Annotated in this window: 57 protein-coding genes and 1 pseudogene (1 of these 58 only partly in view); 27 read left to right on the forward strand and 31 right to left on the reverse strand. The window is 43.1% G+C overall.

Translation table 11 applies throughout. The features are described from left to right. The first annotated feature begins 159 nt into the window (after positions 1–159). On the forward strand, positions 160–438 hold the full coding sequence (gene rplY, locus AACW75_RS01335) for a 50S ribosomal protein L25 (protein WP_145568195.1): 279 nt from the start codon (positions 160–162) through the stop codon (positions 436–438). A 254-nt stretch (positions 439–692) separates the two neighbouring features. On the opposite strand, the gene AACW75_RS01340 is transcribed toward rplY, so the two are convergent. Then, complete coding sequence (locus tag AACW75_RS01340; RefSeq protein ID WP_318276420.1) at positions 693–1,043, reverse strand: hypothetical protein; 351 nt, start codon at positions 1,041–1,043, stop codon at positions 693–695. Between the two features lie 368 nt (positions 1,044–1,411). On the opposite strand from AACW75_RS01340, the gene AACW75_RS01345 reads away from it, so the two are divergent. Together AACW75_RS01345 and AACW75_RS01350 are read left to right on the forward strand one after the other, a co-directional pair. After that, complete coding sequence (locus AACW75_RS01345; protein WP_145568194.1) at positions 1,412–2,323, forward strand: MBL fold metallo-hydrolase; 912 nt, start codon at positions 1,412–1,414, stop codon at positions 2,321–2,323. Positions 2,324–2,357: 34 nt separating this feature from the next. Next, entirely contained in the window at positions 2,358–3,518 is a 1,161-nt protein-coding gene (locus AACW75_RS01350) for an Lcl C-terminal domain-containing protein (RefSeq protein WP_145568193.1), read from the forward strand. Between the two features lie 191 nt (positions 3,519–3,709). Here AACW75_RS01350 and AACW75_RS01355 read toward each other — a convergent pair whose 3' ends face one another. From AACW75_RS01355 to AACW75_RS01365, 3 genes are all read right to left on the reverse strand, one after another. Next, positions 3,710–3,961 (reverse strand): TIGR03643 family protein, encoded by a 252-nt coding sequence (locus AACW75_RS01355; protein WP_017073411.1) that lies wholly within the window; start codon positions 3,959–3,961, stop codon positions 3,710–3,712. A 75-nt stretch (positions 3,962–4,036) separates the two neighbouring features. Next, entirely contained in the window at positions 4,037–4,570 is a 534-nt protein-coding gene (locus AACW75_RS01360) for a GNAT family N-acetyltransferase (protein WP_145568192.1), read from the reverse strand. Positions 4,571–4,874: 304 nt separating this feature from the next. Further along, positions 4,875–5,300 (reverse strand): hypothetical protein, encoded by a 426-nt coding sequence (locus AACW75_RS01365; RefSeq protein ID WP_145568191.1) that lies wholly within the window; start codon positions 5,298–5,300, stop codon positions 4,875–4,877. Positions 5,301–5,784: 484 nt separating this feature from the next. Here AACW75_RS01365 and AACW75_RS01370 point away from each other — a divergent pair, with 484 nt between their 5' ends. The 3 genes from AACW75_RS01370 (at position 5,785) to AACW75_RS01380 (ending at position 7,636) form a co-directional block, all read left to right on the forward strand. Continuing rightward, the gene (locus AACW75_RS01370) at positions 5,785–5,976 is read left to right on the forward strand and encodes a hypothetical protein (protein WP_017073407.1); all 192 of its coding nucleotides are present in this window, start codon (positions 5,785–5,787) and stop codon (positions 5,974–5,976) included. 268 nt (positions 5,977–6,244) lie between these two features. Beyond that, positions 6,245–6,985: a lipoprotein gene (locus AACW75_RS01375; protein WP_017073406.1), complete on the forward strand. Its 741-nt coding sequence runs from the start codon at positions 6,245–6,247 to the stop codon at positions 6,983–6,985. 231 nt (positions 6,986–7,216) lie between these two features. Continuing rightward, positions 7,217–7,636 carry a BLUF domain-containing protein gene (locus AACW75_RS01380; protein ID WP_145568190.1) on the forward strand — a complete coding sequence of 140 codons (420 nt, stop codon included), beginning with the start codon at positions 7,217–7,219 and terminating at the stop codon, positions 7,634–7,636. Between the two features lie 121 nt (positions 7,637–7,757). Here AACW75_RS01380 and AACW75_RS01385 read toward each other — a convergent pair whose 3' ends face one another. The 4 genes from AACW75_RS01385 to AACW75_RS01400 form a co-directional block, all read right to left on the reverse strand. After that, positions 7,758–8,261, reverse strand: coding sequence for a PqiC family protein (locus tag AACW75_RS01385; RefSeq protein ID WP_017073400.1), 504 nt, complete (start codon positions 8,259–8,261; stop codon positions 7,758–7,760). After that, a complete protein-coding gene (pqiB, locus tag AACW75_RS01390; protein WP_145568189.1) occupies positions 8,261–9,886 on the reverse strand; it encodes an intermembrane transport protein PqiB in 1,626 nt (541 codons plus the stop codon). The genes AACW75_RS01385 and pqiB overlap by 1 nt, the downstream gene beginning before the upstream one ends. A gap of 24 nt (positions 9,887–9,910) precedes the next feature. Then, on the reverse strand, positions 9,911–11,158 hold the full coding sequence (locus tag AACW75_RS01395; RefSeq protein ID WP_145568188.1) for a paraquat-inducible protein A: 1,248 nt from the start codon (positions 11,156–11,158) through the stop codon (positions 9,911–9,913). Positions 11,159–11,374: 216 nt separating this feature from the next. After that, positions 11,375–12,241, reverse strand: coding sequence for a LysR family transcriptional regulator (locus AACW75_RS01400; protein ID WP_145568187.1), 867 nt, complete (start codon positions 12,239–12,241; stop codon positions 11,375–11,377). A 142-nt stretch (positions 12,242–12,383) separates the two neighbouring features. On the opposite strand from AACW75_RS01400, the gene AACW75_RS01405 reads away from it, so the two are divergent. Next, the gene (locus AACW75_RS01405; protein WP_145568186.1) at positions 12,384–12,758 is read left to right on the forward strand and encodes a YybH family protein; all 375 of its coding nucleotides are present in this window, start codon (positions 12,384–12,386) and stop codon (positions 12,756–12,758) included. A 315-nt stretch (positions 12,759–13,073) separates the two neighbouring features. Here AACW75_RS01405 and proX read toward each other — a convergent pair whose 3' ends face one another. From proX to proV, 3 genes are read right to left on the reverse strand one after another with little or no spacing between them, the layout of a single operon-like run. Then, positions 13,074–14,081 (reverse strand): glycine betaine/L-proline ABC transporter substrate-binding protein ProX, encoded by a 1,008-nt coding sequence (gene proX / locus AACW75_RS01410; protein ID WP_017073395.1) that lies wholly within the window; start codon positions 14,079–14,081, stop codon positions 13,074–13,076. Then, positions 14,074–15,177 (reverse strand): glycine betaine/L-proline ABC transporter permease ProW, encoded by a 1,104-nt coding sequence (gene proW, locus AACW75_RS01415; RefSeq protein WP_102552798.1) that lies wholly within the window; start codon positions 15,175–15,177, stop codon positions 14,074–14,076. The genes proX and proW overlap by 8 nt, the downstream gene beginning before the upstream one ends. 3 nt (positions 15,178–15,180) lie before the next feature. Further along, the gene (gene proV, locus AACW75_RS01420) at positions 15,181–16,368 is read right to left on the reverse strand and encodes a glycine betaine/L-proline ABC transporter ATP-binding protein ProV (RefSeq protein ID WP_145568185.1); all 1,188 of its coding nucleotides are present in this window, start codon (positions 16,366–16,368) and stop codon (positions 15,181–15,183) included. Positions 16,369–17,043: 675 nt separating this feature from the next. Between proV and AACW75_RS01425 the strand changes: the two genes are divergently transcribed. Then, a complete protein-coding gene (locus tag AACW75_RS01425) occupies positions 17,044–17,787 on the forward strand; it encodes an HAD-IIB family hydrolase (protein ID WP_145568184.1) in 744 nt (247 codons plus the stop codon). 65 nt (positions 17,788–17,852) lie between these two features. Here AACW75_RS01425 and AACW75_RS01430 read toward each other — a convergent pair whose 3' ends face one another. The 3 genes from AACW75_RS01430 to AACW75_RS01440 form a co-directional block, all read right to left on the reverse strand. After that, positions 17,853–18,065: a TIGR02450 family Trp-rich protein gene (locus AACW75_RS01430; RefSeq protein WP_017073392.1), complete on the reverse strand. Its 213-nt coding sequence runs from the start codon at positions 18,063–18,065 to the stop codon at positions 17,853–17,855. A gap of 152 nt (positions 18,066–18,217) precedes the next feature. Continuing rightward, positions 18,218–20,665: a molybdopterin guanine dinucleotide-containing S/N-oxide reductase gene (locus tag AACW75_RS01435; protein ID WP_145568183.1), complete on the reverse strand. Its 2,448-nt coding sequence runs from the start codon at positions 20,663–20,665 to the stop codon at positions 18,218–18,220. A gap of 19 nt (positions 20,666–20,684) precedes the next feature. Then, positions 20,685–21,779, reverse strand: a complete 1,095-nt coding sequence (locus tag AACW75_RS01440) for a NapC/NirT family cytochrome c (RefSeq protein ID WP_145568182.1) — start codon at positions 21,777–21,779, stop codon at positions 20,685–20,687. A gap of 317 nt (positions 21,780–22,096) precedes the next feature. Here AACW75_RS01440 and AACW75_RS01445 point away from each other — a divergent pair, with 317 nt between their 5' ends. Beyond that, positions 22,097–22,372: a nitrogenase-stabilizing/protective protein NifW gene (locus tag AACW75_RS01445; protein WP_017073389.1), complete on the forward strand. Its 276-nt coding sequence runs from the start codon at positions 22,097–22,099 to the stop codon at positions 22,370–22,372. A 214-nt stretch (positions 22,373–22,586) separates the two neighbouring features. Next, positions 22,587–23,711, forward strand: coding sequence for a M14 family metallopeptidase (locus tag AACW75_RS01450; RefSeq protein WP_145568181.1), 1,125 nt, complete (start codon positions 22,587–22,589; stop codon positions 23,709–23,711). A 255-nt stretch (positions 23,712–23,966) separates the two neighbouring features. Here the strand turns inward: AACW75_RS01450 and AACW75_RS01455 are convergent, their stop codons facing one another. Both AACW75_RS01455 and AACW75_RS01460 read right to left on the reverse strand, forming a co-directional pair. Further along, positions 23,967–24,323, reverse strand: coding sequence for a PilZ domain-containing protein (locus tag AACW75_RS01455; RefSeq protein WP_145568180.1), 357 nt, complete (start codon positions 24,321–24,323; stop codon positions 23,967–23,969). A gap of 147 nt (positions 24,324–24,470) precedes the next feature. Next, positions 24,471–24,794: pseudogene (locus AACW75_RS01460) on the reverse strand (LysE family translocator); the annotation flags it as partial. A 70-nt stretch (positions 24,795–24,864) separates the two neighbouring features. Between AACW75_RS01460 and AACW75_RS01465 the strand changes: the two are divergent. The 3 genes from AACW75_RS01465 to AACW75_RS01475 all read left to right on the forward strand — a co-directional run bounded on the left by AACW75_RS01465 (position 24,865) and on the right by AACW75_RS01475 (position 27,152). Beyond that, a complete protein-coding gene (locus AACW75_RS01465; RefSeq protein WP_145568179.1) occupies positions 24,865–26,103 on the forward strand; it encodes a DEAD/DEAH box helicase in 1,239 nt (412 codons plus the stop codon). A 285-nt stretch (positions 26,104–26,388) separates the two neighbouring features. Further along, on the forward strand, positions 26,389–26,610 hold the full coding sequence (locus AACW75_RS01470; RefSeq protein ID WP_029224827.1) for a hypothetical protein: 222 nt from the start codon (positions 26,389–26,391) through the stop codon (positions 26,608–26,610). A 239-nt stretch (positions 26,611–26,849) separates the two neighbouring features. Then, positions 26,850–27,152 carry a thiamine-binding protein gene (locus AACW75_RS01475; protein WP_029224826.1) on the forward strand — a complete coding sequence of 101 codons (303 nt, stop codon included), beginning with the start codon at positions 26,850–26,852 and terminating at the stop codon, positions 27,150–27,152. 52 nt (positions 27,153–27,204) lie between these two features. Here the strand turns inward: AACW75_RS01475 and AACW75_RS01480 are convergent, their stop codons facing one another. Further along, positions 27,205–27,372: a hypothetical protein gene (locus AACW75_RS01480; protein WP_010440154.1), complete on the reverse strand. Its 168-nt coding sequence runs from the start codon at positions 27,370–27,372 to the stop codon at positions 27,205–27,207. Positions 27,373–27,481: 109 nt separating this feature from the next. Then, positions 27,482–27,766 carry a DUF1289 domain-containing protein gene (locus tag AACW75_RS01485; protein ID WP_017073382.1) on the reverse strand — a complete coding sequence of 95 codons (285 nt, stop codon included), beginning with the start codon at positions 27,764–27,766 and terminating at the stop codon, positions 27,482–27,484. 194 nt (positions 27,767–27,960) lie between these two features. Between AACW75_RS01485 and AACW75_RS01490 the strand changes: the two genes are divergently transcribed. The 5 genes from AACW75_RS01490 (at position 27,961) to AACW75_RS01510 (ending at position 32,909) form a co-directional block, all read left to right on the forward strand. Then, positions 27,961–28,407, forward strand: a complete 447-nt coding sequence (locus tag AACW75_RS01490; protein ID WP_029224825.1) for an META domain-containing protein — start codon at positions 27,961–27,963, stop codon at positions 28,405–28,407. A 406-nt stretch (positions 28,408–28,813) separates the two neighbouring features. After that, the gene (locus AACW75_RS01495) at positions 28,814–29,980 is read left to right on the forward strand and encodes an ABC transporter substrate-binding protein (RefSeq protein ID WP_145568178.1); all 1,167 of its coding nucleotides are present in this window, start codon (positions 28,814–28,816) and stop codon (positions 29,978–29,980) included. A 5-nt stretch (positions 29,981–29,985) separates the two neighbouring features. Continuing rightward, positions 29,986–31,686 carry an ABC transporter permease gene (locus AACW75_RS01500; protein ID WP_145568177.1) on the forward strand — a complete coding sequence of 567 codons (1,701 nt, stop codon included), beginning with the start codon at positions 29,986–29,988 and terminating at the stop codon, positions 31,684–31,686. Continuing rightward, the gene (locus AACW75_RS01505) at positions 31,652–32,302 is read left to right on the forward strand and encodes an ATP-binding cassette domain-containing protein (RefSeq protein WP_017073379.1); all 651 of its coding nucleotides are present in this window, start codon (positions 31,652–31,654) and stop codon (positions 32,300–32,302) included. Before AACW75_RS01500 ends, AACW75_RS01505 begins: the two co-directional genes overlap by 35 nt. Beyond that, positions 32,292–32,909 carry a CDP-alcohol phosphatidyltransferase family protein gene (locus AACW75_RS01510; RefSeq protein ID WP_135456549.1) on the forward strand — a complete coding sequence of 206 codons (618 nt, stop codon included), beginning with the start codon at positions 32,292–32,294 and terminating at the stop codon, positions 32,907–32,909. Before AACW75_RS01505 ends, AACW75_RS01510 begins: the two co-directional genes overlap by 11 nt. 94 nt (positions 32,910–33,003) lie before the next feature. Here the strand turns inward: AACW75_RS01510 and AACW75_RS01515 are convergent, their stop codons facing one another. From AACW75_RS01515 to AACW75_RS01530, 4 genes are all read right to left on the reverse strand, one after another. Beyond that, positions 33,004–33,957, reverse strand: coding sequence for a class I SAM-dependent methyltransferase (locus tag AACW75_RS01515; protein WP_145568176.1), 954 nt, complete (start codon positions 33,955–33,957; stop codon positions 33,004–33,006). An 8-nt stretch (positions 33,958–33,965) separates the two neighbouring features. Next, a complete protein-coding gene (locus AACW75_RS01520; protein WP_135456553.1) occupies positions 33,966–34,664 on the reverse strand; it encodes a TIGR01621 family pseudouridine synthase in 699 nt (232 codons plus the stop codon). Between the two features lie 166 nt (positions 34,665–34,830). Further along, positions 34,831–36,447, reverse strand: coding sequence for a methyl-accepting chemotaxis protein (locus tag AACW75_RS01525; RefSeq protein ID WP_237297370.1), 1,617 nt, complete (start codon positions 36,445–36,447; stop codon positions 34,831–34,833). Between the two features lie 162 nt (positions 36,448–36,609). Further along, a complete protein-coding gene (locus AACW75_RS01530) occupies positions 36,610–38,043 on the reverse strand; it encodes a sodium-dependent transporter (RefSeq protein WP_017073374.1) in 1,434 nt (477 codons plus the stop codon). 367 nt (positions 38,044–38,410) lie between these two features. Here AACW75_RS01530 and cls point away from each other — a divergent pair, with 367 nt between their 5' ends. Together cls and AACW75_RS01540 are read left to right on the forward strand one after the other, a co-directional pair. Then, positions 38,411–39,865 (forward strand): cardiolipin synthase, encoded by a 1,455-nt coding sequence (cls, locus tag AACW75_RS01535; protein ID WP_135456557.1) that lies wholly within the window; start codon positions 38,411–38,413, stop codon positions 39,863–39,865. Positions 39,866–40,053: 188 nt separating this feature from the next. Beyond that, positions 40,054–41,238, forward strand: coding sequence for a cystathionine beta-lyase (locus tag AACW75_RS01540; protein WP_135456559.1), 1,185 nt, complete (start codon positions 40,054–40,056; stop codon positions 41,236–41,238). A 91-nt stretch (positions 41,239–41,329) separates the two neighbouring features. On the opposite strand, the gene AACW75_RS01545 is transcribed toward AACW75_RS01540, so the two are convergent. The 9 genes from AACW75_RS01545 to pspA all read right to left on the reverse strand — a co-directional run bounded on the left by AACW75_RS01545 (position 41,330) and on the right by pspA (position 50,266). After that, positions 41,330–41,803 (reverse strand): hypothetical protein, encoded by a 474-nt coding sequence (locus tag AACW75_RS01545; protein WP_135456561.1) that lies wholly within the window; start codon positions 41,801–41,803, stop codon positions 41,330–41,332. Further along, the gene (locus AACW75_RS01550; protein WP_145568174.1) at positions 41,794–42,789 is read right to left on the reverse strand and encodes a winged helix-turn-helix domain-containing protein; all 996 of its coding nucleotides are present in this window, start codon (positions 42,787–42,789) and stop codon (positions 41,794–41,796) included. The genes AACW75_RS01545 and AACW75_RS01550 overlap by 10 nt, the downstream gene beginning before the upstream one ends. Positions 42,790–42,898: 109 nt before the next feature. Beyond that, positions 42,899–43,465 carry a DNA-3-methyladenine glycosylase I gene (locus tag AACW75_RS01555; protein ID WP_145568173.1) on the reverse strand — a complete coding sequence of 189 codons (567 nt, stop codon included), beginning with the start codon at positions 43,463–43,465 and terminating at the stop codon, positions 42,899–42,901. Positions 43,466–43,586: 121 nt separating this feature from the next. Further along, positions 43,587–46,697 carry an efflux RND transporter permease subunit gene (locus AACW75_RS01560; RefSeq protein ID WP_017073368.1) on the reverse strand — a complete coding sequence of 1,037 codons (3,111 nt, stop codon included), beginning with the start codon at positions 46,695–46,697 and terminating at the stop codon, positions 43,587–43,589. Continuing rightward, positions 46,690–47,775 carry an efflux RND transporter periplasmic adaptor subunit gene (locus tag AACW75_RS01565; RefSeq protein ID WP_029224820.1) on the reverse strand — a complete coding sequence of 362 codons (1,086 nt, stop codon included), beginning with the start codon at positions 47,773–47,775 and terminating at the stop codon, positions 46,690–46,692. Before AACW75_RS01565 ends, AACW75_RS01560 begins: the two co-directional genes overlap by 8 nt. Position 47,776: 1 nt before the next feature. Continuing rightward, a complete protein-coding gene (locus AACW75_RS01570) occupies positions 47,777–48,811 on the reverse strand; it encodes an efflux RND transporter periplasmic adaptor subunit (RefSeq protein ID WP_017073366.1) in 1,035 nt (344 codons plus the stop codon). Positions 48,812–48,967: 156 nt separating this feature from the next. Next, a complete protein-coding gene (gene pspC, locus AACW75_RS01575) occupies positions 48,968–49,354 on the reverse strand; it encodes an envelope stress response membrane protein PspC (RefSeq protein WP_029224819.1) in 387 nt (128 codons plus the stop codon). After that, a complete protein-coding gene (gene pspB, locus AACW75_RS01580; RefSeq protein WP_009848775.1) occupies positions 49,347–49,580 on the reverse strand; it encodes an envelope stress response membrane protein PspB in 234 nt (77 codons plus the stop codon). Before pspB ends, pspC begins: the two co-directional genes overlap by 8 nt. A 14-nt stretch (positions 49,581–49,594) precedes the next feature. Next, positions 49,595–50,266: a phage shock protein PspA gene (gene pspA, locus AACW75_RS01585; protein WP_017073364.1), complete on the reverse strand. Its 672-nt coding sequence runs from the start codon at positions 50,264–50,266 to the stop codon at positions 49,595–49,597. 298 nt (positions 50,267–50,564) lie between these two features. Here pspA and pspF point away from each other — a divergent pair, with 298 nt between their 5' ends. From pspF to AACW75_RS01620, 7 genes are all read left to right on the forward strand, one after another. Next, entirely contained in the window at positions 50,565–51,587 is a 1,023-nt protein-coding gene (pspF, locus tag AACW75_RS01590) for a phage shock protein operon transcriptional activator (RefSeq protein ID WP_102551058.1), read from the forward strand. A gap of 102 nt (positions 51,588–51,689) precedes the next feature. Then, positions 51,690–53,312: an ABC transporter substrate-binding protein SapA gene (gene sapA / locus AACW75_RS01595; protein ID WP_017073362.1), complete on the forward strand. Its 1,623-nt coding sequence runs from the start codon at positions 51,690–51,692 to the stop codon at positions 53,310–53,312. Then, positions 53,312–54,274, forward strand: coding sequence for an ABC transporter permease (locus AACW75_RS01600; RefSeq protein ID WP_017073361.1), 963 nt, complete (start codon positions 53,312–53,314; stop codon positions 54,272–54,274). The genes sapA and AACW75_RS01600 overlap by 1 nt, the downstream gene beginning before the upstream one ends. Next, positions 54,261–55,148, forward strand: coding sequence for a putrescine export ABC transporter permease SapC (gene sapC, locus AACW75_RS01605; RefSeq protein WP_017073360.1), 888 nt, complete (start codon positions 54,261–54,263; stop codon positions 55,146–55,148). Before AACW75_RS01600 ends, sapC begins: the two co-directional genes overlap by 14 nt. Next, positions 55,148–56,149 (forward strand): peptide ABC transporter ATP-binding protein, encoded by a 1,002-nt coding sequence (locus tag AACW75_RS01610; RefSeq protein ID WP_017073359.1) that lies wholly within the window; start codon positions 55,148–55,150, stop codon positions 56,147–56,149. The genes sapC and AACW75_RS01610 overlap by 1 nt, the downstream gene beginning before the upstream one ends. Next, positions 56,146–56,928, forward strand: a complete 783-nt coding sequence (locus AACW75_RS01615) for a peptide ABC transporter ATP-binding protein (protein WP_017073358.1) — start codon at positions 56,146–56,148, stop codon at positions 56,926–56,928. Before AACW75_RS01610 ends, AACW75_RS01615 begins: the two co-directional genes overlap by 4 nt. 72 nt (positions 56,929–57,000) lie before the next feature. Next, positions 57,001–57,671, forward strand: partial view of a DUF2927 domain-containing protein gene (locus AACW75_RS01620; protein WP_145568172.1) — the 5' portion only. 109 nt of this gene lie beyond the right edge of the window; the window shows 671 of its 780 coding nt (coding positions 1–671); it begins with the start codon at positions 57,001–57,003; its stop codon lies beyond the right edge, outside the window.

Genomic DNA, 57,671 nt, shown 5'->3' on the forward strand with positions numbered 1-57,671 from the left:
AAATTCCCTTTGTGGTAGGCTTCTGACTTGCTCAGATTTGAATGTGATGTTAGTATCCGCGCTCGCTTAAGCATGAACTCGTTTATGCATAAGCTTTACCACATACTCAAGGTCGCATTGAGGTGTGAAGTTAATTTTTACTAATTTGAGAGTAAAACTATGAAATTTGAAGCAGTCGTACGTACTGAACTAGGTAAAGGTGCGAGCCGCCGCCTACGTCACACTGGTAAATTCCCAGCAGTAATCTACGGTGGCGAAGCAGCAGCTGTAGCTATCGAACTTGTTCACACTGAAGTGATCAACCAAATGGATAAGCCTGAATTCTACGAAGCAATCACTCTACTGATTGACGGCGCAGAAGTTAAGGTTAAGCCGCAAGACGTTCAACGTCACGCGTTCAAGCCTAAAGTTGAGCACATGGACTTCATCCGTATCTAATTCCCTACCAAGGAATAAGATTGGATAATTCCAAGCCTTCTGCATAGAAAAGATAATCGATCTTACCAGTCGAAAAATCTAGAAATTCGAAACCCCGATGCTACCAACATCGGGGTTTCACCGTTTTTGAGCCCTCAAAAACGTCGTAAATCTCGCGCAATACACTGAAACAATCACTGCCTATTTGTACCTACCTTTCTAACGAGATATTTATAGTAAGAAGGATTGAAGACTTACGTGTTTTGTTATGCCCCCTATTCCAAGCTCTCCAACCCTGATGTATCGATACCTTTCAATGCTTCTTTTGCTGCATCATCAGAGCTTGTCGATTTAGTCTTTTGTGGATAACTACCTGCTAAACCTGTCCCAATCGAAGTTGCTTCATCTTGCAGTTTTTTCCCCTCAGACTCACCCGCAAGCCAACCTTGTTTGTAGTCGGTATCTGAATTGAAACGCTTTTCATCTTTTATATAGTCTTCGAAGTCATTACCGGTTTCTTGCATTCCGCTGTGTCTACCCTCATGGAAACCTTGTATGTAAGATTCGTTATGGCCACTCTTCATCAAAGCACTGTCACTGGTTCCGCAACCAGTAGAAATAAGCACAAACAATATTACCAATACAAACCTTGTCATTTCCTAACCCTCGACTGAATATCGCTTTAATTTAACAATAGTCTAATATTTCAAAGGTATGAATATTGCTTCATTGGGTTACTAACGACCGTTCAACATAAGTTCAATGTATTGGGGTAACCAACCTATTAATGTCACTTTAAACGCTCTTCCCTTTCCCAAGATTCGTCCATCATTTAAATTAAAGCCGAACAAATATACTCATCATTGTTTATTAAAAAATAATGGCTTCTGTAAAGGCGAGTAAGTGATACGTAATGTTCAGTAAAGAGTGTGTTATTTCCTTATAGCAAACCCTAAAGTGTAATGAGTTTACTAACCCAAAATTAGAGGCTCTCATGGATGAACTGAAGCGAAATATAATTCTCGTTGCCGCATGTGGCTTAGCCAATATAGCGTATGCGCAATCTCCCCAAATGAATACCACAATTATAGGTTCAGGCTCTCCGGATTATAATCCGAAACGAGTTAGTGCTGGTGTGTTGATCACTCAAGGGGATACTCAAATCTTGATTGATATGGGGGACGGCGTTAAACGTAATTTAGAAAAACAGGGTACCGACGGACGTAAGATGGACGCTATTCTTTTCACTCACCATCATTTGGATCACAACGCCGACTTTTCTTCTGTATTCACGACTGCATTACTTGGTCGTGGTGACTTTCTTGTTGCCGGCCCTAAACAAACAAAAGAATTTGTTAGCAATAACATTAGCTTATATGATCAAGATTTAGATTACCGCCTTGGTAAGACTCAACGTTCCCTAGACGAAAGGATGAATCACCTCACTGTCCGTGAGCTAAAAAGCGGTGACAGTTTTAATATTGATGAGATAAAAGTATCGACCCTTTCCGTGCCACATACCATCGAATCAATCGCATATCGATTTGATTATCGCGATCAATCGGTTGTCGTAACGGGAGACTTGAGTTCTGGTCCTGGCGTGGCAGATTTTGCCAAAGGAGCCAACTGTTTGATCATCGATTCAGGTGGCATGGTCATGAATAACAGTGGAAAAAAACAACGTGATAAAACAGGCAAGAAAAAACATGCTCATTTAAATATAAAAGAATCCAGTCAAATAGCAGCAGATGCCCATATTAACAAACTTGTTTATACCCATTTTGTACGTGGTGAAATTGATAAACCTGCGAGCATGGGAATTATCGAGAAGCAATATAAGGGCGAAGTGATCTTCGGATCTGACCTTATGTCGTTAGATTGCGGAAACACAAAGGCTAAACAATAAACGCCATCACAATTCCCCACTTATAAGGATATTTATGTTTACTTTAATCCGAAAATTTCTTATCACGGCAGCTTGCTGTACAGTGACTGCTCCTTTTGCCCAAACAACGCCAACAACAACAACGTCAAATGATCGAGTAAGTTACCCTGTCGTTTCGATAGACAGCGCTCAATATAAGAATAACAACGACAACACTGTCACCGATAAGATTACAGGCTTAATGTGGCAGAAAGACTATAAAGTGTTGAGCTTTAAAGAAGCCATTGAATATGCAGAATCGGCGAATGTTGGTGGTTATAACGATTGGCGAGTCCCCAATATTAAGGAATTGTATTCACTAATATTGTTTACAGGCATCGATGCAAGTAATCGAGATATGTATAAGGTTCCTGATGGCGCAAAGCCTTTCATTGATATCGATTCCTTTGATTTTGCTTACGGTACGAATGGAAAGCGAGTAATTGATTCACAGTACCTAACCACATCTGTTTATACCGGTAAAGTTATGGGCAAAGACAAAGCGGTCTTTGGCGTTAACTTTGCAGATGGACGAATCAAAGGGTATCCACTTGTTCACCCGCGCACCAAGCAAGATAACAAGTTTACGGTGCGTTTAGTTCGTGGAAATACCGATTACGGCAAAAACAACTTTCAAGAGAACAACGACCAAACAGTCACTGATTTTGCAACACAACTCATGTGGGCAAAGCAAGACAGCAAAAAAGCTATGGATTGGTCAGAGGCTAAAGAGTGGATAGGCCAACTCAACACTGAGGAATACTTGGGTCATAGCGATTGGCGTTTACCTAATATTAAGGAACTTCAAACGATTGTCGATTATACCCGCTCGCCTCAAGCAACAGATTCTGCCGCAATTAGCCCTGTATTTTCTGTATCCTCAATCAAAGATGAGCAGGGAGACCTGAACTATCCTGCATTTTGGAGTAACACCACTCATCTCCGTGTTGGACCGAAGTCTCAATCACAAGCGGCCTACTTCTGTTTCGGCGAATGCTTAGGATATATGAAGAGACCAAACTCAAAGGCTCGCACCCTACTTGATGTACATGGCGCAGGCGCTCAACGAGCCGAGCCTAAAACAGGCAATGCGAAAGATTATCCGAATGGGCACGGGCCCCAAGGTGATGTCATTCGTATTGAAAACTACGTTCGTGCTGTTCGTGATTTATCTTAGTTAGTGCTAAGGAAATACAACTCGAGAGAAGTGACTTGTTCAATTTTCTTTGAAAAATCTTAAACAAAGATGGTGACGTGCACAGCAAGCCGGACCTATACCAAAGTTCGGTCACTTAATGGGTGGTGATATCATCACCTATTAAGTGGATCAGGACACAGTGAAAGCAATCCCAAGATCTGCCCACGCAATTAACGCTGCTTATACTGAGTCGGGCAATAGCCTCTCGAAACATCCGAGCTACGAAGCTTTAAATGCTTTGTTGATCGCCCAGAAACACGTGAACGCCATAACTTGAAACTTCCCAGCTTTAATCTGCCACGCATAAAGCGAATCACCTCAGATTCATTCAAACCAAATTGCAGTTCTATGGCTTCAAATGGCGTTCTGTCTTCCCACGCCATTTCAATAATTCTTGATTCACTCTCTTTCGATAACTTCATTGCACACTCATCCTAGATAAACTGGATAGAAATACGCGCGTTCTCAATTTTTAGATCAAAGAGTTATCGGTTATCTCAAATAATAAGTGAATTGCTTTCCAACCACTCACAACGCAACAGGCCATACTTAACGGAATCATAATACTCGTCTTGGTAAAATCGTACTTTTCTCAGTCTCGCTTCTTGTTGAAAACCCAACTTCAACGCCAGTGACATCATCCGCGGATTACCCGACCAAGTGGTCAATCCTACACGCTCTATTTGCTTGTTTTCGAATAGGTGAGAAACCCAAAGCGGAAGAGCCAGCGCAGCAATACCTTTACCCCAATATTTAGAATCATAAATAACAACACCGGCTTCTAGCCAACGAGTTTCCTCACATTCCCAGTAACTACTCACACTTCCAACAGGCACACCGTCTACAACCACTAACTGTAAGTCGGATCCATTGAGTAACCGTTGAAACGAACAACTTCCAAACTCTTCTAGTGATGGAGGTGAGTATGGAAAATAAGGGCCGTTAAACTTCGTCCACTCATCGTTTGAGACAACCAAAGCATAAATAATTGCCAATTCGTTTGGCATGGCAGGCCTAATCGTGACTTTCATATACTCTCCAAACCTGATTAAAAGGGTTATCAATCTCAACGATAACTATCATTAGGAGCCAATGTAAACCGTGCAGTTCAAATCCCAGCCTAGAAATTGAATATAATTCCTTTGACGTTTTAATAATTACTACATCTAAGAACAAAAACCACATCATAAATGCCACAACTCAAGAATCATGTGATTAACAATCGTTGTTACATAATGGAATGCTTTATTCATGCTATTCAGAAAATAAAAAGCTCGCCAACGAGTGACGAGCCTTGTTTATTATTGAACCTAACTTATTACGACACCCCGCTTACTAAGAAACTTGGTCTCGTAACGTCAATTCGACGTTTTTCATGGTTTTGAACTCATCTAAAGTACAGCCACGAGCTACAGACACCCAATGATCACCCGTTTCGTCTACCCCTTTAAATTCTGCACGCAACTCGTATTTTCGCCATGATACAAAAGCCAAAATGAAAGTCAGCGCAAGCATAGGCAGGCCAAACTGAGGAACAAACGCCCAAGTCGCAGCGGAGAGTACCAAAGCCAATGAAACGATATTGATAGCGTTTTCTTTGAAGCCCAATTGACGAATTTCTAACTGTTTAATTTTACGCAAGCTATAAACATCTTTCTTAACTCGTAGTTCATTAGAACTGACAAGGAAGTCCGTTGCCTTATATGGTTTACGAAATCGCATTAAATTCGCTAACCTGTTGCGTGTTTGGTTCTTATTCATCGCCTTTTCTCCATATTATTTCAAGGTTAGTAAAAACTAATATAATCATGAAGTTATTAATGAATGGTGAACTTATAAATCAAGCCTATGTTAAAATCAAGTTTCTAGGGTTAATAACATTTATCATTATTAGGGAGAGCCTCCAGTATTAATGCCTCTCACTTCAATACTTACCCGAGTCTCCGATAGCAACCAGTCCAATAAACAACCAAAGTTAGCCTACAAAACCTGCGACTTTGTAAGTATGTGTTTCGCGAAGAAGTGCATTGATTATTCAAGTTCACAAATCCCCTTGAAGCCACATCACAAAATGTTTGAGGTTTGATAAACAAACTCGAGAGCAACATGCCTTTCTATCACCATTATGTATCCATAAATAATGACCGAGGAACACATTAGCCATGACTATCGATTAAGCAATTGATCTCATAAACTGGAGTCTGTATCTTTAAGGTATGCACACGGTCACTTATGGGAAATAACAATGGACAAGCTACTAACAAACGCAATGGAACAAAAACAACGCACAATTGTGACGAGTTTATTCGCAAGAAACGGATTCAAAATAGCGACAACTGATTTTGATGATGTGACTTTTAAACGTGAAGATGTACTCGTTAATGTTCACTTCGACTTATCTTCAAATGTTGAGTCAATCTCGGTAGTAAAAAACTAGATATTAGATTCAGTTACTTAAATGGTGAGCTATAACAATATGACTCACCGTTTACTTATTAAATCGAGCAGTAAATACTCCGCGATTGACCTCCTCCTCTAATGATAAGCAATACTTATTATTGATATTCGAACCACTAGTTAGTCAGTTACCCACATCACAAATACTATGCCTCTATCAACGGAAAGTTATCGATAAGCCATCATTGAAAAATAAAGCTTGTCACATAGTTAGGATACTTTTTTCTAAAGTAGAGAGTAAATTCAGAATGAAAAAATCAGCCTTATTTGTCGCCTTAATCGCAGTATTGCTTACCGGATGCAACAGTTCAGATAGTTCAGATTCGACCGGTGGGACAGCGCCTCATAATCCGGGCACCCCAATATTGCCACCTGGGGATGGTGATGGTTCAACAGGTGATCAAACAGACCCTGATGAGGATACTGACTTCAATCCTTCAAAAGATCCTTTAATCATTGAAGCAGCCCAACGTTGGGGCACAACTTATGACGAAATGTATAATGCATGTCAACTTTGGACCTGCAACCTTGCAGAAATACAGGAAAGAATCACATTTACTATAGAGCGTGAAACGCAATTATTAGAAGGCTCAGCTAAAGTAACCTTCACACTTTCTCATAACAACGCTGATTTGTGGCCTACTTACGTATTTTACAGTGATTTAATTGGAAGTACCGATATCGAAGTTGAGCACACCTCATCAACTTTTAGTTATGTAAGCGACGATAAAATAGTAAGTGAAGGCTCTACATTACTAGGTTGGAAAACTGGGTTCGGTAGCTGGGCTACTCAAAATCCACGAGATTGTGTAGACGCATACTGTGCCCAACTCAAGACATCTTGGTTAGAAACAGGCACCTACTCTAATGCCATGGCTGTATACCGAAAAAATGGAGAAGTTATCAATACTCAACGAGGCTACCTTAGCCAAGATGAGTTACGAGCACTCTATCCTGTATTTAGCCCAACATTTCCTGACCAATATTAATGTACGTATTCCTATTGCAATAAAAGCAGAGTAAACGTCATTATAAGTGAACAAGTAGCATTGCTAAGAGGCATCTTGTTCACTAAATACCGCAATAACGTATCAAACAAATTCGAATATCGTCTGACTAATCGATCATCAGAACGCTCAATGTTTTGGGCTAGATTAGCAATTCCATCAACTTGGCTTATATTTGTAAGTAACCTTTAAACAAAAAGTGAAGTGGTGTTTATGTTCCTAACTCGGTTGATTTATGTCAGCACACTTTGTGAAAGTTGCGATTCTAAAGCTTTGGACGATATTTTGGATATTTCCCGTGACCACAATAAGCAAAGCCATCTAACGGGGCTCCTGAGCCATAATCAAAAGCACTTTCTTCAGTGTATTGAAGGTTCAAGAGATGCGGTCAATAATACCTATAATCACATTCTCAATGACCCACGCCACAGCAACGTGACGATTCTTTATTACAAAGAAATTGATAGCCGACAGTTTGGTGATTGGTCAATGGGTGACATTCCACAATCTAGTTTGACCGCATTATTGAATTTACAGTTTTCAACCTCTGATCAATTTAATCCATATGAAATGTCTGGGGAAAGTGCGTATCAAATGTTGTTAGAACTGAAACAGAATCTGCCTTCTGCGTAATCCCACTTAATATGGGCTTATTGATAATCAAGCCCATATTTTACGGGTCCCGCTATAAATCAATGCGAGGGAATCAGTAAGGTTCATGTTTTTCCTACGCACCTTAAGCAAGCATGGTTCATTAAGGCAGCTGTGACTGAATATCAGACAAAACCTCATCAAGCCCCTCGCCTAAGGCCTCAACAAGCGCTTCATAACCTGCTTGTTTCAAAGGTATCTTTGATTCGAATTCGGCACGCGCTAGCTCTGAGCCTTGATCGCTCAATATCCAAGTTCCTTTCACTTCTGCGTTTCCGGTATAAGAGCCATTGAACTGCTCAAAGATGATCGTCAACTCTCTTTCGGGCTCTCCTAATGTATCAGAAGTATTGACCCGCTCTTCAAGTAATCCCTCAAGATTCTCGGCCCAGACGTGTTTACGTGCAGACACCAATTCATTTTCAGACTTTCGATACGCGATGCCTATCGTGTCGAGGTAATCAGGCAGTTCTACCCTCGTTTTTACCTTAAAGACGGGCTTATCCAGTGTGCTTTCAGGCAAGAGATACGCATTAGTACCATCAGTGGGAGTTGCGCACCCTAAAAGCCCGACCGACATAACCAGTGATATCAATAGCTTTCTCATTATTCCACTCCCTTAACTGGAATCGGATCTTCTTCCACATCGCTGCCAAACACCAACGCATTCGGTTTGTCATTCAATACTTTGATCAACGGGCGAAGCTCTTTAAGCACATGTTCTAACTCTTCAGATGCACTGATCAATTGCTTGTAGGCGTCGGAATCATCGTCGTAGCTTTCTAAGGTCGCTTCAAGTTGCTTCATGGTTTCGCTCAGATCTTGAGGCAACGCTTTTGCGCCTTCGCTGTCCAGTAATTCATCCATACTCTTTAAGGTAGTGTCTAAAGAGGCAAGTGAGCCATTTAAGTTAGTAACAGTCGCATCCAACGGAAGCTCATTAATCTTGGTTAGGAAATCAGTGATCTGCTTCTGAGTCTCGGTGAAGCCACCTGGCACGACGGGGAATACAGGATAACCATCAAACTCTCTCGGCTCGTAAGGGTCTTCGTCTTCATAGAAGTTAATATCGACAAACAATGCGCCCGTGAGCAAGTTACCCGTCTTCAAAGTCGCTCTGAGCCCCTCTCCCATTTGAAGATCGACTCGTTTGGCAAAGCTATCCTCGTTCAATCCTTTAAACACTTCGGAAACACGCTCTATTTCTAGTTTAATTAGGATTGGAATACGATTCGATACTTTGCCATCTTTATCCATACGAATCTTAAGCGGCACCGTATCCACCGTACCTATCCGGACACCACGATATTCGACAGGTGCACCTTTCTTTAAACCTCGAACCGATTCTTCGAACAGCAACACGTAGTCAATTGAAGTGGTGTATTTGCCTTGTACTACCGCATCGTAGTTGTCGTAAAGCGTGTACTCGTGCAAGTTTTCTTTGATCTGTAGCCCCGGTTTAATGCTCTCCGCGACATCAAAACTCACACCGCCAGTCAATATGCTCTCTATCGATGCGAAGTTAACGTCTAAGCCATTCGCACCAAACCTCACATCAATTCCAGAAGATAACCAGAACTGAGTCTTTTCGAAAATCAGCCCATCGTAAGGCGCAAATATAAACAGTTGGTATTTGCCCTCTTTCTTTTGATAATCGAAACTCGTTTTTTCAACACGACCTACAACAAAACCATGGTGCAACACAGGCTCGCCAACATTGAGTTGATTCGCCTTGTTGTGTGAAACAACCACCCGTATTCCTTTGGTGTCTGGCCCTGCAACCGGAGGCGTTTCTAGCACATCGAACTTCAATTTAGACTCACTCGATTTACCCGGCTTTAATTCGATATACGAACCCGACAAAATGGTTTCTAACCCGCTAATACCATCGGTACCAATATGGGGCTCAACCACCCAGAATTGAGTTTCCGTATTGATCATGCGAGAGGCTTTTTTATCTATCTGAGCTTTCGCTATGATGTATTGATAGTTTTCACTTAGCGCCACATCGGTGATGGTTCCGACATGGACATTTTTAGACTTAATCGCTGTTTTTCCCGCTTCAATGCCCGAGGCATCAGGTAAGATCAAGGTTATCTCCGGGCCACGATTATTGAAGTACTGAAACAACATCCAACACCCAACCAATACTGCGATAATCGGCACTATCCAAACAGGTGAAATCTCACTCTTTATCGATACTTCCGCATCTGAAACGTTTTGTTTATCCATATGTCCCACACCTCTTAGGGGAGATTACTTCCATATAATTCGAGAATCGAAAATCATCGCTGACAACATAGTGAAGATGACGACCGACGCGAAAGACAACGCAGCTGGGCCAGGGTAAATGGCCATGATCCCGTCGAGTTGAACCAACGCAACCAAAATAGCGACAACGAAAATATCTATCATCGACCAACGGCCAATGAACTCAGTGATACGATATATTTTGAGGAAACGATTTGCCTCATGCGGTGGAAGCCCTTCAACCCTTTTAGCGTTCCAATACAAATAAGCCAGGGCGACCATTTTGGCCATTGGGATACACACACTTGCAAGAAGAATAACCATAGCTACAGGGTATGAGCCCATATCCCACAATATGATCACCCCCTCTATGATGGTTGAGCCTTCACTCGTCCCGAACGCAGACGTATACATCATTGGGTATAGGTTTGCCGGGATATAGAAAATGATGGATGTGAATAATAGAGCCCACACTATCTGAAGGTTTTTGGTTGGATTAAATCGATGCAGATGAACATGACAACGAGAACATTGAGTCAGATTGTCATCATAGAGATGGACTTGCCCACAGACATGGCAGACCAAATGATCATGTTTTTGAAAAAGGCTACCAGTGACGGTTCCATTAAACGGTTTTAGTGGTATTAACTGATCCCAAATCCAATCAAAATCGACTAATGACATCGTCTTAACCACTAACATGGCGTAGATGCCAAATGCCCAAAAAGAGATGCCCATCGAGACATCGGCAAGAGCAGAAATTTTAATCAAACTAACAAGTACACCAATCAAAAATACATCGACCATCAACCATGGTTTAACCCAGCTCAATGTTTTTAATACAAAGATAGCTAAACGGCTTGGCGCGTTTGAGTGCTTTGATTTCCTTTCTGTTAATGCATAAAACCAGAACACACTTATAAGAAAATAAGCAGGTAGGAAAATAACAGCGAGAAACAATAGCGCGGCAATCGAAGTGTTATCGAGTCGATTCATCATTTCGACAGCTTGATACAGGGTTATTTGTTGACTGATACCTTGCACGCTAAAAGACATATAGGGGAAGATCAAGCTCATCACCAGCGTTATCAAACTGGCCGATGCGTAAGCCATCACACCCTGCCCTTTGCTCGCTCCAATACTGCATAAAGTATGTTTACAGCGAGGGCACGATGCCTCACTTCCCGGAGCTAATTCACGGAACTGGCTGACTAACCCACACTCGATGCATGATTTGGTACAAAGATCAGACAATAACTAAACCTCTTAGCGTTTGATAAGCAACTAGACACTAAGACTAACTATAAGTAAGGGTTTGATTTTTCGCCAATATCCACACAATTAAACGAACACAACAAGGTAGAAATGAGAGGTGGGGAGATAGAAGATGTAATTGCCGATTGACCATCTCACCTTAGTTGCCTTAATTGCCTTAGTTGACGGGTTCTTTTGTTAAAAGCCTCACATCAACTAAATGAAGCTCTGTTTCAGCTTATCTTCCAACGCTTGAACACAAAGTTTGATGGCGATGGGTGTATTTGAAGCGAATGGGTTCAACGCATAAACCGTATTGGTCGGTAATTGGTAAGTTGGCATCACGTCGACAATTTCATTGGATAACTGAGGAAGACAAAAATCTGGAATCACACCGATACCAACGCCAGATTTGATCAAAGCAAGACAACTGTGAAAAGAGTTCGTGGTGCAGCTTGCTTGTTGTTGATAAACAAAGTCTTGCTCATTTTGAGAACTAAAATGATGAGTCACCTGTTTTCCCTGCCAAGAGTTTGCAATATAAGGAATAGATTCAAGCTCTCTATCTCGCATGCTTTCAACACCACACAACACGTCTTTAAACTCACCTAAGCGTTTCTGCTTAAGATTACTATCACGCGAGCTTCCCACACGCACCGCGAGATCAATATCGTGTTCCATGAAATCTAAGTGCTGATCATCGCTGATCAGTTCTGGCTTTAGCTTGGGGTATTGCTTCATCAGTTCCGCAACAACGGGCGCGACCAATAAATCCATCAACGCGTTCGGAGCCGTGATACGAATCCGACCTTGTGGCTCTTCTAGCTCAGCTTTGGCCATATCCCAAGCCGATTCGGCAATCACGTTAATGTCTTTGCAACTCAAATAAAAACGCTCCCCCATACTGGTAAGAGATTGCCTGCGTGTTGTGCGCTTAAGAAGAGAAGCGCCTAACTCTTGTTCTAGAATTTTGAGGTGCTGACTGATGACAGATTTAGACAACTCAAGCTTTTCAGCCGCAGCTGATACTGAACCCTGCTCTACGATGTGAGCGAAAATCGACATCTGCTTTAGCTTGCTCATTCTATTGTTCTCTTTTTACATACAGTATTTTCTATTATCCCTGTTTTTAAAATTAATTTCCAAGACTAAACTGAATCCAACTTATCGAGACACCCAAATCAAAAACACAGTGTTTGAAAGAAGACTGCTATGGAGAAAAACAATGTTAAACAACCAAGTATTAGAAGCATGTAAGCAAGGCATTAACGCATGGCAGAAAGCATTCAACAGCCAAGATGCGAAAGGTTGTGCAGATCAGTACACTGAAGCATGTGTGATGGAAGCTCGTCCATTTGGTACCTTTGAAGGTCGTGAAGCAATTCAAGCATTTTGGCAAAACATCATCGACCAAGGCTTCAAAGACGTTGATTACACCGATGTTAAGTGGGAAGAACACCCAGAAGATGGCTACATTCTTACGGCTAGCTGGACAATGAACAAAGCGTTTGGTGTTGTACACCGTGAACATTGGGCATTAGAAGCTGATGGCTGCGCTCGCCTAGTTAGCGACGACTTCGAAGTTCAAGGCGAACGCTAGATCTATAATTAGAAGCTATAATTAGAAGCTAGAAGCTAGAAGCTAGAAGCTAGAAGCTAGAAGCTAGAAGCTAGAAGCTAGAAGCTAGAAGCTAGAAGCTAGAAGCTAGAAGATAGAAGATAGAAGCTCAAGCATAAAAACAGAAAACAAAAAGCCAGCAGTCCAAATAAGACTGCTGGCTTTTTTTAGTGATTAACACTTATCGTCACTTCACTTAATTTGATAGTGATTCAGCGACTCTACACAGGCGCTGAACACGCTCATAATATCAAATTAAAGTGCAGATCTTACCTGGACGAATACAAATAGGTGCTATTAAAGTGCTGCTTTCTTCGATTCTGCAATCCAAGCATCAAACGTATTTTGGTTCGCTTTGATCCAACCGTTTACGTGCGCTTCGATATCAGCAGAGCTGTTTTTACCTTTGCTCATCATCATGTTCTGAGCACTTACATCGTTGATGTTAAGTTTGATGATTTCGAAAAGCTTCGCCGCAGCTGGGTTGTTTTTAGCAAACTCTTTGTTCGCAATAATGCGCATTGAGTTCATTTGGAAACCATAGTTTTTGCCATTAGACAACGTTGTATCAACATTCGCACGATCGCCAGGAAGAGATGAGAATGGTACTTCTAACCAAACTACATCTTCATTTGGAACCAACACGCCACTCACCCAGTATGGAGTCCAAGTGTAGTAAAGGATTGATTCACCCTTTTTGTAGCGTGAAATAGTGTCAGCAATAATGGCAGCATAGTTACCTTGGTTATGAGTAACTGTATTGTCCAGTTTGAATGCTGAAAGTTGGTGTTCAATCACCATCTCACAACCCCAGCCAGGGTTACAACCCGTTAGATCTGCTTTACCATCGCCGTTTGCGTCGAACAGTTTCGCAATTTTTGGATCGGTTAGCTGACCAATGTTGGTGATGTTGTACTTTTCTGCCGTTTTCTTATCAATCAGGTAACCTTGCGCAGCACCACTTACATATTGACCTTCACGGTAGAATTTTTCATCACCACCAGCCATTTTGTATTTATCAGCATGAAGCGGGAACCAACCTACCGTTAAGAACGTTGCGTCACCTTTTGCGATAGAGGTGTAAGCTACGTTGTAGTCCACTTCTTGTGTTGCTTTTACGTCATAGCCAAGTTCTTCTAAAGCGCGGTTAACGATCAACGTTTGAAACGTTTCTTCAGCGACAGAAGATTGAACTGGCTGAACTGATACACCTTCACCCGGCAAGCTTGCAGCCCACACGTTAGTAGATACGGCTATTGTAGAAACGATACTAACAGCGAGTTTGCTCTTCCATGAATTATTCATTGGTGTTTTTCCTTAATTGTAGTTCTGATTTGTTACCGCGATTTAAAGCATTAAGTACAATGGAAACAGGTCCCATGTGGTACCAACGTAATTTTGTATTACCGGCATTCGCCCCTAAAACTTGAGTAATTCGATCAAGTAGGATGGCGAGAATAACGATGCCTAGGCCGCCGACAGCGGCCAGTCCCATATCTAGACGGCCAATACCTCTCAGTACCATTTGGCCTAAACCACCTACCGCGATCATTGATGCGATAACCACCATAGATAGTGACAACATTAGTGTTTGGTTTACACCCGCCATGATGGTTGGCAATGCCAACGGCAGTTGAATTCTATAGAGCATCTGCTTTTTGCTAGCCCCGAAGGAGTGACCCGCTTCGATTAGTTCTTCAGGCACCTGTTGAATACCCAAAATAGTTAAGCGTACCACCGGTGGTAATGCAAAGATGATGGTTACCACTACGCCGGGTACGTTACCGATACCAAACAACATTACGATGGGTACCAAGTAAACAAAGGCTGGCGTGGTTTGCATGGCATCGAGAATCGGACGCACAAATTTTGCGGCAGTATTACTTCGAGCAAGCCATATCCCCATGGGTAAGCCAATCAATAAACAGAAGAATACCGATGTCATAACCAATGAAAGCGTGGTCATTGCTTCAGACCAAGCACCAATCAAACCAATAAGAGTCAGAGATACCGCAGTTGCAACACCCAGTTTCAGGTTTGAAAACTGCCATGCAACTAGGAACAAGATGATCAACATGAACGGAGCTGGTGTAGAAACCAATGCCGTTTCAAATGAACTTAGAATGAAATCGATAGGAACGCGGATTGCCTGAAATAACGGACGACCGTGCTCAACTAGCCAATTCAATCCAGATTCAACCCAAGTATCCACTGGCAATACTGCTTCAGCAAAAGGGTTGAGTGGATCAAAAGGTATGGTTTCTACCGTTTCACTGCTTAACCAATCCGCTGATGGTGAAGTGTCTGCCGCTTGACCCCAAGGATCACTTGATGGTTGGGTAGATTGTTCTGAAACAGTAGATTGCGACCATGGGTCATTATTCGTTTGTTCTGATGACATGATCTACCCCTTATCTAAGGTTTGTAACAGTCGTGATTTAGTCACCACGCCAAAGTAATTGCCTTTATCGTCCACAACAGGAACTGAATAAGGCACACCGCCAACAAGGCCAAGTACATCATTGATTGGTAAATCTGGGTTGAGAGTTAAACCATCATCAAGTTGAGCACTCACTAATGATCTGTTCTCTTTGTGAGCTTTACGAAGAGACTCAACAGAAACGATGCCTGAATAATGGCTGCTCTTCTCAACAACGATGCCGTATTCACGGTCGTTATCCATCAGAATTTGCAGAGCAGAAGCTGGGCCATCATGTTCTGATTTCTTAAATACAGCGGCAGGTTTCTTACGTGCGATATCTTTCACAGTAAGAACACTTGCTACATTCACGCCTCGGAAGAAGGCTTCAACGTAATCGTTCGCTGGGTTATTTAAGATTTCGTCTGGAGTACCAACTTGAACCACTTCACCATTTTGCATAATCGCAATTCGATCACCGATTCGCATTGCTTCATCCAAATCATGTGAAATAAACACAATCGTACGTTTGTCATCGTTTTGAAGGCGAATTAATTCGTCTTGCATTTCAGTACGAATCAAAGGGTCGAGTGCAGAAAACGCTTCGTCCATTAACAAAATGTCAGGATCACAAGCTAGGGCACGAGCCAAGCCAACACGTTGCTTCATACCACCAGACAATTCATCTGGGTAAGATTCTGAATACGGCCCGAGACCGACTCGTTCCAACGCTTCAAATGCAGATTGTTTCCGTTTACTTAGCTCAACACCTGCCAATTCAAGGCCAAATGCCGCATTTTCGATAACAGTCATGTGTGGCATCAGTGCGAAATTTTGAAAAACCATCGAGATGTTGTTGCGGCGAACTTCACGAAGTTCATCTTCTGAGATGTGGGCAATGTCTTTGCCTCTTAGAAGCACGCTGCCTTTGGTAGGTTCGATCAAGCGGTTAAGAAGGCGTACTAGGGTTGATTTGCCAGATCCTGACAGTCCCATTATTACGAAAATCTCGCCTTCCTGAATACTAAGAGAAACATCGTTAACGCCGATCGTTAGACCTGTTTCTTCAAAAACTTTATCTTTATTCGCGCCTTCATTGATCATTGTAAAAGCACGGTCGGTATCGTCACCAAACACCTTGTACAGTCCCTTAACTTCCAGTATGGGATCCATGTAATCTAATCCTTTCTTAGTTGTTTAAACTAATAGTTATTTAAACGTAAAAACGGTCGTTTAAACTTAAAAACGGTTATTTAAACCCGGAAAACAATTAGCACTCTAAGCAATATGAAGATGTAAATCAAGGGGCTACATACTGTAAAACATTTTTAAAACCACCAGCCAACACCATAAAAACAAGACTAAAAATCAAGCATAAAACAAACAAATCATTGATAATAATCAAAATTAACCCGCACAAAATGTAAGCAAAATTATATATTACTTACTGATAGATTATTGAATATTTATTTCACATTAGAACAATTAATAGGCTAAACAAACTAAAATTACCCACCAATAGTTCGTGTACAAATAATTTGAATACAAACTAATTTTACGTGTTTCAAGATATTCGTAGTCAACCTCGCAACATGAGAGATGGCTAATTTAACTGAAAATAGCACTCTTAATTTCACCTACTTTCAGGTAACGAGGCAAAGTACCATAAGGGTTGAACTTTAACTTTATGACTTAAATAGCGCCGACTGTGAGACTTGCTGCAAACTATTAAATAACGTCAGCTCGAAGCAACAGACCACTTGTAGAGTGCTCCCTGCTGAGCCATTCTTTAAGCAGGACATGGGCTTATTTCTACCAATCACTTTAAGAAAACAACAGGGAACTCTGATGATAAAAATGCTGGTGTGTGACTTTGACGGGACGCTTGATGGAGGATCATCTCACGGAGTAAATCAGTTATTTGACTACTTAACTGAGCAACCTGATATCCGTTTTATCATTGCAACAGGCAGAACTTTACCTTCCATTAGGGTGGGATTGGCTTCAAACAACTACCCGAAACCACACAGTATTATCAGTGATGTGGGAACAAGAATTCATCACGATCACTCCCAAAAACCTGACCATATGTGGCATAACCAATTAGAAGCATCTTGGAACAAATCGAAAGTAGAGTTGGCACTGGCGCCACTCGATTTCATGGGTGAACGCTTGGAAAGCCATCAGGGCAACTACAAGATTACTTTTGAAGGGAAACTGTCTGAGCCTCAACACGAGCTGATTGAATCGAGCTTAGAGTCGCATGGCCTAGACGTTCATCTCACTTATTCTCACGACTGGTACTTAGACATCACGCCAAAGGGAGTCAATAAGGCCACTGCGATTCATCATCTACTCAAACAACATGATTTAAGTGTTGAGGAAGTGTGCGTTGCCGGTGACTCAGCTAACGACACCTCTATGCTGACGATAGAGGGCGTAAACTCGATATTAGTGGCTAACCATTACCCAGAGGTTGCTCACTTGTCCGAAAGAGATAATGTATACACCAGCACAGCATCACACGCAGAGGGAGTGTTAGAAGGGCTCAAGTTCTGGCAAAAACGATCTTCTCAAACGAGTACCTTCTAGTTCGCGAGAAAATGAAACAAAAACTAACGAGAAAGAAGAATGCTTCTGACCTATCTCTCTTCTTCCTACTTCCAACCAGGGAGCCAATGTTGATTGTCGGTGAGATCTCGCCAATTGATGGCTTCCTGTCGTTTGGTCATCACCGCCTCAATTAAGCAACGAATCACCTCTCCTTCTTCAAACTCTACCTCTGTGATCATAAAGTGTTTTTCTTTCTTTACCGGGCTGACTGCAGTCCATTTACTACGAAATAATTTCTTTGGGTTGATCCGATTCATGGATATCTCTCGCTGTGATGTCGTTAATTATCATGAGTTGTCTACTCGACTTAGGCTAGACACAAACTAATAGTCTCCTTCACGCAAAAAAGATCATAAAAAAAGCCAGCAAATAAGCTGGCTTGGTTCAATTGGTCGTATTTCGTTAAAGATTAACCATTTTTGGGTGGATCAAATGCTGTCAGCTCTAATGCAGGACCTGTGTATTTTTCAATTTTCACAAGCGCCGAGTTTGCAGCGCAACCATTTGCCAAACGAGAAGTCGGGATATCCAATGTAAGAACGTTACAGCCGCCATTTTTACATAAGCCTGTATCTTTATCTAAGTCAGGCCAACCACCCTCATGGACACATACAGCGCCTTGTTTGATGCCATCTGTTACCAAAGCACCAACCAACACTTGACCACGGTCGTTGTAAGCACGAACCAAGTCACCGGTTTTGATTCCGCGAGCTTTCGCATCTTCTACGTTAATAGAGATAGGTTCACGGTTACCAATCGCATACTCTTCACGTAATTTCGCATAGTTAAATTGGCTGTGTAGACGATGTGCTGCGTGCGCCGTCATCAATTGAAGCTCATCACTTTTCGCTTTACCAAAGAACTCTGTAGGCTCAATCCATGTAGGATGAGCAGGACAATCCGCAAGCTTGTAGCCTTCAATGGTTTTTGAGAAGATCTCAATCTTACCACTTGGCGTACCTAGCGGGTTCATCACAGGATCCTTACGGAAATCAGCATGACGAACAAACTGTGCCGCCTTCTTATTATATTTCATTTCAATAAACTGGTTATCGTCCCAGAACTTGCCAAACTTAGGCATACGTACACGTGCAGATTTACCCGCTTTCTGTGCTGCATCGTAGAAACCTTTCAGCCAAGCCATTTCATCTTTGCCTTCAGTGAAGACATCACGACCGCCCGCTTTAATCATCTCAGACATATCTGCAAATACATCGAAGTCATTACGTGCTTCACCTTGAGGTTCAACCGCTTTTTTCATTGGCACTAGGTGTTGGTTACTGTAGTCACCCGTCATCGTCATGTCGTTACGCTCAAATGACGTTGTGATCGGCAATACAATATCAGCGTGCTTAGCCGCAGCGGTCCAATAGATCTCAGAGATAACCACTAGCTCAGGCTTTTGCCACGCTTTGATCAAACGGTTTGTATCTTGGTGATGAGTAAAGTTACCACCGCCCGCCCACCAGATCATTTTCAGATCAGGGAACGTCAACTCATGACCGTTATGCATGTACGTTTTACCCGGATTTTCCAGCGCTTCTGTAATACGAGCAACAGGGAAGCTGTTCACAGCGCCTGATACAGCCCAGTCATTACCTGCTGAAGAACCACCGCCAATTGACGCAGAGATTGCTGGTAATACACCGGCATCACGTGTTGGGTTACCACCGTTCGAGTAGTGGTAAGAAAGACCGAAACCACCGCCAGGAAGACCAATCTGACCAAGCATTGCCGCTAGTGTCACCACCATCCAGTGACGTTGCTCACCGTATTGTTGGCGCTGAATACCCCAACCCGCCATTAGCATGGTACGGTTTTGACTAAAGATATCAGCTAATAACTCAAGCTGTTTCGCAGGAACGCCTGTGATCTCTTCAGCCCACGCAGGAGTCTTCTCTACTCCATCTTCTTTACCCATTAGATAAGCTTCAAACTTATCGTAGCCAGCCGTGTATTTGTTTAAGAATTCTACGTCGTGCTTACCTTTCTTAACCAAAGAGTGCGCGATACCCATCATCATCGCTACGTCTGTCATAGGACGAGGGGCAATCCACTGAATTGCATCGCCAAAGAAATCGACCGATTCTGAGCGCATTGGATCGATAGCAATAATTGTCTTGCCAGATTTTTTAAGTTTGTGGAAAAACTCGAGGCCAGAACAATCTGTTGAACTCCATGCAATCTTAAGCGTGTTCATAGGGTTCATACCCCACAATACAACAACGTCTGAACTTTCAAGTATCACTGGGTGAGTGGTTTGTTGTTCGTAAACTTCAATAGAACCCATTACGTGGGGCATGATGACTTGTGCAGCACCTGTTGAGTAATCACCAAGGTGACCCGAATAGCCGCCAGACAAGCTCATGTAACGCTGAAGTAGCGTTTGTGCTTTATGCAGCACGCCACTTGAACGCCAGCCATAAGAACCTGCGAATACAGATTCAGGACCGTTTTCTTGACGGATACGCATATGCTGTTCGTGAATCAATTTATAAGCATCATCCCAAGACACACGAACGTATTCGTCGCCACCACGAGAACCAGTTGGCGCCGATGGGTTGTCTAAGAAGCCTTTACGTACCATTGGGTACTTGATACGTGCTTTTGTATGAACCTGGTCTGGACCAGTCGTTTGTAGGCTGTTTGGAACCGTTTGTGCTAAAGCATTAGTCGTTGAAACCAACTTGCCATCTTTTACTTCACACAACATCGGCCCCATGCGGCCTGCAGTTAATACACCTTTACCACGCTTATTCGCAGCTGATGCTGTCATTGGCGTCAATGATGTAAATGCCAGCGCACCGGCAGCCATGCCCGATCCTTTGAGGAATCCGCGACGAGTAATATCTGTCATAATTATTTCCCTTTGTTTCTTAGTGGCCAGCCACATCTTTCGCGTGGTTCTGGAAGTATTTAGTTAACAGTTCGAGGTCTTGGTCTGATATATCAGTACGCTCGCCCATGCCTTTAGCCACCGGGCCCCAAGCATTCACTGTGAAGTGGTTCGAACCAATTTTCGCGTGACATGTTGAGCAGTAAACGTTATCGAGTTCCTCTGCGTAGTCCCAGATTGGCTCTAGTGAACCCAATACCGGAGCATCAACTTGCGCTGTTAGCACTGCCGTTCGCCATTCATTGCCGTACGCATCCGCTTTAAAGCTGCCAACTTCAAGGTTCTGCTGTCCTTGCTCGGTCAACATCGCGACAATTGAACGTTGACCTTCGCCGTAGTAAAGCACTTGCTCAGCGCCTTTCATTTGGTAAGCATGTAACTCAACGGTGCGCTCTGTACCTTCAACTTTTTTCACATCCAAGCGTGCCGTTGGATTGATAGTTCCAAGGTCGCCAATGCTTAGCGTTTCAGCTGAGTAAACGACTTTCGCATTCGGATCTGTTTTCTCAGTGAATGCCATCAAATTATCAAAAGCTTCGCTGTCCATTTCTTGCTCTGGAGCAAAGTGAGCAACACCTTTGTGGCAGTCGATACAAGTTTGATTATTCTCTTGTCCGTACTCGTGCATTTTGGCTGCGTCTTCCGATTGCTCGTAGCTATCCATTGCATCGAAAGTATGACAAGAACGACAAGTAGCAGAGTCACTTTCACGCAATTGCGCCCACACCGTTTCTGCCATCGCCATACGATGTTCTTCGTACTTGTCTTCTGTATCAATTTTGCCGGTTACAAACTCATGATAAATATCTTTAGATGCACGAATTTTCGTGATTACGTAGTCAATTGAATCAGAAGGAATATGACAATCCGAGCATTCAGCTCGAATGCCTTTTGCGTTACTGAAGTGAATCGAACCTTGATACTCTTCATAAGGAATTTGCATCGTATGACAAGAAACACAGAACTCAGTACTTGAGGTGTAATGCATGACCGCGGCAGTCCCACCAAGTGTTAACCACCCGATACCAATACCCACAGCAGCAATAAGAGCGACATATCGCTTTTTAATAGACATATTTAGAAATCATCTTCAACATTTAGTAACAATTGTGATTACATTAATACTTTAGGGGTAGTCTTTATTGATTCTTATCATACTTTACCCTTATTGATAGTAAGGATTACTAACAATGAGAACAAAATACGGCCTTCTTATAACCATGACTACGCAATCAATTAGATTAATATTCACAGAGGAAATAAAGGTGGGATCATTTATAAAATAGACACGAAAAACACCATGAATTTTCAGGTTAAAAAGCGCACTAGAATCAAGATAAAATGTAACGAGTGCACTTATAATGTTTGCAAATTAATAGTGCTGAAATAAATATGTCCCAACCAACTACGCTAGAGAAGATCGCTACTTTCACTTCTATCGAACAAGCGCTTGATTACTTTGAAATTGGGTTTGATAGCAAGTTCATTAGCCAAAACAGAATCGAACTGGTGAAACGCTTTAATGGTTATCTGATTCTGTCAAAACCAGATGATTGGTTCTCTGGGCGAAGAGCACTGAAAAATGCATACTGCAAGGTACAGCGGAGTAAGTTGGATCGCTATACACGATCCGCGTGTCGCGGCTGTACAAGCTGTCAGCGCCGCTAGTTCACAAATTGACTGCCCACCAACCGACAGTTCTCAAACAGACCGTTTGAAAATCACAACTCAAAAATAGTCAGTTCCCAAAAGAGATAGTTAGCCAAATAGATAGCGACACAATTGATAGTTGAAATAACATCTCATTACGATTTAGTTAGTGGTTTGCTCGAAAATAAATGTGCTAGTCTTACGGCAACTCAAACTCGAGATAAAAACTACAATGAAAATTTTCAGCAATTTCGAAAGCGGCAACATTCACGTCGTTTCAGCAGATTCACCACAAAACATTCAACTGACTATCCCAGCAGACAACCAAACTGAAATCTCTCAATGGTTCCACTTCCGCTTAGAAAGTGACGCTCAACAAGCTCACCACTTTGAAATAGGTCAACTAGCAACCTCTGCCTACCCTGAAGGCTGGAAAGATTACGATGTGGTTGCATCTTATGACCGTGAAGAGTGGTTCCGTATTCCATCTCAGTTTGATGGCGACACACTAAGCTTTGATATCATTCCTGAACACGACTCAATGTACTTCGCCTACTTCGCGCCTTACTCATATGATCGTCACCAAGATCTCCTGCACAGTGCTCAAACGCACCCTACTTGTAAGCTAGAAACTCTGGGTCACACGCTAGACAACAATGACATCACTTTGCTAACCATTGGTGAGCCAAGTGAAGAGAAGAAAAACATCTGGGTTATTGGTCGCCAACACCCTGGCGAGACCATGGCTGAATGGTTGATCGAAGGCTTGCTGCAACGTTTACTTGATGAAACAGACACAGTAGGTCGATCTCTTCTAGATAGCGTTGTTTTCCACGTTGTACCGAACATGAACCCAGATGGCAGCATCCGTGGTCACCTGCGTACCAACGCGATTGGCGTTAACCTTAACCGTGAATGGCAATCGCCATCTCTAGAACGTAGTCCTGAAGTTTTCCTTGTGCGTGAGCGTATGCTAGAAACTGGCGTTGACATGTGTCTAGACATTCACGGCGACGAAGCAATCCCATATAACTTCGTTGCAGGTAGCGAAGGCACGCCGTCATACAATGAGCGCATTGAAAAACTAGAGAACCACTTCAAGCAAGCCCTTCTGACTATCACTCCCGAATTCCAAGATGAATTTGGTTACGATAAAGACGAACCAGGCAAAGCGAATATGACCGTCGGCACAAACTGGATAAGCGAGCAGTTCAAATGTTTGGCTTACACAGTAGAGATGCCATTTAAAGATCACATCAGCCACGCTGACGAACTTTACGGTTGGTCTCCAGAGCGTAGCGTTGCGTTTGGTCACGACATGCTAGCGGCAGTTTGGGCGACAGCAGGTAAACTGTAATTCGCGTAGCACTACGCGAACCAAGGGCATGTTTGTTCAGCTCATTGGTTAGAACCGTTATTTAAAGATACAGCTATCCAGAAGTGACAAAGCCCGGTGCATTCAAATTAGAATGCACCGGGCTTTTTTTGATCTGTTTATCTGTTTACTTATCTACTTATCTACTTATCTACTTATCTACTTATCTACTTATCTACTTAGTATGACCAGCCCACCTAAAAATAATAACGCCAACAAACTGGATTATTGAATACCTTAAGCAACTCTTAGATTAGCAAAGAAGACCGGGTAACGCTGACGAATGTGTCTCTGCTCAGACACCATATCTTTGAAGCTTGGGCCTTGAGATAACTGAACGATCACTTCATCACCTTCTTGTCGTAACACGGCACCGTCAATATCAATGCTGTTGTTGTCATGCAGTCTTAATGTTCCTGCCATTGAAAAGCCGCGATAAACAGGAATCACGTTGTGCATCATTAAACGCACACCTTTTTCAGAAACTTCACTGACATGAAAAAGCTCATCCTTAATTCGCATCACCGGACGTGCCCTTTTAGGGTACTTTAAACGATAATATTGGCGTTTCTGGGTGAACGATTCACCATTCATTACGGCGTCTCCTTGCCTAAAGTAGGTCAGATATATAGATAGTAATTATATCGGCATCATATTTTGATACTTTAGTTATATGTCAAATGAAACACTCATCGACCATCATTCATTTCAAATTGAGAATTAGATCTCATTGAGATCAAACTACAAAGAGAACAAGGCTAACTGAATGCTGAAACCAACGAATAATGCCCCACACACGACATTCATCCATTGCGATGTGCGTTTTTGAGTCAACAAGCGTTTGAACGTATCGGCCATTAAGATAACAACCAAAAACCATGTCGATACAACCGCCGCCTGAATTCCACCGAGTACTAGACTGTCTGACACAATTTTATCCATTGAAACAAACTGAGGGAATATAGAGAGATAAAACAACACAATTTTAGGGTTCAGAAGATTAGTGAGCAACCCTTTGAAGAACTGATTGTAAAGCTTACTCCCCGATGCACTCACCGCGGAAATTGGCAAAATTCATTCTCTAACTTTTGTAGCCCTGTTAGACTCCACATCCATTTTGATACTTGGTTCATTTATGTCATTTGATAACCTAACCCTTAACGCAAAAACTGTCGCAGCCATTCCCTCTCAATTCGATACACCGACTGAGATACAGCAAGCGGCCATATCGGAGATTAATGCGGGCCAGGATGTTCTTGCGCTAGCGCAGACGGGTAGCGGGAAAACATTGGCGTTCGGCTTACCTTTATTGAACAACATCAATAGCGACTTGAATGAACTGCAAGCTGTCATCATCGTTCCAACGCGTGAACTCGCATCACAAGTGGCCGAGGCTCTCGAACCCATTGCAACAGCGCTCTCTATTAAAACAATTACATTAACCGGTGGTGTAAACACAGATAATCAGCAACAACTGTTATCAGAAAAGCCCCGGCTTGCTATTGCCACGCCAGGCCGCTTACTTGCTGTGATTCAAAGTGGGGAGTTAGAGTTAGCTCATTGCGTATCTTTGGTACTTGATGAAGCAGACCGTCTGCTCGATATGGGTTTCTGGCCTGATATTCAAAGCATTATCGATACCCTTCCAGCAAAACGACAGTCACTACTTTTTTCAGCAACGCTTCCTAAAGATCTGGTTAGCCAAGCGGAAGCGCTTCTCACTGAACCAGTAAAGATTGCGGCGCACCAAGAGAACAGCGTTGTCTCTACCATTGATGAAACGCTCTATCTCGTAAACAAAGGCAGTAAAGCTCAAGCGCTCATTGCTCTGCTTAATCAGAACGATTGGTCGCAGGTTTTAGTGTTCATCGGAGCAAAAGATAATGCCGACGCACTAACTAAACGGTTAAATAAAGCCAAAATCAGTGTTAGCGCACTGCATGGAAACAAGAACCAAGAAGAACGTACCTTAGCATTAGATAGCTTCAAGAATGGCGAAACCCGCGTTCTCATCGCAACCGACGTGATGGCTAGAGGGATTCATATCGATCAACTACCAATCGTGGTCAACTTCGAATTACCAGCACACTCGGCAACTTATGTTCATCGCGTTGGACGAACTGCAAGAGCGGGAAATGCCGGAGTCGCAATATCTCTGGTCAGCCACAGTGAGAATGAATATTTAAACGCGATTCGTTCTCTTACGAATAAACCGCTGCCGTTACAATCACTGGAAGGTTTCCCTGTCACAGATAAGCCCGCTTCAGAAGCAACAGAGCGTAAGCGCTCGCCTAAAGACAAAATGGCTAATCGAAGAACAGCAAAGAAGAAGAGCGCTAAACAATTTAAGAGCAAGCCCAACCACACCAAATAGTTTCTTGCTCTAAACTGATTATCCCCATAAAAACGCCCAGATCTTTCTGGGCTTTTTCTATCTTTTCTCTATCCCGTCCTAAAATGCATTTTAAGATGAAACACCACGTCAATTTCATCGACGAAAAGCCCCCTACACGCCAATCTAAATGACATTTTTATGAATTATGATGCCAAGGTATTGATTCTTGGTTACTCAAAAAAAATACTTTCAGATCACGTTGACGCCCCTATATCTGGCAACTAAATTTTTCTATTAGTGTCTAAAAACCGGGAGGTCATCGAAATGAAACGTGCAAGCTCTACATACCGATTACAACTAATTAAAGAAGTGGCTGTTCGCCGAGATCGTCAACGTTCGAATGACCCGATGGCAAACCACATACAAAACTTAATAGATAACAAAGATGAGTGTGATACTTCTATGGAACGTAATCACAGATTCAGTGGCAGCCATTTTGATGAACATATCGGTGGTTGGGTTAGCGACCATTGGGGCAGTAAGTAAGCCAGTATTAGCATCGGTAAATGTGTCTGATGTTAGAAGGCAAACTGATGTTAGCGGGTAAGCTAAGGTTAGCGAGTAAACTAGGGGTTTCACACAAACCAACCTAGCAAGTTAACTAGCTTAGAAATGAATCAGAGTAGCCGCTGTAGAATTTATCTCCGCATTAACCTATCATCTGCAACAATTCCCCATCATTGAGTAAGCAGAAAGTGTCTGAGTTAAAAAGAGAAAAAGAAGTGATGGTTGCCTTCCAAGTAATACCTCGTGTCAAAGAAGGCAACAACTTCGAAGTCGTTGATAAAGCGATTGAAGTGGTAAAAGCAGCCGATGTTCCTTTCCAAGTTGGCGCGATGGAAACCACGATGAAAGGTGAGCTCAATCAGCTACTCGAAATCATTCAAAACGCTGAGCAAGCTTGTTACGACGCAGGCGCTGTTGAAGTGATTACAAACATTAAAATTCACAGTAAAACCATCGAAGCAGAAGATACATTCTGTACCTACCATCGTGGTGTAACGAAAGCGAATCACATGTTTGTATAAGTAGCTTTAGACAAGTTTAATCTGTCGAAGAGGCTCTGAAGAATCTGTGATGTTATTGAAAAGGCATGTCTGAAAGGTGTGAAAGAATTTCCATTCGCTCTTCTTCTGTCATCGAATGCCAATCACGCGCACTTTGTTCAGGGTCATCTTTCGCCCCGATGGGTTTTCTATCCAATGCTTTGATTGGTTTCTTTTTGAGTTTCGCGTGCTTTTTATTCATACCGACATCACTCCTTCTGGTACAAAGGTACCTATCTTAATATTACACACCAACCATTATGTAAAGTAATAGTTACTTCGGAGTTAAATAAAATCTTAATACTTCAACCTTAGCCGAAAAGATCTCTTTGGGGACTGGTACTTCCCTCTTCTTCAATTGGCTTACCAACTAAATGACTTTTCTCATCAACTAAGTTATTTTTCTTCGTTATTTTTCTTCTATAACGTTGACGACATAGCTTAATGACATGCAATTGCTCAGAGGACGTCATCGACATCCAGTTAAAGCGCTCCTCTCTTTTACGCATACAACCATTGCAATAGCCTTTTTCATCGCTTGAGCACACCCCAACGCAAGGGCTTGGAACTTGGAAAAACTCTAACTGCTCCACCATGCCTCCTCACTTCCTTACCTATTAAAAATCAAGCTTACTAATTAATAAATAAGCGATTAATTTGTCGCAGAGCTCATATAATTCATACTAAACTATGACCTTATACTGACACATATAGTGTTTTGTAAACTATACTTTGAACCATCAAGTTACGCTTATTCAGTAACTTCGTTTTCCCTTTGGAGCCTTTTAATATGAAGTTTAGTTCAAAAAAATTACTAGCAGTAGCCGCTTTACCTATGATGCTAGCAGCATGCACAACAACAGGTGATAACGCGACGCAAGTAACACCAACCGATCTACAGCACCATAACTGGGAACTTGCGCAAATTGATGGCAAGGACATTGAGAAAAGCGAAAATCAAGCGACTCCTCGTTTAGAAATCGGCGAAAAGATGACAGCTAACGGCATCGCGGGTTGTAACAACTTCTTTGGTCAAGGCGAGCTGAAAGACGGACAATTCCGAATCAAGCAAATGGGCATGACAATGAAGATGTGTCACGGTTCAGCAATGGAAATCGAACAGTCGGTTTCTGCTACTCTTAGTGAGTGGAGCGACGTAACGCTAACGAAAGATACTCTAGTACTGAAAAACGATGTACACACGCTAACGTACACAATTCGTGATTGGGTAAACTAGTCTAGCTATCAACACCACTGTTGATACCAGAAATTGATTAAAGGAGCCTTCATGGCTCCTTTTTTATTGCTGACTTAATTACTTAATAGTCTTCGACTCTCCTCAAAATCGCGCTTATCACCAATTTTCCATACCAACCTCCAATAAACATCAAAAATCTCTCATTTAGATGCAATTAATTCACGGGTTTAACGGTCTGTTGTTAGGATGGCAAGAGCCTAGAATCTGTTGAGCTTTCGAGATGATTTCATATCGAAAAAAACTTAACCATGAACGCCCAACTCCCCCTTAGTAATTGATTGAATTTACTATTGAATTAGAAATTATTTCAGAAACAGATAGAATAACTGTTAGGGAGTTCAAAAATACAATGCTCTTGCCCGTTCACTACCAAATGGAAAAGTTTATGAACAAGATAGTAAGTACGTTAGGAATCATGGCAACCGTTGCATACAGTGCAACCATTTATGCTGATGAAGCAACATCAACAGATAGCTGGAACCAAACTGAACAACAGGCAGAGGGACAAACTGTCTATTTTCATGCTTGGGGCGGTAGCCAAGAGATTAACCGTTACATACAGTGGGCAGGCAAGCAGTTACAAAGTGAATATGGTGTTACTTTAAAACACGTAAAAGTAACCGATATCGCAGAAACAACCACACGTTTGATTGCTGAAAAAGCAGCAGGCAAAAACAGTGAAGGCAGCGTTGATATTGTGTGGATCAACGGTGAGAACTTCCGCTCAATGAAAGACAACGAGCTACTCTTTGGACCTTTTACTCAATCACTTCCAAACTGGCAGTATGTCGATAAGTCCTTGCCAATTGATGTCGATTTCTCGGAGCCTACAGAAGGCTTAGAAGCACCTTGGGGAGTGGGACAACTTGTGTTCATCCACGACCAAGAAACGCTACACAACCCGCCACAATCGTTTTCAGAAATGTTGAGCTATGCTCAGGCGTTCCCTAATCGCTTAAGCTATCCTCGCCCACCAGAGTTTCATGGCACGAGCTTCATTAAGTCTCTACTCATAGAACTAACCAACAATAACCCTGCGCTATCTAAGCCTGTCTCAGAAGATGACTTCCAAACGGTGACCGCTCCATTATGGGAATATTTAGATAAATTCCACAAAGTCGCTTGGCGTGGTGGCAAACAGTTCCCAGCAGGTACATCAGAGAGCATTCAACTTCTTGATGACGGACAAATCGACCTTGCGATTACGTTCAATCCAAATGCTGTTTTCTCTGCACAATCTAGCGGCAAATTGGCAGAAAGCACCAAGGCTTATGCTCTTGAAAGTGGCGCACTCTCTAACATTCACTTCTTAGCAATTCCTTGGAATGCCAACTCTTCAGCGGGTGCACAAGTGGCGATCAATTTCTTGCTTAGCCCAGAAGCACAATCACGTAAAGGTGACCTGAATATTTGGGGTGACCCTTCAGTGTTAAGTAGTAAATACTTAACCGGCAGCGCTAAAAACACTCAGCAATTTAAATCGGTTGATGAACCTCACCCAAGCTGGCAAGCCGCACTCGAGAAAGAGTGGCTTAAGCGATACGGTAACTAAATTTCATGCTACACGCCCTATATTTTGTTGTTATAGCAGTGTGCATAATCCCAACGATTCCTGGGGTTGCGGGAGTGGTGGCTTCGTCACTGAGCTTTATCCCGCCCCTAGGCTTAGTGGAACCTTCGCTCAACGGTTTTGAACAAGTCTTTCAATGGGAAGGCGTTTGGCATTCTATTGGTTTGAGTTTGTCTTCTGCTTTTGCGAGCAGTTACATCGCCTGCTTTCTGACCTTTTGTATTATTCAAGCGACTTGGGGAAAGCCTTTTTGGAAAAAAATTGAGCTAACATTATCCCCAATGCTCGCCATTCCACATGTTGCTTTTGCTATTGGGTTTGCTTTTTTGTTTAGCCCTACCGGCCTTGGTGCCAGAGCTATACATCAATTGGTCGGAGAAGCTGGCAACAGTTCTGAACTCGCGTTATTGGTTAAAGACCCCTACGCGTTGGGGTTGATCATTATGCTCGCGCTCAAAGAGATCCCGTTTTTGTTGCTGATGAGCCTATCGATACTTCAACAAATCGATGTAGAACGTATTACTAAAGTCAGTGCTTCATTGGGCTATAACCGTTCTCAGATTTGGTGGAAGGTAATTTTCCCACAATGGTTTACTAAGCTACGATTCCCAATGTTGGCAGTGCTCGCCTACAGCTTATCCGTTGTCGACATTGCGCTAATTCTTGGCCCAACCAATCCTCCTACTTTTGCAGTCTTAGTATGGCAATGGTTTAGCGATCCTGACCTCAACCTTTTACCGCGAGCTGCTGCGGGAGCGATTGTGTTATTTGTTTTGGCATCGCTTATCATTGCTGCAGCAAGACTGATTGAATGGTCATTACTCAAACACTTTAGATCTTGGCAGTATTCCGGCAGAACAGGAATGAACCTACCAGGAAAAACGGTATTTACGATTCTTGCTGCATTGTCATTGTTCATTATTCCTTTGATGATGATTTGGAGCATTGCTCAACGCTGGCGTTTCCCTGACTTATTGCCGAGTCGCTACAGCCTGAAATTTTGGGAATATGAATGGGACAGCATCTTAAGTACCGTTGGCCAAAGCTTATGGATTGCTCTTGCTTCCGCGTCTATTGCTTTACTGTTGGCGCTGGTTGCTCATGAATATCGCATCAAACATAGATGGCAAGTGCCTGGCTTTATTATCGCGATTCCAATGTTAATCCCTCAGCTTTCTGTCTTGTTCGGATTACAGGTTACGACACTTTATATCGGTAGCAGTGCGTATGAATTGTGGGTAATTTGGGCTCATGTTTTCTTTGCCTTCCCGTTTGTTTACTTGTCTTTGGATGGCCCATGGAAAAGCTTCAATGATGGGTTGATAAAAGCTTCACTTAGCCTAGGGAAGTCACCATTGCAAAGTTGGTATTCCATCAAACTTCCAATCCTGCTCCCTGCCATCACTTTTGCGTGGGCAGTCGGAATCAGTGTGAGTTTGGCTCAGTACTTACCAACCTTAATGCTAGGCGCAGGCAGAATTAGCACCATCACCACAGAAGCCGTCGCCCTAACTAGCGGTTTCGACCGCAGGGTAACCGCTATTTACGCCATCTGGCAGGCTTTATTGCCTTTGTTCTTTTTCTCTTTAGCGATAGTAGTCAGCCGACTTCAACTTAGATATCGCCGTCTTACTTTTAAAGGTTTTCTAACCAATGAGTCTGTACCTCAACGACCTCGCCATTCATAAAAATGGGGGCGATTCGCTGTTTTCAGCGCTAAACGTAACTTTAGAATCAGGCCAAGTGTTGGCTTTAATGGGACCAAGTGGTTGCGGAAAATCAACCTTATTGGATGCTATTGCCGGGCACTTGAATGAAGAGTTTTCTTATACAGGAAGCGTGGTTTTAAACGACATTCAACTTGATGAGCTTCCCTCACATCAACGTAAGGTCGGTATTCTGTTTCAAGACGATCTGTTGTTTCCACACCTAAAAGTATGGGAAAACTTAGCGTTCTCACTTCCGAATTCAATTAAAGGCTCGGCTCGCCAACATCAAGCGATGGAGGCACTCAAAAACATTGAGTTAACACACTTGGCCGAATCATTCCCAGACCAAGTATCGGGAGGCCAAAGAGCAAGAATAAGCTTAGCTCGTATGCTGCTAGCCAAACCCAAACTGGCCCTGCTTGATGAACCGTTCAGTAAGCTAGACCAAGAGTTAAGAACGCAGTTTCGCGATTGGGTATTCGATCAGCTCAGTAAAGCAAATATCCCTACACTAATGGTAACGCACGACGAAACCGATGTTCCAGAAGGAGCCCAAGTGCTTTCTTGGCCGTGGAGAAGTCATCATGCTAGATAAGTATTCCATCAAGGTCATCAAGTGGCCACTAAACCAATCAGCTAAGCTATTGAATCAAGCAGGCATCACGGCAAACCAAACGACTCTATTTGGCTTTTTAGTTGGTTGCTTAGCTTTTCCTGCGCTGGCATTACAACAATATGATTGGGCTTTAGGCTTCATTGTATTTAACAGAGTGTGCGATGGGCTTGATGGGGCTTTGGCTCGAATTCAAGGAATCAGTGATGCTGGCGGCTTTCTCGATATCAGCTTGGATTTTTTATTCTATTCACTCATCCCTTTTGGTTTTGTCATTGCCAACCCAGAACACAACGCGATTGCAGGGGCGTTTTTGATCTTTTCATTTATCGGCACAGGCAGCAGCTTTTTAGCGTTTGCAGTGATGGCAGGTAAACGTGGTATCGAGAATCCCGTCTACAAACATAAGTCCCTTTATTACATGTCGGGATTAACCGAGGGCACAGAAACCATCGCTTGTTTTATTGCTTTCTGTATTTGGCCTCAGCATTTTTCGGTTATCGCGTATATCTTTGGCGCTGCGTGTTGGCTGACTACGTTTATGCGTATTTATTTTGGGTTTCAGACATTAAAAACTCAAGATAGCTGATAAGTAATTTGGTTTATTGTTTGTATAAAAACGCCGCTCATTGTGAGCGGCGCTTTCTATATTGGTATCGGATAATACCCATTAGATTATGGAATCAAGCTTCAGCAGAAGCCACGATTTTAAATCTCAACACCTTCAGGCTTGAATCAAGGTCAACGTCAACAAACTCAGGTGGGTTGTCTAGACGTTCGATAAATTCAACGCTTGGCGCTTCTTCTGCCATCGTTTCAATAAGGAAGTTTGGTGATACAACGGGTGAGTTAACACAAGCAATCACTTCACCACCTTCCGTTAGAAGTTCAGGCAAACGGCGTAGGATCTTTTTGTAGTCTTTGGTTAGAGCAAAACTGCCTTTTTGGAAAGATGGCGGATCGATGATAACCAATTCGTATGGACCACCCTTCTTGATTTTTCCCCATGACTTAAAGATGTCGTAGCCAAGAAAGCTTACCGAGCGCATATCGTGAGCATTCAAACGGTGGTTATCTCGGCCTTTATTCAGCGAGCCACGTGACATATCAACATTCATGCATTGACGAGCACCACCAGCAATAGCCGCGACAGAGAAGCCACAAGTGTATGCGAATAAGTTAAGAACGTTCTTACCCTCAGCATTGTCTTGTACCCACTGACGGCCATTACGCATATCTAGAAACAGACCGAAATTTTGGTTACGACCAATGTCTAATTGGTATTTCAGCCCGTGTTCAACCACAACTGGTGAGTCGTTTAGCTCTCCCCAAAGTACTTCTGAAGGCGCGCCGTCTGCATAACGGTGTTGCAATACAATGCTAGTACCTTGTTTAGTTTGCCAAATATCTTTATTGGTTAAATCGACAAGACCGGCTTTAAGAGGTAACAAGAATTCGTCGTCAACCTCTTTAAATACGTTCACCAATAGCTGTCCATCAACCCAATCACATGTCAGTTGCTCTAGACCTGGCCAAAACTTACCTCGACCATGAAAAATACGACGCAGTTCATTCTGCACTTCATTAAGTTGCTGTTCAATATGACCAAAAAACAGAGGTAAAGCTGATGCTTCCATTATTTCACTCACTTAGTATTTAGCTTTGGCCAAGTTAATGACCAAGGTTCAAGCCAACTGTCTAAACCATTAGACACGGTTCCTTGATGCCACTTCTCACCCAAGGAATCAAGGCTCCTTGGATCGCAGACATATTCATAGGCTTGTGATTGATAGGTAAACCGAATCGCGAAAGCATGCAGATAGCCTCTGTCAGCTTCATTCGATGGATTATAAATAGGGTCACCCACAATGGCCGAACCAATCGATTTCATCGCGACACGGATCTGATGAGTCCTTCCTGTATAGGGCTTACATAACAGTAAACGCTCACCGGGTTCTGCCGTTGCGGATAAAAACTGGGTAATCGCCGGGTTCACTTTGGTGGCAAGTAGCTTCCAACTAGAACGTCTTGAACGTTCCATATCACCCGAAATCAAGCCCTGCTTTTTCTTTGGTTTCTTAGAACCAATCGCAAGGTAGTATTTTTCCACTTCACGCTTTGCGAACAGTTGCGAAAGTTCGCTTGCTGCCGAGGCATTCTTTGCTAGCAGTAGAATACCTGAAGTCATTTTATCAAGGCGATGCACGAGATATAACTTAGGCTCATTAATCGCGTTAGCAACTTCTTGAAGCAACATGGTATCGCCATCGTCTTTGTGGACGCTGACGCCAGGGTGCTTGTTAATAAGTAAAAAATCAGAATGGTTCAGAAGGATATCGAACATGTAAAAGCTAGCTCCATTGTAGAACGGGGAGTATACCGTGTCTGAACCCAGATTCCAGCTACGAAAAAGCCCAATCGACTCAATAAACATTGAATCATTGGGCTTATCTTTTATCTATCTGCTTTCTGTGCTGGGTATTTAATCCTTAACCAACACGCATTAAGCGCTAAGCCAGTTTAAACTTGCCGACTAATGCTTCTAGTTCAGCGACCTTAGCGTTCAGACCTGAAGTATTTTCAGAACTGCGAGTCGCTAGCTGCAAAGATTGTTCAGAGATATCACTGATCGCCGTGATATCCGCTGCAATTTCTTTAGTTACAGCGGTCTGCTCTTCTGCCGCTGTAGCAATGGAATTCACCATGCTTTGTACGTTAGCTGCGCCACTTACAATCGCTTCAAGTGCAGATACCGCCCCTGAGCTTTGCTCTACACCAATCTCAACTAAACGACAGTTATCTTGAGTGTAAGTAACCGCTTCTTGAGTACCCGATTGAATCGACTGAATAATGCCAGACACTTCTTGTGTCGCTTTCGTCGTTCTTTCTGCTAGCGCTCTCACTTCATCAGCAACCACGGCAAATCCACGTCCAAATTCGCCTGCACGTGCGGCTTCAATAGCAGCATTCAGGGCTAATAAGTTGGTTTGCCCAGCAATATCTTCAATCACTTTGATCACGCTACCAATCTGCTCACCATGTGAACCGAGCGTGTTCATTTGCACCGACATATCACTCATTTGAGCCGACACCTGTTCGATGCTCGCTACCATTTCAACAATCACATTGCGGCCATCTTCTGCGGAGGTTTCTGAGCGACGAGCTTCTTCATAGGTAGAAGTGCCCTGCTGTGCTACTTCAGAGATGGTTAAGCTTAGCTCTTCTGCAGCAGTCGCAATCAAGTTTGCTTTGTCCGCTTGAGCAGAAGCGCCAGAAACGATGTCTTGACTGATTGATGACAACTCGCCAGTCACCGATTGAACTTGGTGAGTAACGGAAGATATTGAACCTAAAAGATCGACAAGCGACTTCTGCATCTGATTAATCGACTTAGCCAGATCCGCTAACTCATCACCAGAATCATCAACAATGTCTCCAGCCGTCAGATCGCCATTTGCCACGCGTCGTGCAACTTGTTCGAGACGAGTTAAACGGTTAGTAATAGAGCTCGATAAGATAAGGGCAATAACACCGCCGAAGGCAATCGCAATGGCAGACAAAACCATGATGGTTTGTTCAATCGTGGTAAACGAATCCGTTAAAGTAAGCAGCGATTGTTCCGTATCGGCTCGCTCATTTGCAGACGCTTGATCAAGCAAGTTTTCAATTGGTATTAAATTTTGTTCATACAAAGATCGAAGCTGCTGTATGTTGGACAGTAGCGCTCCATCATCACTGATCTTAGGCACGAGTTTCGATTCAAACTCTTGAGTAAAGCGTCCCATCAAATCTTCAATACGCTGAATACGGCGATGATCTTCAGACCCTCTGCTCTCTAAACGTTTTGCTTCAGCGATCGCTTGAGCAAACTCGTTTTTATTGGTTCGATAATCATTAAGTGCATTATCGACCCGCACAATCGAACCCAGTGCATCTCGATATACATCTCCAGCCTCATCAATTAACACGAGATAGGTCACCGTACCAGGTACGTCGTCCAACCTGATTTCATCGGCACTCTTATGCGCATTGATAACCTCAACCCATACGATACCAACCAACATTATGAGTACAGCTAATATAGAGCCAAAGCCTAAATAAAGTTTCTTTCTCACTGACAATTTCACACTAAACCTACCTAATAAAACAGCTCAATCAGCTATCACTTTTGATTATATCGGCTACCAGACCAATAACTTTAAGTATTTATTTTTCTTTGATAATTAAGTTAGTAGCATAAAAAAACGGGAGCCAATGGCTCCCGTTTATCAATTCATTTTAGCTTACGATTAGAATTTCTTAGAAATTATCGCAGAGCCAGCAATGATACCAATACCTAGTAGCATGATTGCACCTTTACCGCTGTCGAAGCCAGAAGAGATACCCATGAACGCAACGATTGCGATAGCTACAGGGATAATGTACTTAACGAGCGTGTACCATAGGCCGAACAGTGGGAAAGAGACTTCACCGTCGTTAGTGATTTCTTTCTCTAGGTCAGCACGGTTTAGTCTCCAGCCTGCGAAGATACATACCAACATACCGCCAACTGCTAGGAAGATTTTATCCGTTAGTAAGTCGAAGATATCGAATGCACCAGTACCAAACAATGTTGGACCAAAGCCGCCAAGTGATAGAGAAGCGAAGATACATAGAATCGCCATTACAACACTTGCAGACAGTACCGCTGTTACACGCTTCATGCCTTTTTCATCGATTAGGTAAGAAACCACAACTTCAAGTAACGATACTGAAGAAGTAAGTGCCGCAACACTTAGACCAACGAAGAACATAAGAGCAAATAGAAGACCAATTACACCGCCCATTTCAGCGAATAGCTGAGGAACAACAACGAATACTAGACCAGGGCCAGCTGCAGGTTCCATACCGAATGCGAACATTGCAGGGAACATTGCAACACCCGCTAGGATAGCAACGCCTGTATCCATCGCCGTAACCATTGCTGTAGTTTGAACTAGATTCTCTTTCTTCTTAAGGTAAGAACCGTATGTCAACATACAACCCATACCCAGACTTAGTGAGAAGAATGCTTGACCAAGTGCAGCTAGGATTACACCGCTGTCTACTTTAGAGAAGTCAGGGCTGAATAGGAATTCAAGACCAGCCATCGCGCCCGGAAGCATTAGGCCTTTGATTGATACCACGATAAGGATGATGAAAAGAAGTGGCATCAGGATCTTGCCCGCTTTCTCAATACCGCCAGAAATACCCTTCATAACGATTACAACGTTAAGTAGTAGGTATAGGCCCATCCACATAAGTGGTTGAACTGGGTTTGAGATAAAGCCACCGAAGCTGTCGCCAATTGCTTCAGGTGCGTCTAGTAGACCACCAGCAATTTTACCGATGTATGCGATAGACCAGCCACCAACTACAGGGTAGAAACCCATGATCAGTAGACCACTCACTACGCCGATAACACCAGCGAACGTCCAACGACGGTCAGTCGATTTAAATGCACCTACTGCTGATTTTTGCGTATGACGGCCAATCGCAAATTCAGTCAGCATGACACTGAAACCAATAAAGATTACAAAAAACAGGTAAATTGCAACGAATGCACCGCCGCCGCTTTCGCCTGCTGTGTAAGGGAATTTCCAAATGTTACCTAAGCCAACAGCAGAACCTGCTGCAGCCATTACGAATCCTAACTTCGAACCCCAGGTATCGCGGGGTGTTGTGGTTGTATTACTAGTAGCCACGTGTACTCCAAACTTTTGTGTTATGTGATGTTGTGTTTTGCTTTGGGTGGCGTCTTTAAAAGATAAGGTGTACAAATAAATTTACACACCTAAAAGATTTGATTGACGCTCGTTGTATGGCAAGTAAACCAGTTTAAGAATAAAATTGGAAGTCCGAACCGTACATATTTCGTTACCAATGTAAATTTTTATGGTTAAATGCCGACTTTTCATACAAAACAATCGTTTTCTTCTTAAGTTAACCAAAACTTAACAACTTTAACCTGTTTACAGCTTTTGCTCTATTTTGTAAATAGTTGATTCCGTAAATTCCCATATCCGTAAAATAGCATTACTATCTAAGTGTCTCTTTTTTCGAGTATTCAATGTGGAAAAGCTCTACCATTTTTTGACTTTAGCCTCTGTTGCTTTGTACTGGGTTCTTGTAGCCGGTGTGACTTTTCGTGTCGTACTAAAACGACGCTCTGTCAGCGTTTCTCTCGCGTGGCTAATGGTTATCTACATTATCCCAATTGTTGGCGTGGCTTGTTACTTCCTTTTTGGCGAGCTAAACCTAGGCCGAAAAAGAGCTGAACGCGCGCACCGTATGTTTACTCCCTTTGGTGATTGGTTCCGCCAATTAAATGATTGCCAGCTTCATCTTCCCGGCAAAGTCGGCTCCCCTATCCACAAAATTGATGAGCTTTGTAACAATAGGATGGGTATCCCTGCGCTCAGTGGTAATACACTTTCACTTCAAGCGTCACCTAATGAGATCCTGCACTCAATTATCGAAGATATAGAAAATGCACAAACCAGTATTAAGATGGTTTTCTATATTTGGCACCCTGGCGGCCTGACGGATTCAGTCGCTTCTGCACTTATTCGCGCAGCAAAACGTGGGGTTGATGTTAAGGTTTTACTTGATTCAGCAGGTAGTCCACGCTTTTTCAAAAGCCACTGGCGTTCAATGATGAGGGATGCGGGCGTTCAAGTAATACAAGCGTTAGAAGTGAGTCCATGGCGTATTTTCTTACGTCGCCTAGATTTAAGACAACACCGTAAAATCATCGTTATTGATGAGTCCATCGCCTATACCGGGTCAATGAACATGGTCGACCCTGCTCACTTCAAACAGAGTTCAGGCGTTGGTCAATGGATTGATGTGATGGTCCGAGTGACTGGGCCAACCGTTAACGTGTTATCCGCGATTCACGGTTGGGATTGGGAAGTTGAGACTGGTGAACGCATTCTCCCTGATATACCTGAGTGCCCAGTTGAAGAAATCATGACACATCACCCGGTTCAAGTGGTTCCGTCTGGCCCTGGTATGCCGGAATATTTGATCTTACAAGTTCTGACCATCGCCATTAATCAAGCGAATCGTTCAGTGCGTATAACAACGCCTTATTTTGTCCCAAGTGCCGATTTACTCGAAACACTTAAAATGACCGCACAACGTGGTGTGAACGTAGAACTGATCATTCCACATAACAACGATTCATTAATGGTTAAATGGGCTTCTCGTGCCTTCTATACTGAACTGCTTGAAGCTGGAGTGAAAATCTACGAGTTTTACGGTGGGCTTCTTCACACCAAATCGGTAGTAATTGATGAAGAGTTTTGCTTGATCGGAACCGTCAATATCGACATGCGTAGTTTGTGGCTCAATTTTGAAGTCACCCTTGCTGTTGATGATGTGCACTTCACCAAGCAGTTGTTTGACTTACAGCAATCCTATATTGAGTCTTCTCATCCCGTGGAATTAGAACAATGGGAACAAAGAAACTTACGCAACCGCTTCTTTGAGAGATTGTTCTATTTATTCAACCCATTGCTTTAATCCGCTCAAGTTCACCGACCACTGGTGGTTACGGATAACGTCATACCTTCGCTTTTTAACCTTTCACCACCAATACACGAAATGTTAAAAAGCGAAAGAAAACCGTAAAAACTCCCTCTCTCCTCTTGCTTTGATGGCTACTCGCATGTTTTAAATAGGACATAACCGATTGATAAGGAATTCACAGCATGTCCGAGAACAAAACCACTAAGCTCATCACTGCAGGTCGTGATAAGAAGTGGACTAATGGTGTCGTTAACCCACCAGTACAACGCGCTTCAACTGTCGTGTTCAACTCAGTAGAAGAAAAACGCAAAGCTACAATTAATCGCGCTAACAAAACGCTTTTTTACGGACGTCGTGGAACCAACACTCATTTCGCTTTTCAAGATGCAATGGTTGAAGTTGAAGGGGGGACAGGCTGTGCACTATACCCTTGCGGGACAGCAGCAATCTCAAACGCAATCTTATCGTTTGTTGAAACAGGTGATCACATCTTAATGGTCGACACCTGTTATGAACCAACTCGTGATTTCTGTGACACCATCATGAAAAAGATGGGCGTAGAAACCACTTATTACGCGCCAACCATTGGCGAAGGTATTCAAGACCTTATCAAACCAAACACGAAAGTGTTGTTTACCGAATCTCCAGGTTCAGTCACTATGGAAGTTCAAGACATCCCAACCCTAGCGCGTATTGCTCATGAACATGACATCATCGTTATGTTAGATAACACTTGGGCGGCTGGTGTTAACTTCTCACCTTTTGATTTTGGTGTTGATATTTCGATACAAGCTGCAACCAAATACATTGTTGGTCACTCTGATGTGATGCTAGGTACTGCTGTTGCCAACGAGAAATGCTGGGATCAACTAAGAGAACAGAGCTATTTGATGGGGCAATGTGTATCACCAGATGACGCTTACCTTGCCCTTCGTGGTATCCGTACTCTTGACGTTCGACTACGTCAACATGCTGAAAGCAGCTTGAAAGTCGCGAAGTGGTTAGAAACCCGCCCTGAAGTCGACCATGTTCGTCACCCTGCGCTTGAGTCTTGCCCTGGCCATGAATTCTTTAAAAGAGATTTCACGGGTGGTAATGGTTTGTTTTCTTTTGTTTTAAAAAACTCAAATACTAAGGCCACAACAGCATTACTTGATGGTATGACACATTTCAGCATGGGTTACTCATGGGGTGGATTTGAGAGCTTGATTCTGGCTAACGAACCGAGCAGCTTTGATAGCTTAAGAACGGTAGCAAACCCTAACTTCGAAGGAACCTTGATTCGCGTTCATATCGGCTTGGAAGACGTCGATGATCTAATTGCTGATCTAGAGGCCGGACTGGAACGTTACAACGCTCTAGTTTAATCTACGTTGACAATTCATCTAGAAACGCAAAAGGCAGGTATATCCTGCCTTTCATTTATTTGGCTTTTTATATAAAGCGTCATCAGCAATACTATTTCTGAACCTTAAAGCATGCCCAGTTGAAGATTTCAGAACGGTGCTCATTGAACAAATACAGGGACTGATCCTTGGCCAAGATAGAGTAATCAATAGTCACCCCTTTGTACTCGCTGTATTCCTGATTAATGATTGGGTCATGGAAAGGTGTCGCGGTTCTCATATCAATAATGCTCATCGATAAATGATTCCCATCAAGACCGTAATATCCGGAATAAAGATTTTCCATTGTACCTTCGTTTCCGTCTTTCTCTATGATCGTCACAAACTCTCTCATACTAAATGTTTGATCCGACTGAAAAGTAATACTCATGCGCTCATAAAGCGATTGATACGGTTGGAATGCCTGAGATAAGAAGTCCGTTTTGAGCGTTTTACAATGCCATCGAGTGCCCGCCAATGAGTTTTGTTCTAACAAAAAACTCGCCGCAGCAATTGCCAATAGAATGAGTAAACCAATTAATCGCAAAAATTACTCCTCTTATCCATATGCTTTGCAAATGACTCAAAAGACGTCTCTACATTGAAAATCGTCGCGCCATAATTGAAAGCCTCACCATCCTTCCTTTGAACCAACATGTATAACGCGTCATTCTCAGGCTGGTCGACCGATGGGTAAATACGAACAAAGACATCCACATTACAGTGGCTAGGGATAGCATCGGTGAGTTTTTGAGTAATTGCAGGTAACGAATAGGCTTCATTGCGAACAATATGGAAGAAGTAGTGATTAGTATTGTCTGTGTAGCTATCTTTATATTCCGCTTTATCAACGAAATAAGGCGATGGCTGATAGTAAGTGTTGTAAAGGTTGAACGCCGTTACAGCTAAACAGAGTAACGCAAGCAGACAACCTGCTTTAACGAAATACGCATTACTTTTTGTTTTTGAAAGATCTAACTCAGCGGAGTTTGATTCTTGGTTTGAGGTCGTGTTTAGCTTTGGCTTTGGCTCAATTATCTTGGACGAGTTTACTTCGGTAGAGATTTCTTTTGTCACTGACACATCTTGGGACACAGAAGTTTGTGACCTAGAGTTTAACGCTTCAGACGGAGAATTTAAGTCTTCAGACAGAGAGTTGACTTCAAATTCCTTTGCCCTCACCTTAGAAAATGAAGCGTCAATTGTCGCGGACTTTATCGACTCATCGATTTCCAGCGAGTAACCAGTCTTACTTACGGTACGAATCGTCGCACAACCACAAGTCACTCTATTCAGAGTCTTTCTCAACTTAGAGATCACATTAGTGAGGGCTTGCTCTGAGACAATCACATTGCCCCAACATTGGTTAAATATCAGGCCTCTTTCAATGCATTCGCCGACATTTTCTAGAAGGTATAAGAACACCTTCCCTTCCAGTGGCGCGATAGTTTCTACATGGCCATCTTCACGCACAAACTGCCTAAGTAAAGGATCATAAGTAGCATCACATATTGAGTAGTTTTGTTGTTTCACTATCGCTTTCTACATTTAAATTCGGTCGCATATAATATTGAATAGTTTCTAAATGGCTAGTGAATTTTCCAATTTTTGAACAATTATTTTTCATCGTGAAATAACATTTTTATTTATGTGGACAACCTTGTACGTGATCATTCACCATACCTGTTGCTTGCATAAACGCGTAACAGATTGTTTCTCCGATAAACTTAAAGCCTTTCTTCTTCAAAAATTTGCTCATCGCTTTAGACTGCTCTGTAGAAGCAGGGACTTGCGACATCTCTGTCCATTGATTTTCGATCACCTTGTTATCTACAAACTGCCATAAAGCATTTGATAGAGACCCAAACTCTTTCTGAAGTTCAAGCGTTGCACGAGCATTGCTATATACCGAAGCTATCTTGCCTTTGTGCTTTACCACATCGAAGCTTTCAATAATGTGTGGCACATTGTCTTCGTTCATTGCCGCTAACTTATTGAGGTCATAGTTATCAAATGCGGCGCGATACCCTTCGCGCTTCTTAAGTATCGTAATCCAACTAAGACCCGCTTGCGCACCTTCTAAGGTAATGAACTCAAAAAGGACTTGGTCATCGTAAACAGGTACGCCCCATTCCTTATCGTGATATTCCCTTTCAAGTTCATGCTTGAGTGCCCATGCACACGTTCGATCCGATGCATTCATTTCCATTTTAAGCCTCTTTTATTTAGGGTCTTTTGACCTTTAGCAATTAGTTATTAGCAATTAGCAATTAGCAATTAGCAAAAAATAATGCCCCATGAAGGGGCATTCATTCTTAGGGTTGCTGATATTACCTTACTTCAATTTTATGAAATAAACGGTAAAGCACAGGAACAACAATTAGTGTCAGTACTGTAGCAAAGCCCAAACCAAACATGATGGTCACCGCCATTGGTTTGAAGAAAATATCAGGCAGTAGTGGGATCATACCAAGAATCGTGGTGATCGCCGCCATACATACCGGACGAACACGACTCAATGCCGCATCCACTACCGCTACATACGGATCTTTACCTGATTTCATTTCAATCCCGATTTGATCGAGTAATACAATACCGTTCTTGAGTAGCATTCCCGATAGACTCAAGAAGCCTAACAGCGCCATGAAGCCAAAAGGCGTGTTCAAGGCTAATAGTCCCGTCGTCACCCCTATCAAGGCGAGTGGTACCGTTAGCCAAACAATCAATGGTTCTTTCACTGAATTAAACAAGAACACAGTGATCAAGAACATGAACAGGTAACCCAAAGGCATGGTCGTAAACAATGATGCTTGCGCATCTGCCGACGATTCATATTCACCACCCCACTCGAGTGAATAACCCGGCGGCATTTCGATCGCTTCGATTTGTGGCTGCAAACGTTTTTGAAGCGTTGATGCTGTTTCTTCACCCAACAAGTCCGGGTCCGCCATAACAGTTAGCATACGCTTACGGTTCTTACGGATGATCAACGGATCTTCCCATTCTAGCTCGTAACCTAACGTCACTTGCTGCAGGGGAATGTACTCACTTAATGCTGGGCTCCAAATCTTCATTCCTTCAATGTTACGAATGTCGATACGCTCATCTTCCGGCAATCGCGCCACGATAGGCATCAGCGTAGTACCATCACGGTACACACCAATCGACTTACCTGAGAATGACATCGCAAGGAAATCATCAACATCTGACTTAGTGATACCGTAACGACGAGCTTGGCTTTCATTGAACTGAGGCTCTAACACCTTCGTTCTTTCACGCCAGTCATGACGAACGTTATAAGCACCTGAATCCGCACGCATCACATCCATCACCTGAGAGGCAATAGAACGAAGAATCGTTGGATCGGAGCCGACAATACGAGCTTCAATCTTCGCACCACCGCCTGGACCTAATTCAATCTGTTTAAGCTTGTAATCGATCTCAGGGAATTGTGTATCAACATGTTCACGGAAACGAAGCATAAGTGCTTCAAGTACTTCATAGCTCTTCACACGAACGGTTATTTCGCCGTACGCGCTATAACTTTTCTCCGGTGAATAGGTCAACATGAAACGCTGTAAACCTTTACCCGCAGTGGTTGTGATGTGCTCGGCTTCATCTTGATCCGATAACCAGTTTTCCAACACTTTAAGTTTCGTGTTGGTCGCTCGGATATCCGTCCCTTCCGGCATCCATACATCGACTTGGAACATTGGTGTTGTAGAAGATGGGAAGAAAGCTTGTTTCACAAAGCCAAAACCGTATACGCTCGCACCCAAACCGATAACCAGAACAAACATGGTTAACCAAGCTCGTTTCATACAAAACTCTAGGAAGTTTTTGTAGATAACGAAAACCATCCCGTTGTATGGATCTTTACCTTCGTTCTCAGGATCAACCTTCTGGCCTTTGAAGAAAATGTCCGCGAAAAACGGGGTAATCGAAATTGCCGTAAACCAGCTCAACATCAACGAGATGAGTAGAACCGTAAACAAGGTGCCACAGTATTCGCCCGTCGAGTCCTCAGATAGACCTATTGGAGCAAAAGCAGTTACAGCAATAACGGTAGCACCAAGCAGTGGCCATTTTGTTTGAGTGACGATATCTGTGGCGGCCTGCATCCGGGATCGTCCCTTTTGCGTGCCGATCAATATCCCTTCCACCACCACAATGGCGTTATCCACCAGCATCCCCAAGGCGATAACCAACGCGCCCAGTGAGATACGCTGTAGATCGATTTTGAAGTACTGCATGAAAATAAAGGTGCCAAAAACAGTCAACAACAGTATCAAACCAATCAACAAACCGGAGCGAATACCCATGAAGAAAAGTAATACGATAATTACGATGGCAACCGCTTGTCCGAGGCTGACAACAAAACCACTGACCGACTTATCTACTTCTTTTGGTTGGTTATAAACCTCAGAAATGTCTATTCCTACGGGCTGTTGATACTTGAGCTCCGCCAAGCGTCGGTCAAAGGCTTCACCTACCGCAACCACATTCACGCCTTGAGCAAAAGACACCCCGAGGTTAAGGGCCAGCTTTCCGTTGTAACTGATAATATTAGTGGGTACTTCAACATAACCGCGCGTCACATCAGCAACATCTTTTAAATAAATAAGCCCTTGAGCACCACCTTCAGTCAGAATCAAATCACCGAGTTGTTCAACATTTTGAAACTCACCCGTTGGATGGATACGAATATATTCGTCGCCAATTCGTACGGCACCAGCACTTGAAACAATGTTTTGAGTCGAAAGAAGATTAAAAACAGTGCTTGGAGACAAACCCAAAGAGCTTATTCGTTTCATCGAAATCTCAATGAATACTTGCTCTTGTTGCTGGCCAGAAACAGAGACTTTACTGACTCCGTCGACCAATTCTAATTCTCGCCTTAGGTAATCAATATAATCGAGAAGTTCTTTATAACTGTAACCATCACCTGTCACGGCAAGCAAAATACCGTAAACGTCACCGAAGTCATCAATGACCTGAGGATCATTCACCCCGGGCGGTAATTCCACCTTAAGATCGTTCACCTTACGACGCAATTCATCCCAAATTTGCGGAAGATCGTCGGGGCCGTAGTTGTTTTTCATGGTGACCGTAACCTGTGATAGGCCACGACTTGAAATAGAGTTAACTTCGTCCACATAAGTCAGCTGTTGTATCGCCTTCTCTAGTGGGTAGGTCACTTCCTCTTCCACTTGTTGTGGCGTAGCACCAGGATACGAGGTGACAACCATTGCATCTTTAATGGTGAAGGCTGGGTCTTCTAAACGACCTAAGCCAAAGAACGCAGAAACGCCACCAATCAGAAAGATCAGCGAGAGCATCCAACTGATGACTTTGTTACGTATAAAGTACGACGCAACACCTGTGATCTGGTCATCACCTTGTGGAGCGTCATTTTGAGGCTTGTTATTCACTTCACTCATTGTTCGTCTCCTGAGACAATACTTCCACTGTCATCCCATCACGCAATCGCGATACGCCCGCAACAACGACATGCTGCCCCATTTCTAATCCTTTGATAATTTGTAATGTTTTCTGATTTGCTTTGCCTAACACGACTTGTTGCTTAGAGACCGTGTCGTCATCATTGAGAACCCAAACGTAAGAATTTGTACGAGTGAGATCATCCCCATCGGCATTAAACACCGCTTCAATTGGGATAAGAACGCCAGCTTTCAATTCGAGGCCGATATCTCTGCCATGCGAAGTGACCTCAACCGCCATACCATCAAGAATCAAGTCATCTTTGGGCATAGGCAGTGCTAACGTTACGGTAAATGTTCCAGTGCTTGGATCGGGTTCAGTCGTAAACTCTTTTATCCCAGCTGAGTATTCGTTACCACTTGGCACCCTCACTAGAGCTTCAATGTTTGCCAAGATCGTCTCACTGGGTTGATTTACGTACATTTGATCCGGAAGTTGAATAATCACCTCGACATCTTCAACGCTGTGAATATTCACGATTTGCTGACCGACTTGAATATTTTCATATTGGTCAACACTGACTCGGGAGATAATCCCATCGACAGGGGCGCGCAGTTTAGTAAACGACAAACGCAGTTTTGCCAATTCAAGTTCGGCATACGCGATTTGGCGTTGAGCGGCAATTTCATCAAATTGAGACTTAGCCAATAAGCCTTTTTTGACCAACGGGCTCGAACGCCTATATTGGCTATCAATTACTGTGTATCGCGCTTGAGCGTTGTCGACATCTAATTGGTAATCGGTAGGGTCTAATTCCGCAATGATGTCGCCAGCTTTAACTCGCTCGCCTTCTTTAACATCCAGCTGAAATATCTCACCTGCAACTCGAAAACTAAGGTGCGCTTTTTCCGCAGCGTTTGCGACCGCTGGAAAATAAAGTTTGTCATTAAAGTCGAGAACAGAAATTTCAATCGCTTTGACGAGAGGAAGCTTTGCAACTTCAGTGGTGTCCTTGTCTTTACAAGCAGTAAGTAAAGCCAGACAGGATAGACCAACGGCCATTTGAATTGTCTTCATATTATAGCCCCCTTTCCTTGATCCACTCACGAACCTTAACGCCAGATTCGAGTCCATTAACACCAGAAGTCACGACGCGGTCTCCGTCATTTAAACCCGACACAATATGACGTTTTTCATCGATAACAATCGCAACTTCTTCAACGATACCATCGTTGTTAACACGCCATACCGAGACATCGTCTCCATCCATCATCATGGCTGAAGTCGGAATTTTGGTTGCGGCAGCTTGTGCAGAAACAAGGTTAACATTGCCAGACATACCCGGCAGTATCCCAATATCAGTCGGTCTCTCCATTATCATGGTAACTTTATAAGAACCTGTTTTTGGATCCGCTTCGGTATCGACCTCTTGAAAGGTCAGTTCGTAAAAATGTTCAGGAAAAGCATCGAATACCATAGTTGCGTCTGTTTCAAAGCCTGCTGAAAAGCGAGTAATTAACTGGTCAGGTAATAAGAAGACGACTTTGAGGATTTGGTTGGTTTGTATATTCATTACCCCTTGCTTTGCTGCAATATACTCATGATTTTCAGCAGGGATAATAGAAATGGTGCCGTCATAAGGCGCAACTAACGTGGTGTAGCGTAAGTTTGCTTTGGCTTGATTAAGTACTGCTCGAGCAGAGTTGTGATTGGCTTTCGCTTGATCAAAGTCTTGCTCTGAGACAACTCTGTCTTTACGCAGTTTAATCGCACGTTGGTACTGTACATCGGTAAGTTTGAAATTAGCTTTGGCTTGTTTTTCTAGCAGCTGATATTCATCAGGGTTGAGCATAGCGAGTTTTTCGCCTTTTGATACTTGTTGTCCAGAAGTAACATCGAGCGTTTGTAGCAAACCGGGAACACGAAAGGCCAACACGGCTTTATCGCCCGCTTCGGTGGTGGCGGGGAAATTTCGTTCAAAGGCATTATTACCAACGGAGACAGTGAAAAGCTTGGCAGGTCTTGATTCGGGCTCTGGAACCGGAGGTAGCTCCTTACCGCACCCAGATAACCCAGACAGAGTTACCAATAGGACTAGGGAGGCTTTGTACATGGTGATCTTCCATATCTATAAGTATCTTATTAACATAGATTAATCACATGTAAGTTACCAGTTATCGTAATATTTATTTAGACAAAATTATTAAAAAAAATAACGGCTTGGGATAAATTTTCCTAAACCGTTCTCTATTATTTTTAGGGTCACAAATTACATGTTCTTAAATGCGCGATCGACTTTAAATGTGTCAGAAGTAACATAAGCTTCCATGTTGCGTACACTGGTCTCTAACGTCTGGAAATCACCCTCTAAAGTGCCCAATAACGATTCTGCCGTTTGCCCTTTTTCCCAAGGTTTTTGCTTCAACGTGTGCTCTTGCTTGGCTTTCATCTCATCGACATACTGAGGTGGTTGTTTTTCAAGCATAAACGTTAAAGCTAAATACGCTAACAAGACCAAGAAGCTGCCACCAAGTAGTGCAGCAGAGATAACCAAGATACGAACCAACCAAACTTCAAGGCCAAAATAGTTCGCTAACCCGGCACACACGCCAGACAATTTACCGTTGATCGGATCGCGATACAGTTCTCTACTCATAGTTTCGTCTCCAGTTAGGTGACTCCGCATCCAGTATCTTTTCCAGTGTTTTTACACGATCTTGCATAGATTCCGCTTGCTCAGAAAGCTTATGAAGACGCTGAAGATCGGTTTCTGAAAGACCATTACTGGATTTCTTCTTGCTGCGGTAATGTAAGAATAACCATAGCGGCGCCACGAAAATTAAAAAGACAATCAGTGGGCCCGCAATTAGAAATGTTGACATAGACAACTCCTAAATTATTTATCGCGATTTTCAATTTGTTGCTTCAGTTTCGCCAGCTCTTTTTCAATTTCATCTTGAGCTTGTAGCTCTGCAAATTCTTGGTCTAAAGATTTTGCATTACCTGTTTTAGCGTAAACGTCCGCTTCAGCTTCTAATTCATCCACTTTACGCGAGAATTGCTCAAACTTCGCCATTGCTTCATGGGTTTTACTTGAATGAAGATGTTTTTGAACATCACGGCGATTGCTAGCGGCATTATTACGAATCATTAATGCTTGCTGCTTTGCGCGAGTTTCAGCGATTTTTGTTTCAAGCTTGCCAATTTCGCCGGTTAATTTTTCGATCGTTTCATGAACCAAAGTTTGCTCGGTATGAAGGCTCTTAATAATATCTTCCAGTTTTTGCTTTTCAATCAGCGCTGCCCTAGCAAGATCTTCACGTTGTTTGGTTAGAGCTAATGTCGCTTTGTTTTGCCAATCTAAAATCTGATTTTCGATGGCTTCTACTTTACGTGCCAGTTCTTTCTTATCAGCGATTGCTTTTGCCGAGTTAGTGCGAACCTCAACTAAGGTGTCTTCCATTTCTTGGATAATAAGACGAATCATCTTTTCAGGATCTTCAGCCTTATCTAATAGTGCACTGATGTTTGAATTTACAATGTCTGCAAAGCGAGAAAAAATACCCATGAGGAACTCCTTAATTACAATGATGGCAAATGTGTTTTAAATCGTGGTTCGACTTCTCAATCCACCTGCTCAAAAATTTACGTTTGTTGTTAAACCTACCATAAGTAATCCAAGTAGCGTGCCAACTTTTAAGTCGTTTATTATCAATCGCTTACAATAAAATGGTGATTAAGTTCATACATGCTATGATGAATTTAGCCAAGTATTGGTATTTTTCACCACTACTCTCTTGCTTAAGCTATTTAAATAGAGCTCTCTAATAACATCAACCAGCGCTCAAACCACACAAGGACCCGCTATGCAGCAGAATCTTATTGGTGAATCACCTAGCTTTCTCTCTGTTTTAGATAAAGTTTCTCAGTTAGCACCCATTGAAAGACCCATTCTGATCATCGGGGAGCGTGGTACAGGTAAAGAGCTGATCGCTCAAAGGCTGCATTACCTTTCAAGACGCTGGGATCAACCCTTGATCTCACTGAACTGTTCAACACTGAGCGAAGGACTTATTGATTCGGAACTATTTGGCCATGAATCTGGGTCTTTCACTGGTTCAAAAGGGCGTCATCAAGGTCGCTTTGAAAGAGCTGAAGGTGGCACTCTTTTTCTAGATGAACTCGCTACGACTCCTCTTGCTGTTCAAGAGAAGCTATTGCGTGTTATTGAGTACGGTCAGTACGAACGTGTCGGCGGCCAAAAAGCGCTAAGTGCGAATGTAAGACTGGTGTGCGCGACCAATGCCGACTTGCCAGATATGGCGCTAAAAGGCGAATTCAGAGCCGACCTATTAGATAGACTGGCGTTTGACGTGATTACTATCCCGCCTCTTCGTGAGCGTAAAGAAGACATCACACTACTCGCCGAATACTACGCCATTAAAATGTGTCGAGAATTGGAACTTGAGTTATTTGTTGGCTTCGCCCCTTCCGCCGTTGAATCATTGTTAGATTACTCTTGGCCGGGAAATGTGAGAGAACTCAAAAACGTCATCGAACGTGCTATCTATCAGCATGGTAAGAATCCATATCCTATTGAATCTTTGGTATTTAACCCATTCAAGCCAGCATGGCAAACTGAGCAAAATTCCACACTAGAAATTGGCAATGATCCAGCCAACAGCCATACTTCATCTGAAAGCTCATTTTCTTTGCCGCTTGACTACAAAGCATGGCAAGAACAACAAGACATTAAGCTTCTCAACCAAGCCTTAAAACAGAGCAAGTATAATCAGAAACAAGCAGCAGAATTACTAGGGTTAACCTACAACCAATTACGTGGAATGGTGAGGAAGTACGCGATTGTCGGACAAGCCAACGATAAATAGCTGTTCACACTTGATTATTATTTGGAGCCGAATAAATAAAATGTTAAATTATCCGGATCTTGAGGCTCCTCTAACGCCTCGTTTCGAAAAGTATTTCTTTTTATGAAAGCACTAATAAGACTATCACTGAGCATCTGCACGCTGAGCTTTTTAGCTGGATGTGGTGAGAGTGTGGATCACGAGCAAATCCGTGAAAAAGGCTTCATTTATTGCGGCCAAGGTAATCCTAGCACCTTCAACCCTCAACTCGTTGATAGTGGCATTACTTCAGAATCGTTGAGCCCTCAAATCTTCGACACGCTGCTAACACTTGATCCAATGACGTATCGACCTAAAGAAAACTTGGCAACAAGTTGGTCTGTCGATAAATCAGGTACTGAGTACACTTTCACTCTTCGCCCTAATGTTGCGTTTCAAACCACAGACTGGTTTACCCCAACTCGCAGCATGAACGCGCAAGACGTAGTCTTTAGTTTTGAACGCATCATTGATAGTTCGAATCCATTCCATTATGTGGGTGGTGGCTTATATCCTTGGTTTGCAGGCATCGACTTCCAAAACCTGATTGTCGATATTACCGCGGTTGATGATCTCACCGTAAGATTCCGATTAAGCCACCCAGATAATTCATTTCTCAATAATATCGCCACCAGCTACGCTGTCATTCATTCCAAAGAATATGCTAATAAGCTTATTGCGGCCGACGAGAAAAATGAAATCGATTCCAAACCGGTTGGCACCGGTCCATTCTATCTAGATGAATACCAAATCAACGACCTAGTGCGCCTTAAAAAGAATAAGCATTACTGGAAAAGTGACGTGCAGATGGATCAAGTCGTGTTCGACACTTCACAACGAGGAACAGGCACACTCGCTAAGCTTCTTCGTAATGAGTGTGATGTATTGAACTCTCCGATTTCTAGTCAGATCCCTATTATTCAAGCCCATGAAGAGTTGAAGATCGACGCTACCCCTGCGGTCAATGTCTCTTTCATCGCGCTTAACACTGAACACCCGGCACTGCGTGACTCACGAGTCCGTAAAGCATTAAATTTGGCAATCAACCGTCAAAACATTCTCGACTCTGTTTACTATGGTACGGGAACAAAAGCCTACACATTATTGCCTCCCACCTCTTGGGCCCATCAAAAAGACATCGTTCAAGTACGCTATGACCGAAACTACGCAGTGGCTCTTCTTAAAGAAGCCGGTGTCGAACCGGGGCTTGAGCTTTCAATGTGGGTGCCACTAGAGCCAAGAGCATACAACCCAAGCCCGAGAAAAACGGCAGAGCTAATCCAAGCGAACTTAGCTGATATTGGTATCACTTTAAAACTCTATACCGACGACCGCTTCGATCGTACTCAGCTTTCATCCATAGCTTCAACTGACCTGCTTCTTACCGGCTGGATAGGCAACACTGGTGACCCTGATAACTTCTTGCGTCCTCTACTCTCTTGTAGTTCTGAACGCGCAGGATTAAACGTCTCGATGTGGTGTAATTCAGATTTTGATTTCCTTCTGGATTTGGCCTTGGAAATCAATCAACAAAGGCACCGTGTGAATCTTTATCGACAAGCCCAAAACATACTGAACGAAGAGGTTCCCGTAATCCCTCTTGCTCACGGTGTGCAATTTCGCGTACACGATCGTTCACTGACCGGCTTCAAACCTAGCCCGTTCAATGCTCAACCTTTTGATCAAGTCAGAAGGGAGGTGAACTGATGTTTTGGTATACATTAAGACGTGTAAACTTATTCGTTATTACACTTGCGATCCTGACTTTAGTTGGCTTCTGTTTATTGCGACTAGACCAAACCTCTCCTTGGGCAATTCAAGACTTCTGGCCCGGTTGGATTAGCTATATCACGGAGTTATCGACGCTTAACTTCGGCTTGAGCAAACATGGTGTGCCTATCATCGATGAACTCGTCATCGTATTCCCAGCAACTTTAGAACTGTGTTTCTTTGCTTTCGTTCTTGCACTGTTTATCGGTATCCCTTTCGGTACTATCGCTGGCATGAGACAAGGAAAATTTGTTGATACGACGATCTCATTTACCTCAATGGCGGGTTACTCTGCGCCGATATTTTGGGTCGCTTTGCTAATGATCATGGTGTTCTCTTTACACTTTGAAATGTTTCCAGTGGGCGGCCGATACGATCTACTTTACGAAATTGAACACGTGACTGGTTTCGCCATCATTGATGCCTTTTTCGCTGAAGGTAAATACCGAGCACACGCACTGCAAAGTGTCATCGAGCATATGGCGTTGCCTTGTCTAGTTTTGGCACTGGCCCCAACGACTCAAGTTATCCGGTTGATGAGAGCATCCGTTGCTGAAGTGATGACGCAAAACTACATCCGCGCGGCGCGAATTAAAGGTCTATCTACCAGAGAGATCGTGATGCAACACGTATTAAGAAACGCAATTCCACCAATCATTCCGAAAGTCGGTGTTCAGCTATCGAGTATGTTAACGCTCGCTATCATCACCGAATCTATCTTTAACTGGCCGGGTATTGGCCGTTGGTTACTGGATGCTCTTTCGAATCAAGATTACGTGTCGATTCAGGCAGGCGTGATCGTGGTAGCAACACTGGTTTTAACCGCAAACATTCTGTCCGATCTACTTGGCGCAATGGTCAACCCACTGGTAAGGAAGGAATGGTATGCTAACAAATAACGTCTACCAAGAAGAACACGTTCCCACCCAGTTTGAGCGTTTCTGGCGCAGCTTCCGTGCCAATAACCTGGCCATGTTTGGGTTGTGGTGCTTAGCATTTATCATACTAGTCACTGTTACTTCACCGTGGTTAGCACCACACGATTCTCAAGAACAAACAGGGCACCTATTAATCCCACCCTCTTGGGACCCAGCAGGTACAGTTGAATATTTCCTAGGCACCGATGACTTAGGGAGAGACATTCTTTCTCGCCTCATTATTGGTTCTCAGTTGACCTTCGGCGCCGCTGTTATCATCACTTTCATTGCCGCTGTGGTTGGCTGTTTGATTGGCGTACTTGCTGGTATGACACGCGGACTGCTATCAAGCACGCTCAACCACTTGCTCGATACCGTTATGTCGATTCCGTCTCTGCTACTTGCGATTATATTTGTGGCATTTTTAGGCTTCGGTGAATTTAACATCTTACTGGCGATATGTTTGGCGCTGATACCACGGTTTATTCGCTCGGTATACATTGCTGTGCACGCCGAAGTAGAGAAAGACTACATTTTGGCTTCTCGCCTTGATGGTGCTAATGATTTCTACTTATTATGGAACTCCATTGTTCCCAATATTCTCACCGTCGTCGCACTTGAAATTACGCTGGCGCTGTCAGTGGCAATTCTCGATATCACCGCTTTAGGTTTCTTAGGCCTTGGCGCTCAAGCACCTAGTACTGAATGGGGCTCGATCTTAGGTGACTCCGTCGAGCTGATTTACCTTGCGCCATGGACAGTAACCCTACCCGGCCTCGCGATTATGTTCGCCGTAATTGTAATTAACCTCGTCGGTGAAGGTGTTCGCCAAGCGCTAAATGCAGGAATCGAATAATGCCGTTACTTGATATTCGACATCTGACCATCGAAATTGAAACGCCTCAAGGGATGGTTAAAGCTGTAGATCGAATGAGTATTACCCTCAATGAAGGGGAAATTCGTGGCCTCGTAGGTGAATCGGGCTCTGGTAAGAGCTTAGTTGCGAAAGCCATCGTGGGTGTCTGTAAGGAAAACTGGAAGGTTTCAGCCGACCGAATGCGCCTTGGCAATATCGACCTACTGCAACTGACTCCGAAAGAGCGACGTCGCGTGATTGCTCGTGATATTGCAATGATCTTCCAAGAGCCATCCAGTTGTCTTGATCCCTCTGAAAAAGTGGGACATCAGCTCATTGAAGCCATTCCTTCGTATGCATTTGACGGTCGCTGGTGGCAACGATTTAAATGGCGTAAGAAACAAGCAATCGCGCTCTTACATAAAGTCGGCATCAAAAATCATTCACGCTTAATGGACAGCTACTCCTACGAGTTAACTGACGGTGAGTGTCAAAAGGTTATGATCGCAATGGCCATTGCCGCCAAGCCTAAAATACTGATAGCCGATGAACCAACTAACGATTTAGATCCGATAACTCAGTCTCAAATATTGCGCCTGTTAAGCCGCATGAATCAGATTAATAACACGACCATTGTGCTAATCGGGCATGACTTAACCACCATTACTCAGTGGGCAACTCGCATTACCGTTATGTACTGCGGTCAATCCGTAGAATCTGCTGATACGCATAAACTATTGGATGCACCAAAGCACCCTTATACAGTCGCTTTGTTGAAAGCGATGCCCGATTTCAACGACTGGATTCCTCATAAAGAAAAATTACAGTCATTGCCGGGGTCGATTCCGCCATTGCAGCATTTGCCGATTGGTTGTCGATTGGGGCCACGTTGCCCATACGCACAAAGACAGTGTGTGGAGATCCCATATACCACACGTATCAAAAATCATAAGTTCAATTGTCACTTCCCTTTGAATATGGAGAAGAAAAAGAAATCATGAGTGCCTTATTAGAAGTCAGTGACTTATCTAAAAGCTTTACGACACGCTCTGGTCTTTTCCGTAAAAAGAATCATCAAGCTGTAAAGCCGGTAAGCTTTACACTGGAAGCAGGACAGACTATTGGCTTTATCGGTCAGAATGGTTCAGGAAAATCGACACTGGCAAGAATGCTGGCCGGCATGGTTGAACCCACTTCGGGTGAGATTCGTGTCAATGGTGAAAAGCTAGAACACAAAGACTATTCGACTCGCTGTAAGCTGATTCGCATGATCTTCCAAGATCCCAATACTTCACTTAACCCTCGCATACAGATTGGCCGCATTCTTGAAGGCCCATTGAAGCGAAACACCAACATGCCACCAGAAGCCCGTATGCGCCGTGTGAAAGACACACTATTGCGTGTTGGCCTGTTACCAGAACATGCTTACTTCTATCCTCAGATGCTTGCTGCGGGCCAGAAACAGAGGGTTTGTTTGGCTCGTGCGCTAATACTTCAGCCCTCAATCATTGTGGCGGACGAAGCGTTGAATGGTTTGGATATGGCGATGCGATCTCAGATCATCAATCTTTTCTTGGAACTGCAAGAAGAGATGGGGGTATCGTTTGTTTATGTATCCCAGCATATCGGTATTGTTAAGCACATCACCGATAAAATCATTGTTATGCATGAAGGTAACGTAGTGGAAGCCGGGGAAACCCACGAAGTGCTCACCAACCCAAATCATCAAATCACTCAAAGGTTAGTTGAAAGCCACTTCTTTAAAGCGCCAAACCACTAACCTTTAAACACCTTTTGCCAATAGTGATTAGCAAAAGGTGTTGTTTACCGCTCATCATCAAGAGGAATAACTATGCGGACTTCAGTTGTCATCCCATTCCTCTTTTCCACGCTACTTTCCTTTAACGTTGCAAGCATCCCACTGACTTGGCTTGATAAAACGTTTGTCGAAACAGCCTTTTATAACGTGGCGCTTCAACACGAATATTCCCAAGGCAACAAACCGCTCGCAAAATGGACACAACCCATCAAGATTTGGATCGACCATCGAGTTGGCGACAAAGAGTTGCACCAAGAACTTGCGGAACTTCATGTCCAACACCTGTCTCAGGTTACCCAGCACTCTATTGAAATCGTCACTAAAGAATCCGAAGCCAATGTGAAGTGGATATACACAAGGCAAAGTCAGTGGCTATCTGAAGCTAAATCAATCCTCAAACTTAAATCTACTGAGCATTTAAACAACGCTATCTGTACAGCGGGTTATCGAACAAATTCCAAAGGTGAGATTGTTTATGCAGGGGTTGTTATTCCCGTAGATCAAGCAAGATCACGAGGAAAGCTTGTCGCGTGTATCGTTGAAGAGATAACACAAGTGCTAGGGTTACCAAATGATTCAGATAAGGCCTACCCTTCTATTTTTAATGACCATACACCAGAAGACTTACTATCACCTTTAGATGTCGTACTACTAAAACTGCTTTATGAACCGGAGTTGAAAGTGGGAATGACTAAAACACAAGC

Source organism: Vibrio sp. L3-7 (assembly GCF_963898195.1).
In the GTDB taxonomy this organism is placed as follows: Bacteria; Pseudomonadota; Gammaproteobacteria; order Enterobacterales; family Vibrionaceae; genus Vibrio; species Vibrio echinoideorum.

Excerpts from the sequence above, each read along its gene's own strand:
- sapC (WP_017073360.1), top strand. The coding sequence starts at position 54,261 with ATGCTAACAAATAACGTCTACCAAGAAGAACACGTTCCCACCCAGTTT.
- AACW75_RS01570 (WP_017073366.1), bottom strand. The coding sequence starts at position 48,811 with ATGTACAAAGCCTCCCTAGTCCTATTGGTAACTCTGTCTGGGTTATCT.
- AACW75_RS01490 (WP_029224825.1), top strand. The coding sequence starts at position 27,961 with ATGAAGTTTAGTTCAAAAAAATTACTAGCAGTAGCCGCTTTACCTATG.
- pspA (WP_017073364.1), bottom strand. The coding sequence starts at position 50,266 with ATGGGTATTTTTTCTCGCTTTGCAGACATTGTAAATTCAAACATCAGT.
- AACW75_RS01360 (WP_145568192.1), bottom strand. The coding sequence starts at position 4,570 with ATGAAAGTCACGATTAGGCCTGCCATGCCAAACGAATTGGCAATTATT.
- AACW75_RS01380 (WP_145568190.1), top strand. The coding sequence starts at position 7,217 with ATGTTCCTAACTCGGTTGATTTATGTCAGCACACTTTGTGAAAGTTGC.
- AACW75_RS01385 (WP_017073400.1), bottom strand. The coding sequence starts at position 8,261 with ATGAGAAAGCTATTGATATCACTGGTTATGTCGGTCGGGCTTTTAGGG.
- AACW75_RS01510 (WP_135456549.1), top strand. The coding sequence starts at position 32,292 with ATGCTAGATAAGTATTCCATCAAGGTCATCAAGTGGCCACTAAACCAA.
- proW (WP_102552798.1), bottom strand. The coding sequence starts at position 15,177 with ATGTCATCAGAACAAACGAATAATGACCCATGGTCGCAATCTACTGTT.
- AACW75_RS01465 (WP_145568179.1), top strand. The coding sequence starts at position 24,865 with ATGTCATTTGATAACCTAACCCTTAACGCAAAAACTGTCGCAGCCATT.
- AACW75_RS01555 (WP_145568173.1), bottom strand. The coding sequence starts at position 43,465 with ATGGAAATGAATGCATCGGATCGAACGTGTGCATGGGCACTCAAGCAT.
- AACW75_RS01450 (WP_145568181.1), top strand. The coding sequence starts at position 22,587 with ATGAAAATTTTCAGCAATTTCGAAAGCGGCAACATTCACGTCGTTTCA.
- AACW75_RS01405 (WP_145568186.1), top strand. The coding sequence starts at position 12,384 with ATGTTAAACAACCAAGTATTAGAAGCATGTAAGCAAGGCATTAACGCA.
- AACW75_RS01440 (WP_145568182.1), bottom strand. The coding sequence starts at position 21,779 with ATGTCTATTAAAAAGCGATATGTCGCTCTTATTGCTGCTGTGGGTATT.
- proV (WP_145568185.1), bottom strand. The coding sequence starts at position 16,368 with ATGGATCCCATACTGGAAGTTAAGGGACTGTACAAGGTGTTTGGTGAC.
- AACW75_RS01610 (WP_017073359.1), top strand. The coding sequence starts at position 55,148 with ATGCCGTTACTTGATATTCGACATCTGACCATCGAAATTGAAACGCCT.
- AACW75_RS01485 (WP_017073382.1), bottom strand. The coding sequence starts at position 27,766 with ATGGTGGAGCAGTTAGAGTTTTTCCAAGTTCCAAGCCCTTGCGTTGGG.
- AACW75_RS01540 (WP_135456559.1), top strand. The coding sequence starts at position 40,054 with ATGTCCGAGAACAAAACCACTAAGCTCATCACTGCAGGTCGTGATAAG.
- proX (WP_017073395.1), bottom strand. The coding sequence starts at position 14,081 with ATGAATAATTCATGGAAGAGCAAACTCGCTGTTAGTATCGTTTCTACA.
- AACW75_RS01495 (WP_145568178.1), top strand. The coding sequence starts at position 28,814 with ATGAACAAGATAGTAAGTACGTTAGGAATCATGGCAACCGTTGCATAC.
- AACW75_RS01345 (WP_145568194.1), top strand. The coding sequence starts at position 1,412 with ATGGATGAACTGAAGCGAAATATAATTCTCGTTGCCGCATGTGGCTTA.
- AACW75_RS01520 (WP_135456553.1), bottom strand. The coding sequence starts at position 34,664 with ATGTTCGATATCCTTCTGAACCATTCTGATTTTTTACTTATTAACAAG.
- AACW75_RS01425 (WP_145568184.1), top strand. The coding sequence starts at position 17,044 with ATGATAAAAATGCTGGTGTGTGACTTTGACGGGACGCTTGATGGAGGA.
- AACW75_RS01375 (WP_017073406.1), top strand. The coding sequence starts at position 6,245 with ATGAAAAAATCAGCCTTATTTGTCGCCTTAATCGCAGTATTGCTTACC.
- pqiB (WP_145568189.1), bottom strand. The coding sequence starts at position 9,886 with ATGGATAAACAAAACGTTTCAGATGCGGAAGTATCGATAAAGAGTGAG.
- AACW75_RS01480 (WP_010440154.1), bottom strand. The coding sequence starts at position 27,372 with ATGAATAAAAAGCACGCGAAACTCAAAAAGAAACCAATCAAAGCATTG.
- AACW75_RS01470 (WP_029224827.1), top strand. The coding sequence starts at position 26,389 with ATGAAACGTGCAAGCTCTACATACCGATTACAACTAATTAAAGAAGTG.
- pspC (WP_029224819.1), bottom strand. The coding sequence starts at position 49,354 with ATGAGTAGAGAACTGTATCGCGATCCGATCAACGGTAAATTGTCTGGC.
- sapA (WP_017073362.1), top strand. The coding sequence starts at position 51,690 with ATGAAAGCACTAATAAGACTATCACTGAGCATCTGCACGCTGAGCTTT.
- AACW75_RS01455 (WP_145568180.1), bottom strand. The coding sequence starts at position 24,323 with ATGAATGGTGAATCGTTCACCCAGAAACGCCAATATTATCGTTTAAAG.
- AACW75_RS01615 (WP_017073358.1), top strand. The coding sequence starts at position 56,146 with ATGAGTGCCTTATTAGAAGTCAGTGACTTATCTAAAAGCTTTACGACA.
- pspB (WP_009848775.1), bottom strand. The coding sequence starts at position 49,580 with ATGTCAACATTTCTAATTGCGGGCCCACTGATTGTCTTTTTAATTTTC.
- pspF (WP_102551058.1), top strand. The coding sequence starts at position 50,565 with ATGCAGCAGAATCTTATTGGTGAATCACCTAGCTTTCTCTCTGTTTTA.
- AACW75_RS01560 (WP_017073368.1), bottom strand. The coding sequence starts at position 46,697 with ATGAGTGAAGTGAATAACAAGCCTCAAAATGACGCTCCACAAGGTGAT.
- AACW75_RS01365 (WP_145568191.1), bottom strand. The coding sequence starts at position 5,300 with ATGAATAAGAACCAAACACGCAACAGGTTAGCGAATTTAATGCGATTT.
- AACW75_RS01565 (WP_029224820.1), bottom strand. The coding sequence starts at position 47,775 with ATGAAGACAATTCAAATGGCCGTTGGTCTATCCTGTCTGGCTTTACTT.
- AACW75_RS01475 (WP_029224826.1), top strand. The coding sequence starts at position 26,850 with ATGGTTGCCTTCCAAGTAATACCTCGTGTCAAAGAAGGCAACAACTTC.
- AACW75_RS01515 (WP_145568176.1), bottom strand. The coding sequence starts at position 33,957 with ATGGAAGCATCAGCTTTACCTCTGTTTTTTGGTCATATTGAACAGCAA.
- AACW75_RS01505 (WP_017073379.1), top strand. The coding sequence starts at position 31,652 with ATGAGTCTGTACCTCAACGACCTCGCCATTCATAAAAATGGGGGCGAT.
- AACW75_RS01350 (WP_145568193.1), top strand. The coding sequence starts at position 2,358 with ATGTTTACTTTAATCCGAAAATTTCTTATCACGGCAGCTTGCTGTACA.
- AACW75_RS01430 (WP_017073392.1), bottom strand. The coding sequence starts at position 18,065 with ATGAATCGGATCAACCCAAAGAAATTATTTCGTAGTAAATGGACTGCA.
- AACW75_RS01355 (WP_017073411.1), bottom strand. The coding sequence starts at position 3,961 with ATGAAGTTATCGAAAGAGAGTGAATCAAGAATTATTGAAATGGCGTGG.
- AACW75_RS01445 (WP_017073389.1), top strand. The coding sequence starts at position 22,097 with ATGTCCCAACCAACTACGCTAGAGAAGATCGCTACTTTCACTTCTATC.
- AACW75_RS01400 (WP_145568187.1), bottom strand. The coding sequence starts at position 12,241 with ATGAGCAAGCTAAAGCAGATGTCGATTTTCGCTCACATCGTAGAGCAG.
- AACW75_RS01370 (WP_017073407.1), top strand. The coding sequence starts at position 5,785 with ATGGACAAGCTACTAACAAACGCAATGGAACAAAAACAACGCACAATT.
- AACW75_RS01600 (WP_017073361.1), top strand. The coding sequence starts at position 53,312 with ATGTTTTGGTATACATTAAGACGTGTAAACTTATTCGTTATTACACTT.
- AACW75_RS01500 (WP_145568177.1), top strand. The coding sequence starts at position 29,986 with ATGCTACACGCCCTATATTTTGTTGTTATAGCAGTGTGCATAATCCCA.
- rplY (WP_145568195.1), top strand. The coding sequence starts at position 160 with ATGAAATTTGAAGCAGTCGTACGTACTGAACTAGGTAAAGGTGCGAGC.
- AACW75_RS01435 (WP_145568183.1), bottom strand. The coding sequence starts at position 20,665 with ATGACAGATATTACTCGTCGCGGATTCCTCAAAGGATCGGGCATGGCT.